47 protein-coding genes (2 of these 47 running past the window's edge) are annotated in these 57,671 nt (G+C 44.9%); 21 read left to right on the top strand and 26 right to left on the bottom strand.

The genetic code is table 11. The features are described from left to right. Both H8K33_RS16065 and H8K33_RS16060 read right to left on the bottom strand, forming a co-directional pair. A protein-coding gene (locus H8K33_RS16065; protein WP_186892062.1) for a coiled-coil domain-containing protein crosses the window boundary here: on the bottom strand, positions 1–1,766 show its 5' portion. Its footprint begins 976 nt before the window's first position; only the first 1,766 of its 2,742 coding nucleotides appear in the window; the start codon lies at positions 1,764–1,766; the stop codon falls past the left edge of the window. Positions 1,767–1,851: 85 nt separating this feature from the next. Next, entirely contained in the window at positions 1,852–2,112 is a 261-nt protein-coding gene (locus H8K33_RS16060) for a hypothetical protein (protein ID WP_186892061.1), read from the bottom strand. Here H8K33_RS16060 and H8K33_RS16055 point away from each other — a divergent pair. The 3 genes from H8K33_RS16055 (at position 2,094) to H8K33_RS16045 (ending at position 7,184) form a co-directional block, all read left to right on the top strand. Next, entirely contained in the window at positions 2,094–4,466 is a 2,373-nt protein-coding gene (locus H8K33_RS16055) for a M1 family metallopeptidase (protein ID WP_186892060.1), read from the top strand. The genes H8K33_RS16060 and H8K33_RS16055 overlap by 19 nt on opposite strands. A gap of 68 nt (positions 4,467–4,534) precedes the next feature. Further along, entirely contained in the window at positions 4,535–5,056 is a 522-nt protein-coding gene (locus H8K33_RS16050) for a DUF6702 family protein (RefSeq protein ID WP_246443674.1), read from the top strand. Between the two features lie 91 nt (positions 5,057–5,147). Beyond that, entirely contained in the window at positions 5,148–7,184 is a 2,037-nt protein-coding gene (locus H8K33_RS16045) for a TonB-dependent receptor (protein ID WP_186892059.1), read from the top strand. Between the two features lie 80 nt (positions 7,185–7,264). Here the strand turns inward: H8K33_RS16045 and H8K33_RS16040 are convergent, their stop codons facing one another. Continuing rightward, on the bottom strand, positions 7,265–9,175 hold the full coding sequence (locus tag H8K33_RS16040) for a M20/M25/M40 family metallo-hydrolase (protein ID WP_186892058.1): 1,911 nt from the start codon (positions 9,173–9,175) through the stop codon (positions 7,265–7,267). A 570-nt stretch (positions 9,176–9,745) separates the two neighbouring features. Here H8K33_RS16040 and H8K33_RS16035 point away from each other — a divergent pair. After that, the gene (locus H8K33_RS16035) at positions 9,746–10,669 is read left to right on the top strand and encodes an ATP-grasp domain-containing protein (RefSeq protein ID WP_186892057.1); all 924 of its coding nucleotides are present in this window, start codon (positions 9,746–9,748) and stop codon (positions 10,667–10,669) included. 12 nt (positions 10,670–10,681) lie between these two features. On the opposite strand, the gene H8K33_RS16030 is transcribed toward H8K33_RS16035, so the two are convergent. From H8K33_RS16030 to H8K33_RS16005, 6 genes are all read right to left on the bottom strand, one after another. Then, positions 10,682–11,194: a DUF1697 domain-containing protein gene (locus tag H8K33_RS16030; RefSeq protein ID WP_186892056.1), complete on the bottom strand. Its 513-nt coding sequence runs from the start codon at positions 11,192–11,194 to the stop codon at positions 10,682–10,684. Between the two features lie 24 nt (positions 11,195–11,218). Beyond that, complete coding sequence (locus H8K33_RS16025; RefSeq protein ID WP_186892055.1) at positions 11,219–12,712, bottom strand: DUF3667 domain-containing protein; 1,494 nt, start codon at positions 12,710–12,712, stop codon at positions 11,219–11,221. A gap of 188 nt (positions 12,713–12,900) precedes the next feature. After that, a complete protein-coding gene (locus tag H8K33_RS16020) occupies positions 12,901–15,729 on the bottom strand; it encodes an ATP-binding protein (protein WP_186892054.1) in 2,829 nt (942 codons plus the stop codon). 6 nt (positions 15,730–15,735) lie between these two features. Continuing rightward, positions 15,736–16,518: a hypothetical protein gene (locus tag H8K33_RS16015; RefSeq protein ID WP_246443672.1), complete on the bottom strand. Its 783-nt coding sequence runs from the start codon at positions 16,516–16,518 to the stop codon at positions 15,736–15,738. Between the two features lie 93 nt (positions 16,519–16,611). After that, positions 16,612–18,015 (bottom strand): hypothetical protein, encoded by a 1,404-nt coding sequence (locus tag H8K33_RS16010; RefSeq protein ID WP_246443671.1) that lies wholly within the window; start codon positions 18,013–18,015, stop codon positions 16,612–16,614. Positions 18,016–18,106: 91 nt separating this feature from the next. Continuing rightward, positions 18,107–18,373: a hypothetical protein gene (locus tag H8K33_RS16005; RefSeq protein ID WP_186892053.1), complete on the bottom strand. Its 267-nt coding sequence runs from the start codon at positions 18,371–18,373 to the stop codon at positions 18,107–18,109. Positions 18,374–18,555: 182 nt separating this feature from the next. Here H8K33_RS16005 and msrA point away from each other — a divergent pair, with 182 nt between their 5' ends. The 3 genes from msrA (at position 18,556) to H8K33_RS20115 (ending at position 21,780) form a co-directional block, all read left to right on the top strand. Beyond that, positions 18,556–19,092, top strand: a complete 537-nt coding sequence (gene msrA / locus H8K33_RS16000) for a peptide-methionine (S)-S-oxide reductase MsrA (protein ID WP_186892052.1) — start codon at positions 18,556–18,558, stop codon at positions 19,090–19,092. A 106-nt stretch (positions 19,093–19,198) separates the two neighbouring features. Next, on the top strand, positions 19,199–19,672 hold the full coding sequence (locus H8K33_RS15995) for an FKBP-type peptidyl-prolyl cis-trans isomerase (protein ID WP_186892051.1): 474 nt from the start codon (positions 19,199–19,201) through the stop codon (positions 19,670–19,672). A gap of 437 nt (positions 19,673–20,109) precedes the next feature. Further along, the gene (locus H8K33_RS20115) at positions 20,110–21,780 is read left to right on the top strand and encodes a methyl-accepting chemotaxis protein (RefSeq protein WP_186892050.1); all 1,671 of its coding nucleotides are present in this window, start codon (positions 20,110–20,112) and stop codon (positions 21,778–21,780) included. A 118-nt stretch (positions 21,781–21,898) separates the two neighbouring features. Here the strand turns inward: H8K33_RS20115 and H8K33_RS15985 are convergent, their stop codons facing one another. The 3 genes from H8K33_RS15985 to H8K33_RS15975 form a co-directional block, all read right to left on the bottom strand. Next, complete coding sequence (locus H8K33_RS15985) at positions 21,899–23,008, bottom strand: acyltransferase family protein (protein ID WP_186892049.1); 1,110 nt, start codon at positions 23,006–23,008, stop codon at positions 21,899–21,901. A 696-nt stretch (positions 23,009–23,704) separates the two neighbouring features. Beyond that, positions 23,705–24,673, bottom strand: a complete 969-nt coding sequence (locus H8K33_RS15980; RefSeq protein WP_186892048.1) for an alpha/beta fold hydrolase — start codon at positions 24,671–24,673, stop codon at positions 23,705–23,707. A gap of 233 nt (positions 24,674–24,906) precedes the next feature. Next, positions 24,907–27,060 carry an AAA family ATPase gene (locus H8K33_RS15975; RefSeq protein WP_186892047.1) on the bottom strand — a complete coding sequence of 718 codons (2,154 nt, stop codon included), beginning with the start codon at positions 27,058–27,060 and terminating at the stop codon, positions 24,907–24,909. Between the two features lie 242 nt (positions 27,061–27,302). Here H8K33_RS15975 and H8K33_RS15970 point away from each other — a divergent pair, with 242 nt between their 5' ends. Beyond that, positions 27,303–27,896 (top strand): GNAT family N-acetyltransferase, encoded by a 594-nt coding sequence (locus H8K33_RS15970; protein WP_186892046.1) that lies wholly within the window; start codon positions 27,303–27,305, stop codon positions 27,894–27,896. Positions 27,897–28,012: 116 nt separating this feature from the next. On the opposite strand, the gene H8K33_RS15965 is transcribed toward H8K33_RS15970, so the two are convergent. The 3 genes from H8K33_RS15965 to H8K33_RS15955 form a co-directional block, all read right to left on the bottom strand. Continuing rightward, positions 28,013–28,555, bottom strand: a complete 543-nt coding sequence (locus H8K33_RS15965) for a hypothetical protein (RefSeq protein WP_222613453.1) — start codon at positions 28,553–28,555, stop codon at positions 28,013–28,015. Between the two features lie 85 nt (positions 28,556–28,640). Continuing rightward, positions 28,641–29,708, bottom strand: a complete 1,068-nt coding sequence (locus H8K33_RS15960) for a hypothetical protein (RefSeq protein ID WP_186892044.1) — start codon at positions 29,706–29,708, stop codon at positions 28,641–28,643. A gap of 83 nt (positions 29,709–29,791) precedes the next feature. Beyond that, positions 29,792–31,201 (bottom strand): alkaline phosphatase D family protein, encoded by a 1,410-nt coding sequence (locus H8K33_RS15955; protein WP_186892043.1) that lies wholly within the window; start codon positions 31,199–31,201, stop codon positions 29,792–29,794. A gap of 342 nt (positions 31,202–31,543) precedes the next feature. Here H8K33_RS15955 and H8K33_RS15950 point away from each other — a divergent pair, with 342 nt between their 5' ends. After that, a complete protein-coding gene (locus H8K33_RS15950; RefSeq protein WP_186892042.1) occupies positions 31,544–31,987 on the top strand; it encodes a hypothetical protein in 444 nt (147 codons plus the stop codon). 419 nt (positions 31,988–32,406) lie between these two features. Here the strand turns inward: H8K33_RS15950 and H8K33_RS15945 are convergent, their stop codons facing one another. The 4 genes from H8K33_RS15945 to H8K33_RS15930 form a co-directional block, all read right to left on the bottom strand. After that, entirely contained in the window at positions 32,407–32,706 is a 300-nt protein-coding gene (locus H8K33_RS15945) for an addiction module antidote protein (RefSeq protein ID WP_186892041.1), read from the bottom strand. Position 32,707: 1 nt separating this feature from the next. After that, a complete protein-coding gene (locus H8K33_RS15940) occupies positions 32,708–33,004 on the bottom strand; it encodes a type II toxin-antitoxin system RelE/ParE family toxin (protein ID WP_186892040.1) in 297 nt (98 codons plus the stop codon). A 116-nt stretch (positions 33,005–33,120) separates the two neighbouring features. Next, entirely contained in the window at positions 33,121–34,458 is a 1,338-nt protein-coding gene (locus tag H8K33_RS15935; protein WP_186892039.1) for an MFS transporter, read from the bottom strand. A gap of 75 nt (positions 34,459–34,533) precedes the next feature. Further along, on the bottom strand, positions 34,534–35,640 hold the full coding sequence (locus H8K33_RS15930) for a MerR family transcriptional regulator (RefSeq protein ID WP_186892038.1): 1,107 nt from the start codon (positions 35,638–35,640) through the stop codon (positions 34,534–34,536). A gap of 580 nt (positions 35,641–36,220) precedes the next feature. Between H8K33_RS15930 and H8K33_RS15925 the strand changes: the two genes are divergently transcribed. The 3 genes from H8K33_RS15925 (at position 36,221) to H8K33_RS15915 (ending at position 39,717) form a co-directional block, all read left to right on the top strand. Then, complete coding sequence (locus H8K33_RS15925; protein WP_186892037.1) at positions 36,221–37,438, top strand: Fic family protein; 1,218 nt, start codon at positions 36,221–36,223, stop codon at positions 37,436–37,438. A 232-nt stretch (positions 37,439–37,670) separates the two neighbouring features. Continuing rightward, positions 37,671–38,516 (top strand): helix-turn-helix domain-containing protein, encoded by an 846-nt coding sequence (locus tag H8K33_RS15920; protein ID WP_186892036.1) that lies wholly within the window; start codon positions 37,671–37,673, stop codon positions 38,514–38,516. Between the two features lie 94 nt (positions 38,517–38,610). After that, positions 38,611–39,717, top strand: coding sequence for a serine hydrolase domain-containing protein (locus H8K33_RS15915; protein WP_246443669.1), 1,107 nt, complete (start codon positions 38,611–38,613; stop codon positions 39,715–39,717). Between the two features lie 164 nt (positions 39,718–39,881). On the opposite strand, the gene H8K33_RS15910 is transcribed toward H8K33_RS15915, so the two are convergent. Both H8K33_RS15910 and H8K33_RS15905 read right to left on the bottom strand, forming a co-directional pair. Next, complete coding sequence (locus H8K33_RS15910; RefSeq protein ID WP_186892035.1) at positions 39,882–41,150, bottom strand: RNA polymerase sigma factor; 1,269 nt, start codon at positions 41,148–41,150, stop codon at positions 39,882–39,884. Positions 41,151–41,172: 22 nt separating this feature from the next. After that, entirely contained in the window at positions 41,173–41,520 is a 348-nt protein-coding gene (locus H8K33_RS15905) for a YciI family protein (RefSeq protein WP_186892034.1), read from the bottom strand. 395 nt (positions 41,521–41,915) lie between these two features. Between H8K33_RS15905 and H8K33_RS15900 the strand changes: the two genes are divergently transcribed. Continuing rightward, positions 41,916–42,332: a BLUF domain-containing protein gene (locus H8K33_RS15900; RefSeq protein ID WP_186892033.1), complete on the top strand. Its 417-nt coding sequence runs from the start codon at positions 41,916–41,918 to the stop codon at positions 42,330–42,332. Between the two features lie 148 nt (positions 42,333–42,480). Continuing rightward, entirely contained in the window at positions 42,481–42,864 is a 384-nt protein-coding gene (locus tag H8K33_RS15895) for a VOC family protein (RefSeq protein WP_186892032.1), read from the top strand. On the opposite strand, the gene H8K33_RS15890 is transcribed toward H8K33_RS15895, so the two are convergent. Next, positions 42,861–43,583, bottom strand: a complete 723-nt coding sequence (locus tag H8K33_RS15890) for a helix-turn-helix domain-containing protein (protein ID WP_186892031.1) — start codon at positions 43,581–43,583, stop codon at positions 42,861–42,863. The two genes, H8K33_RS15895 and H8K33_RS15890, sit on opposite strands and share 4 nt — an antisense overlap. A 133-nt stretch (positions 43,584–43,716) precedes the next feature. On the opposite strand from H8K33_RS15890, the gene H8K33_RS15885 reads away from it, so the two are divergent. Further along, positions 43,717–45,123 carry a hypothetical protein gene (locus H8K33_RS15885; protein ID WP_186892030.1) on the top strand — a complete coding sequence of 469 codons (1,407 nt, stop codon included), beginning with the start codon at positions 43,717–43,719 and terminating at the stop codon, positions 45,121–45,123. Positions 45,124–45,273: 150 nt separating this feature from the next. On the opposite strand, the gene H8K33_RS15880 is transcribed toward H8K33_RS15885, so the two are convergent. Next, complete coding sequence (locus tag H8K33_RS15880; protein ID WP_186892029.1) at positions 45,274–47,652, bottom strand: M1 family metallopeptidase; 2,379 nt, start codon at positions 47,650–47,652, stop codon at positions 45,274–45,276. A gap of 278 nt (positions 47,653–47,930) precedes the next feature. On the opposite strand from H8K33_RS15880, the gene H8K33_RS15875 reads away from it, so the two are divergent. Next, a complete protein-coding gene (locus H8K33_RS15875) occupies positions 47,931–48,869 on the top strand; it encodes a hypothetical protein (protein ID WP_186892028.1) in 939 nt (312 codons plus the stop codon). Between the two features lie 10 nt (positions 48,870–48,879). On the opposite strand, the gene H8K33_RS15870 is transcribed toward H8K33_RS15875, so the two are convergent. Both H8K33_RS15870 and H8K33_RS15865 read right to left on the bottom strand, forming a co-directional pair. Next, entirely contained in the window at positions 48,880–49,416 is a 537-nt protein-coding gene (locus H8K33_RS15870) for a DNA-deoxyinosine glycosylase (protein WP_186892027.1), read from the bottom strand. 84 nt (positions 49,417–49,500) lie between these two features. After that, the gene (locus H8K33_RS15865) at positions 49,501–50,931 is read right to left on the bottom strand and encodes an MFS transporter (RefSeq protein ID WP_186892128.1); all 1,431 of its coding nucleotides are present in this window, start codon (positions 50,929–50,931) and stop codon (positions 49,501–49,503) included. 699 nt (positions 50,932–51,630) lie between these two features. On the opposite strand from H8K33_RS15865, the gene H8K33_RS15860 reads away from it, so the two are divergent. Further along, entirely contained in the window at positions 51,631–52,902 is a 1,272-nt protein-coding gene (locus tag H8K33_RS15860; protein ID WP_186892026.1) for a hypothetical protein, read from the top strand. 12 nt (positions 52,903–52,914) lie between these two features. Continuing rightward, positions 52,915–53,337 (top strand): type 2 periplasmic-binding domain-containing protein, encoded by a 423-nt coding sequence (locus H8K33_RS15855; protein ID WP_186892025.1) that lies wholly within the window; start codon positions 52,915–52,917, stop codon positions 53,335–53,337. A 136-nt stretch (positions 53,338–53,473) separates the two neighbouring features. Here the strand turns inward: H8K33_RS15855 and H8K33_RS15850 are convergent, their stop codons facing one another. Then, positions 53,474–54,505, bottom strand: a complete 1,032-nt coding sequence (locus tag H8K33_RS15850; protein ID WP_186892024.1) for a Glu/Leu/Phe/Val family dehydrogenase — start codon at positions 54,503–54,505, stop codon at positions 53,474–53,476. A gap of 543 nt (positions 54,506–55,048) precedes the next feature. Here H8K33_RS15850 and H8K33_RS15845 point away from each other — a divergent pair. The 3 genes from H8K33_RS15845 to H8K33_RS15835 all read left to right on the top strand — a co-directional run. Beyond that, complete coding sequence (locus tag H8K33_RS15845) at positions 55,049–55,504, top strand: fasciclin domain-containing protein (RefSeq protein WP_186892023.1); 456 nt, start codon at positions 55,049–55,051, stop codon at positions 55,502–55,504. Positions 55,505–55,770: 266 nt separating this feature from the next. Beyond that, a complete protein-coding gene (locus H8K33_RS15840) occupies positions 55,771–56,952 on the top strand; it encodes an efflux RND transporter periplasmic adaptor subunit (RefSeq protein WP_186892022.1) in 1,182 nt (393 codons plus the stop codon). Between the two features lies 1 nt (position 56,953). Then, positions 56,954–57,671, top strand: partial view of an efflux RND transporter permease subunit gene (locus tag H8K33_RS15835; protein WP_186892021.1) — the 5' portion only. It continues 2,474 nt past the right edge of the window; only the first 718 of its 3,192 coding nucleotides appear in the window; it begins with the start codon at positions 56,954–56,956; the stop codon falls past the right edge of the window.

The following is a 57,671-nucleotide window of genomic DNA, read 5'->3' as shown; positions in this document are numbered from 1 at the left end:
AGCTCTGCGAGGTGGTGTATTTCTTGTGTGTGCGCATGCAGTTTTTGCTCAGTCGCCAATCTATTCTGTGCTAGTTGCTCGGTCTCAGTCTCTAAAGCGACTTGTGATTTTTGCGCGCTTAGCAGCTCAGCCTCACTTAATATTCTTTGCTCTAGTAGACGGGTAGCATTGAGTTCGGCTTGCTGGCGTTCTAGAGCTTGTTGCTGTGTCCGAATCGAGGCAGCTACGCGTTCGCGCGCCACCGTTTCTGCTTCTAATTCCGCAGCCGCTAAGCGATGCGCCGCTTCGATTAAAGCAGTTTCATGGGCGAGTCTCTGTTGCTCTGCCTGAATCGCTAAATGGTCATTGTCTTGACGTTGTTTGACTGTCGCCGTCGCATCCAACTCTGCTTGCAGACGCCTTTGCAAGGTTTGCTCTGCTTCTTGTGCAGCAGCTAGCTGCGCAGCTGAAATTTGTTCAGCGTTTTGTTCCGCACGCATTCTGGCTTCGACTTGTGCCAGTAAATTCGCCTCAGCATTTTGACGACGTTGACTATGCGCCAAAGCATCTTTTTCGGCGATGATTTTTTCTTCGGCTTTCTGCGTAGCCAGTATTTCTAATGCGAGTTTTTCTTTAGCAACTTGTTCAGCGTTGTCTTCAGCTATCGATAGGGCGACTGCTGATTCCATCAATGCCGTTTCCGCCGCGATCTTCTCTTGAATTAATGCATTTAATTCGACTTCACTGGCAATCCGTTCTTGTAATTTTTGTTCTGCCAGTCGGTTGACAAAAAGACGTTCTGTGGTTTTTAGTTTTGCTTCGCGTTCTAGTGCGATTTTCAGTTTGTTCAATCGTGTAAGTTCATTTTCAGCCTCAATTTTTGTATTGTCGGCTTGAATTTTCTCATTTGCAGACGCCTCGTTTTGATGCAGGACGTTGATTGCGGTTTGTTCTTCAGTGATACGTTCGCGCGCCAATTTTTCGGCCGCAAGATTGGCTTCAATTCCCTGTTGAATTTTTTCCTGCCGTTCTTGCTCTGCTGTTTGTTTTTGCTCGGTGATTCGCTGTAATTCTTGTTCGGTCTTAAGTCGTTGTTGTGATTGCTCTAGTGCAGCTTGTTCCGTCTGGGCATTTGCTTCCAGCGCTTGCAATAAGGCGGCTTCGGCTTGCAATCGCTCTTGTGCAAGTTCTTGCGCTTGTTGCTCTGCAATCAGGCGTTCGGCGTTGATTTTATTAACATGCAGAGTTTCGTCTAGTTGGGTTTCTGCCGCTATTTTTGCGGCATTCTCTACTTCAATCCGTTTCTGTGCGGCTTGAAGCAATTCTTTCTCTATCGCCAGGCTAGATTGCGCGACTTTGTCGATGTTTTGTTCTGCGTTGATTCTTTGGTGATGAAGATCTAATGCTTGTTGTTCGCCCTCTAATCTTTGTTGGGCTAATTTTTCTGCCTGCTTTTCTGCCATCAGGCGCGTTCTGACTTTGACCAGTAATTCTTGTTCGAAATCGATGCGGCTATTCGCATCAATCAGCAAGTCACGTTCTACTTTGGCTCTGGCGTAGGCTGCTTGTTGCAAATTCCATTCTTTATCAATCTGATCGAGAATGCTTTGATCGGGTTTTTCCGCACCAGTATTTGCTCGCAATGCCAGATCGTCGTGTTGATCCTGCTCTACCCTTGGTAAATATCCTGTAGTCGTATTTTCAGTTGCGGCAGCGGCATCACTCGTGTCTTCACTGCTAAGGCTAAAAGAACGTTGGATGAGTGATTGCTTCAGTTGTTTAAACATGGAAAAGCCTAGTGATCAGGGATAGTCAGCGGAGAGCCGATGTAGAGGATAAAAACGCCTCATTTTACCGAACTTCACTGAGGCTTTATTGATCAAATCGCAATCTTGATTTGGTTTTTATACCTAGTAAGCGGATAAAACCACATATTCTCATTGAGAAAGGCGCCTTGACGGCGATCAATGCGTTTTTATCTGATTTTTTGCCTGATTGCTTTAAATTATTCATGTGTTTCTGGAACTTTTCTTTCATCGTACGCTCAAAAGCGTGGGGAATTTTATAAAATAATTCATACTTCCCACTTCCTTCCACATTTTGGAGTAAACATAATGCGTTTGCCAGTGTCATTAGGACTCTTATGTCTGAGCATGTCTGCCTTTGCTGGCGGTCAATCTGACGATAAGTTTCGTCAAATAGAAAATCTATTGCCAACCCCAACTTCGGTGCGTGCAGCTTCTGGTGCCCCTGGTCATGCGTATTGGCAGCAACGTGCCGATTATGTGATTCGCGCTACTTTGGATGAATCCAAACGCGCCATCACAGGTGCGGAAACCATCACTTATCACAATAATTCACCGGATACTTTGAATTATCTGTGGGTGCAATTGGATCAAAATATCTTCCGCGCAGATTCTGACGCGAATAAAACCCGTACTTTGCCATCACGCGATGCTTGGAAAAACCCGAATGCGGTGAGCTTCCAAGCAATGAGTGTGATGAATGAGCGCGACAATTTTGACGGCGGTTTCAAAATCACTTCCGTTAAGACTGGCGAAGGTCAGGCTTTAAAACACGTGATTAATCGCACGATGATGCGCATCGATTTGCCGCAGCCTTTAAAACCAGGTGCGAAGTATGTGTTCAGCATCGATTGGAATTACAACATCGGTAATGGCAAGTTGCTTGGTGGTCGCGATGGTTACGAGCACTTCAAAGAAGATAAGAACGATATCTTTGAAATTGCGCAATGGTTTCCACGTATGGCAGCGTATTACGATGTATATGGCTGGCAGCACAAACAGTTCTTAGGCTCGGGCGAATTTACGCTGGAGTTCGGTGATTACGACGTGCAATTGACTGTGCCTAGTGATCACGTGGTTGCTGCAACAGGTGAGTTGAGCAATGGCGACAAAATTTTGACTGCAACACAACGTGATCGCTTGAAGCAAGCGCGCACGGCAAAAACGCCAGTGGCGATTGTGACGCAGAAAGAAGCCGAAGAAGCAGAAAAGACACGTGCGACTTCAAGCAAAACTTGGCATTTCAAAGCCAAGAATGTGCGTGACTTTGCTTGGGCAACTTCACGTAAATACATCTGGGATGCACAGGGCTACAAGACTGGTTCCAGCACTGGTTTAGCGATGTCTTTCTATCCAAAAGAAGGTAATCCTTTGTGGGGACAATACTCCACGCAGGCGATTATTCACACGATAGAACAATATAATAAATTCTCTCTCGACTATCCATATCCGACTGCGCAATCAGTCAATGGCCCACAAGGCGGTATGGAATATCCTATGTTGTCCTTTAACGGCGGTCGCCCGACTAAGGATAAGAAAACTGGTGAGTTGACGTATTCCAAGCGTACTAAATATGGTTTGATCAGCGTGATCATTCATGAAGTTGGCCATAACTATTTCCCGATGATTGTTAATTCTGATGAGCGTCAATGGACATGGATGGACGAAGGCTTGAATTCCTTTGTACAAAGTTTGGCAGAGCAAGCTTGGGAAGAAAATTATCCAGGCACACGCGGTGAACCACGTGGCATCGTTGATTACATGAAGAGCCAAAACCAAGTGCCTATCATGACGAATTCAGAATCCATTCTGCAATTTGGTCCAAATGCGTATGCGAAACCAGCGGCTGGCTTGCACATCTTGCGTGAAACGATCTTGGGTCGTGAATTGTTTGATTTTGCATTCAAAGAGTATTCACAACGTTGGAAATTTAAACGCCCAACGCCAGCAGATTTCTTCCGCACGATGGAAGATGCTTCTGGTACTGACTTAGATTGGTTCTGGCATGGCTGGTTCTACACAACGGATCCAGTCGATATTAGTATTGACGGTATCGTTGAATACACGATGTCAACTAAAGATCCAGAAGTAGAAAAAGCATGGCGTCGTGCGCAGTTTGCGTCGCAACCAACTTCGACTGCAAATCAGGCCGATAAAGGAAAATTGGAACGCCGTTTAGATTCACATCCAGAACTGAAAGATTTCTACAATCAATATGATGACTTCACTGTCACCAACAAAGATCGTAATAACTACAGCGATTTGATGAAGAGCTTAGAAGACGATGAAAAAGCGATGCTGAAATCTGGCAAGTATTTTTATCTGGTCGACTTCTCCAATGTCGGTGGTTTAGTTATGCCTTTGATTTTAGAAGTCGAAATGAAGAGTGGTAAGAAATTGATTCAACGTATCCCAGCAGAAATCTGGCGTTATAACTCCAAAAAGTTCACTAAGTTGATCGTTACTGATGAACCGATGGTAGGTTTGACACAAGATCCTTATTTGGAAACTGCTGATATCGATACAAATAACAATTCTTGGCCACGTAAGATTACACAATCACGTTTGGAATTATTCAAAATGAATATGCCACCAAGCGACATGATGATGGATTTCAAAACACCTTTGAAGACAGATAAGCCTGAATCCAAAGATGCAGCGAAACCAGCTGAGAAAAAGTAAATTGATTGATCTGAGGCATGAATCTTATGCCTCAGTTCAATGGGTAACATAGATGAATTGAGATGAGCATGTTGCGTAGTTTTCAGGTTTTAAAATTGGCGTTGGTCACCTTACTGACTGGAATAATAGTCAGCACATCTTTAGGCTTGAGCCCACTCGCACATGCACATCGTTTTCATGCTGGTATCACAGATATCAGCATGAACCCCAACACAGGTAGTACCGAGATCGTACACACTTTCATGGCGCACGATGTTGAGGCTTTGCTAGAGAATCTATATCAGCGTCAGTTTGATTTGAGTGACCCCGAGGATATTTTGGTGTTCAGAAAATACTTCGAGAAGCAATTTTCCATGAATGATGCTGCCGGTGTTTTGCCTTTGAAATGGGTGGGTTTAAAAGTTGATCCCAATAGTGTGATTGTTTTTCAGGAATTAGAACAACGCGCTTTGCCTGAACAAGTCAGTATTCGTCAGGCGGTCTTGACTGATTTTTTGCTTGACCAAGTAAATACCTTAAACATCACCAAGAACGGAACAACGCAGACGCATACTTTTACCCGCAGCAAACGCGAGCAGCAATTGCCATAAGATCAGTTGCTGTCGCAGAGTAAGAAGTACTAGCGCCAGTCGGCGCTTTTTTTTCAGTTAGTGACTTAATTTTTAGAATTTTATTTTATATATGAAGCAAAGATTACTTGTGGGCTTGATCGCCACGATATTTCACCAAAGCGTGTTAGCCGATGATTCGGTTTTGCACCGTGTCGCCATTGATGGTTCTAAGATGAGTCAATTGGGCTTACTCGATGCAGCCAATGCGGGCGTGATTGGGAAAAAAGAGTTAGCGTCGATGACGACTTACCGTCCGGGTGAATTGCTTGAATCCATTCCTGGTTTAATCGTTAGTCAACACAGCGGTGAAGGCAAAGCGAATCAATTTTATTTGCGTGGCTTTAATCTTGATCACGGAACGGATCTGCGCACCACGCTCGATGAAATGCCGGTCAATCAACGCAGCCACGCTCATGGACAAGGTTGGACAGATTTGAACTTTTTGATTCCGGAATTAACTGCACGTATGGAATTTAAAAAAGGGCCTTATTCATCGACCACGGGTGACTTCTCGGCGGCTGGCAGTGCTGCGATGCTCTATGCCAATCGTTTAAGCCAAAGTATTGCGAGCGTCACGCTTGGACAAAATGCTTATCGTCGTGCATTACTCGCAGCCTCACCAGATTTTGCTGACGGTAGTTTGTTATACGCGCTTGAATTTACTGGTAATGATGGTCCGTTTGTGAATCCAGATAAATTTAAGAAAGTGAATGCGGTATTGCGTTATAGCGAAGGTTTTGCAAACAATGGTTTTAGCCTGAGCGCGATGCTGTATCGCGGCAAATGGAATGCGACCGATCAGATTCCTTTACGTGCAGTGGAGCAGGGTGATATTAGCCGTTTCGATACGATTGATAAGACTGATGGCGGTGAGGCGCACCGCTATAGTTTGTCTGGTAGTTGGCGCCGTACCGCGACTGATGACGCTTCAAAGATTAGTGCATATGTGATTAATACAGGTTTGGATTTGTATTCGAACTTTACTTACTTTATGGACGATCCAATTAATGGTGATCAGTTCAGTCAGCCAGATCGTCGGGTGACCAGTGGAATCAATGCAAGTCATACTTGGCATTCACATTTGAATGGAAAGAACACTGACTTCACGATTGGCACACAGCTACAAAACGATAATATTTTTAACGGTTTGCATAAGACTAAGGCACGTCAGCAATTATCCACTGTGCGTCAAGATCACATCGTCGAAAGCAGTTTGGGTTTGTATGTGGATGTGAGCACACGCTGGACGGAAAGCTTCCGCACAAACTTTGGTGTGCGCCATGACCAATATCGTTTTCAAGTGGATGGTGACCGACGTGAAAATTCTGGTAAAGCGAATGACCATATTACTAGCCCGAGCGCGAGTTTGATTTTTGGTCCATGGAGTAAGACGGAATTGTATGTGAATCTGGGCACAGGCTTTCATAGCAATGATGCGCGGGCGACTTTAACGACCATTGATCCACAAAGCTTAGAAGCCACTGGTAAATCACCAGGTCTGGTAAGGGCACGTGGTAGTGAACTAGGCATGCGTACCGAAATTTTGCCTGGCTTGCATAGCTCGGTATCTTTGTATCGTCTCGATTTCGACTCTGAATTAAGTTTCGTCGGCGATGCAGGTACGACCGAAGCAGGGCGTCCAAGCCGTCGTCATGGCATCGAAATTTCGAATTCTTATCAAGCTAATGATTGGTTGTCGATTGACTTTGACGCAGCGTACGCGAAGGCACGTTCTCGCGATTTTGATCCTGTTGGTAATCGTATCGTTGGTGCAGTTGAAGGTGTCGCACAGCTGTCAGCAACAGTTGATAAATTGGGCGCTTGGTCGGGGGCATTACGTTTGCGTTATTTCGGTCCACGTGCATTGCTTGAAGATAATTCTGTGCGCTCAAAAGCAAGTAGTACAGTGAATGGTCGCATAGGATATAAGTTTAGCCCTACGCTAAAGTTGGAATTGGAAGGATTTAATTTGACCAATCGCCGTGCGTCTGCAATTGACTATTACTATGAGTCGCAGCTTAAAGGTGAAGCAAGTCCGAAAGAAGATATTCATTTCCATCCACTGGAATCACGTTCGTTCCGTTTGATGTTGGTGAAGACTTTCTAAATCGACGATCCTATTCTTCTAAGAAAAAAGCCAGTGAGAATTGTAGTCTCACTGGCTTTTTTTATCACGACTGACGTGAATTATTGAACCGTCGCTAACACACTAGCACCGCTCATCGCCGCGTAGGCTTTGATGAGTAAATAGTAAGTTCCTGCTTGCGGTGCAGAGATCGTGATGGTTTCTGCGTTAGTCGAGCCGTCTGACTTTTTGTCGTACACCGTGGTGGTCGGTGCTGCGCCAAATTTGGCATAAATATCCCCATCACCCGTGCCGCCCGACAATTTGAATGTCAGTGAAGTTTTACCAGCGGGCACCGAGATCGTATAAGTCTTAGTGGCGTTCTTCGCCAGACTACCGACACTGACGCTTACGCCACTATTCAAAACGTTTCCTGGTGGTGTACTTGTTTGATAGCTGGCAACTAAAGACGCACCGCTGACTGCTGAGGCAGCATTCGTCAGTAAATAATAAGTGCCAGCAGTTGGTGCTGCGATCGTGATAGTTTCTGCGTTAGTGGCGCCATCTGATTTTTGCAGGTAAGAAGTTGTCGTCGGAGCGCTGCCAAGTTTGGTGTAAATATCTAAATCACCAGTGCCGCCAGTGGTTTTAAATGTCAAATTGCTGGCACCAGTTGGCACTACAAAAGTATAAGTGCCTTGTGCATTTGCCGCACCATTGACGGCGACTGTCACATCTTTCGTTAACACCGTGGTGGCTGGTGGCAAACCTGGACCATCGCTGCCAAGTTCTACCGCAAATGACGCCGCCAAACGGCCAAATTTCAAGGCATGATTGGCTTGACTACCCATGTTCGCGTAAGTATCACCCGTGCCGTGGATGCGTGGATTACTTTCACTCATTGCCGTTTCAAATGGCATCGAAGTCGCATAGCCTTGTGCATGCCAAGATGCATGATCCGAGCAGCCATAGCCACAGCTGTCGTAGCCTATCGTCAGACTAGGTTGATAAGTGGTAATCAGGTTGGCGACGAAAGTATTTTGTCCAGCATTGGTGTAATCGGTGTAAAGATAAATATCTTTTGCCGAACCTTTATAGTTGGTCATGTCAAGCTGCATGACACCCACCACATTGACACCATCTGTCTTGAATTTTCTGGCGATTTCACCTGAACCTTTTAAACCGACTTCTTCGGCGGCATAGGCCATGAATTTGATGGTACGACGTGGCTGGTAATTACTAGCCATCATCACGCGTATTGCCTCTGTCAAACTGGCGATGCCCGATGCATCGTCATCTGCTCCCGGTGCTTTGGTTGTTTCTGTCGTGCCAGCTGTGTTGATGGAATCTTGATGTCCACCGAGCACCACAACTTCAGATGCGTTATCAGAACCTTGTATCGTCAAGATGACAGATTTTTGTGGAAAACCAGCGTGCGTGAATTGTTCAACGGTGACATTGCTACGACCATTGGCGAGTTGTGTCCATTTATTCTTAATCCAGTTTGAACCACTAACACCGCCCGCTGTCGTGTAGTAGCGGTTCACAAATGCAGAGAGATCGACAATCGTCTGACCAATATTGGTCGCCTGCATTTGTGTCAATAAGGGATTCACGGTGGTTTGATTATCGATACTGTATGACGGTGCAATTGCCGCAATCGCTGGAGCAAAACCGTTTGCCGTGCTGCTGAGCGAATGAAGGCCAGTGGTTTCACTATCGTGGGCGATAAAGCCACCGCAGCGTTTGAGTTTGTTGTGGATCGCACCGGACAAAGCATGCATCATTGATTCATTAATTTGCACCAGATGCACACCTTCACTTTTTGCAAAGCCTGCACTACCGGCACTCACCATGCGGCTCTCTTTAACGACGAGTTTTGGTGAAATTTGTTTGAGTTCATTAAAAGCAGCATCACCAATGGTGATCCATACTTTCTTTTCTGCGACAGCGTTGTTGACGCTACCGGTAACACTGCCTGAAGCACTTAAGATCAAGCCGAGCATGAGGCTCGATAAAATTTTCTTTTGCATCTGTCTCTCCCAGACTATCTATATAGATTGTGTATTTGGATTATTGTGATTGTGACGACATGATTGTTTCGACTTGGATGATTATTACTTCGATCGTTCGAAACGGATTTGTGAGCGATGAAGTGGTAATGCTGTATCGATTTATTGACAATCGACGCTGAGTAGAACAGAGAAAGAGGTTGACGGAAAGTTATCAGTTGTTTTTTAAGATAGCTAAAATTGCCGACTTGAGGCTTGAAACCAAAGAAAATTTTGTGAGCTGGGGTTCTGCCTATCAATTCAACACACATTATCGAAAAACCTCGATAAATACGAAATTAAGCTATTAAAAGTAAATGGTGTTGATATTTTTTATGATTTAATTCGTATGCCTCTGATGAATCTGGTATTCAACACTAAGTAGTCGTTCATTGCTCTAATGGTTTGTTTCATCGAGGTTTTAGCCAAGATTTTAAGAAAGTGGTATCTGATACGCCGACTAAGTTGCGTATAGAATCTCAAAGATTTTTCATGCGTGTCATTAAGCCGCTTTCGGTATGATGTCTGTGACATCGATAACAGGAAACTTTCATGCATCCTCATTTAACACCGCAAAGTCAGCCAGAAGATTTGCGAGCGCAAGCGCCAATTCGTTTGGCATTAGTCACCAGTGCCGAGCTACCCAACTTATTTGGTGGCGAACAATTATTGCCACCTGCTTTATCTGCTTTGGGAGCACAGGTATCGATTTGTATTTGGACTGATGTTACGGTGCAGTGGCAATCGTTTGATGCCGTGATTATTCGTTGTCCTTGGGATTACCATGAAAAATTATCCGATTTTTTGAACTGGTTAAATCGTTTGCGAGAACTTCAAGTCAAGGTGGTTAATGATTTGGATACATTGATGTGGAATTTGAATAAGAAATACCTATTCGAGCTCAGCCAAAAGCACCTGCCAGTCATTCCTAGCCTTTGTGTCACGCCAGATAACCAAAGAAGCCTAGCAGAACTGATGAAGCAACTCGATAGTAAGCAGATTGTGATCAAGCCAGTGCAATCTGCTGGGGCGTGGCGTACTTTGCGCGTGAATTTGGACAACATGCTGGAAGCTGATCGTGATTTTTCGGCGTGGCGGCGAGAGCAAGATTTTCTGGTGCAGCCCTTTATGCCGGAGATTATGTCGGAAGGCGAATGGTCTCTGATCTTCTTTGACGGCAAATTCAGTCATGCACTAATCAAGCGTGCAAAGGCAGGCGACTTCCGTGTGCAATCAGATCATGGTGGAACGGTGCATTCGGTCGAAGTCTCTGCAGACATGCAGACCCAAGCGCAAACTATTTTGAATGCTTTAGAACGTATGCCATGTTATGCACGCGTTGACGGGGTGCTGCGTGATGGGCAATTTATGTTGATGGAATTGGAATTGCTAGAACCAGAATTATTCTTGGAGCTTAATCCAGAAGCACCACAGCGATTTGCACAAGCGATTATGCACGCGCTGTCGGCAAGCTAAGTCACAGCTTAGCTATATGGCTGATGCCAACTGATGTAACTTCGTCACAGTGTTGATATTGCGCGCCGTGCCATTCTTTGCGGCTGGAATGACGAGTTTAGAATCCGCCATTCCTGCGCCGTAATAAACGTACAAAGCGCGTTCACCGCAGACAAGTTCTTCTTCATGGCGATTTTTTACGGCACTGATCATAGCGGGTGTTACTGGTTCGTCAAGGAATAGACAAACGCTACGATTGCCTTCTTTGTCGGCGAACGGGTTCTTCTCCAACAAAGCTTGTAATTCATCTGGGGTGCGTATGAATACCCCGACAGATTTTCCGGCATAATCGGCCAAGGATTTTTCCAGCAAATATTGACATTCTGTTGCACCAAGCTTGCTGCTGAAAACCACATTACCACTCGCAATATAGGTTTTCACTTGTTGGAATCCAATTGCTTCACACATCGTCACCAAATCTTTCATTGGTAGCTTGCCGGTGCCGCCGACATTCACGGCACGTAAAAGCGCGATATAGGCTGGCATGTTGGCAAGCTCCGTCGTAATTGATCAGGTACTTAAGACAGTAACGACAGCAGCGTAAATCGTTAAAGCGATTAAGGCGATGAAGAGTAGGGCAATGGTACGCCATAAGCTCGCCAGAACACCTAGGCTGTAGGCATGGCGTAACTGTGAAAACATATGTATCGGTGGAACGAATACGAATAGCATGCTAGCCGTTCCAGTAAACTCAAACTTCGATAGCGTTGCCACGGCGATCATCAGCAAACTCATAAATGACAGTGAGTAAAGTGCAAAGACCGTATGATCAAACATCACATACTTGCGCTTAAAAGCAAACAGCAGCCATAAGAACGGTAAGGAAATCGGGATCAATAAAAATGCAGCGCTTGACGCATTCTTCTTCATTTTGTAGAGCGTCAGTTCACGATTGCTATCGATGTGTGCCAGAGTTTTTCCGATATAAGGAATTTTGGACAAATCACTAAAATCCGATGCGGCGTCATCAGTGGATTCTTCAGTTTCATCTGTGGCAGACGATGCAGTTTTTTCGGCTGAGGCAAGCACTGCGCTCGCTGAGGTAGTGGAGGCAGCTTTCGTGGCCGAAGCGGCAGTGGTTTTAGATGTTTGATCCTTTTCCAACCGCTTATGCTGCTCGATCACACTTGCCACGCGTTTTTTATGGTACTTCACTTGTCTTTCCATAAAACGAATTTCTTGTGCGATTTCCCAAGGTTTAGTCTGCGCTACATCTGGATCAGCAACATGGCTTTTATCTTTGGCGCTAGCACTAGCATCGCTAGTCGCAGTCGTACTTGCCGGATCAGGCGTTTCTGCAGATTTTGCCGACTTTATCTCTGCTTGGCGGGTTCTCAACGCAGCCAGCGATTGTTCAGCATTCGCCAATTCCTGTTCGGCTTCTGCGACTGTAGGTATTTTTCCGTCGAGTTTGCCCAAGGTATCTTGTAACTTGCTAATGACTGCTTCGGCTTCACGAATCTCAATTTGCAAATCGAATTGATCTGCACTATGTTCTGCAAGCTGGCTTTTTTCTAGCCGCTTTTGTTGAAGCGTTTCTTTTGCTTTTGCTAGTTCTTCCGTAATGCTTTCTCGTGAATTGCTAGTTTTGAGAAGATCGTCACCCTTCCAAGAGGTTGTGTACGAGAATACAAAGAACATCAAAAAGATCAGGAATAGAAATAGCGCCAACGGTGAGACATAGGAAGTGCGTTTTCCTTCAATGTAGTCTTTGGTCAAATGACCTGGACGTAAAATCAAGGCCGGAATGGTGCGCCAGGCTTTGGTATCGAAGTGGAAAATGCCGTGCAAGACTTCTTCTAACATGTGCAGCAGCGAGCGATGAATATGCGATGATTGACCGCAAGCATGACAATACGCGCCACTTAAAGCTGTCCCGCAATTTGCGCAACTTGGACTTGTACTGCCATCTGGTGCAGACTTTGGTGATGGTGTTGAACCCAGCTCATTACTGATCACTACAGCGGCCAAAGTTTCGCCAGCGCTTCCAATCTCAATTCCCATTCGCCACCTCATTATTTTGAGCCTACGATTGTGCCTTAGTCAGGCGAGTCGCTCAAGTAAAAATGCACGCAAACCTTAATTTGCGTGCATTTGTGTAAGTTGTATTCAATTCAAATTCAACTTAGCGAGTTAATTTACTTCCGGGCTAAGCTTATTTCCAGCGCTAGCTCAAGTTCTCTTCAGCTAGTTTAGGCTCTCGCATCCTTAACTTTTTCCACCCGGCGTTGCAATACAAAAATCGGTTGTGCCCATTCCGTATCTTTTTTCTTCTTGCTGGTAATCAGCGTCAATTCTGAAGGATCGTAGACGTCAGTGTTATGTGTCAATGGGGTGGTCATCAGATATTGTGCATCGGTGTTTTTCAAGAACTCACCGACCAATTGAATATTCCGGATATCCAAATGCGCGAAGGGTTCATCGATAAACACAAAGCCGCCGGAGCCGTCTTCAGATTTCAATAAGCCGATTAACAGAATCAAAGATTTCATCACCTGCTGACCACCGGAAGCTTCACCGTCGTTCATGCCGATAGGGCCTTTGCCGTCGAATTTAAAGCGTACGTGCAAACCAGCTTGTGACAACATCACATCATCGTTTTCTAACTTTACCGGATCAGTGTGAACTTCAATGCCTGCGAGCTCACCCAGTTGTTTGATGTTCTTGCTATAGGTTTTGATGGTGTAGCGCAATCTATCCATGTAAGCGGCACGTGCATTCACGGTTGCTTCCATCGCACGATTATTTTGATAACGACGTTCGTCAGTTTCCGCCTGACGGTTTTGCAGCAAATTATTTAAACGCGTGTATTGATCTACGACCGTGGAATCAGTTTCCCAATCATCGCGCGCTAAGTTGTTGCCGAGGCTGCGCAATCGTAATTCGATTTGATGGACGTTCTCGTGTTCTGCCACCAGTTCTTTGCGATGTGAACTGCGTTTCCAATTGAGTGGAAGTGTGTGCCACGTTTCACGCATCGTCCGTAAAGTTTCGAATTGTGCTTTACGTTCTTCGGCGTGACGTTTTTCTGAAACACGTTGTTGGGATTCAGCATCGGCAATCGCGGCCTTGGCTTGTTCCCATTTCAGATGCGCGACCGTACGTTGTTCAGTCGCTGCTTTGAGTAAAGGTGCGATCTCGCCAAGGCGGGTACCGACCTCGATACGTTGTTGCTTTAATGGCTGCGTATTGCGCGATGCTTCTTCAAACTCTGCATGACGGGCACTTAATTCTTTGGCCGCATCAACACCGGCTAAACGCGCTTTGTAAGAAGAAATTTCGCCAGCTAGTTTGCTGATCTTGATCGTGAGCTGATCTTCTTGTGATTGCAAACGTGGCAGTGCTTTTTGTAACGCTTCTAAACGTTGGGTACGACCAGCATTACCAAAACGGTAGCGCGATACTTCAACAAATAAAGAACGACCACCGCGACGTTCGAAGTGATACGCGTCGGGCGTAATCCATTCTTGCGACTTGTGCAGCTTCATGCCGATATCAATGCTATCGACGGTTTCTATGCGTTCTAATTGTTCGATCAGCCAGGCCGGTGCTTTGGCATTAAAACTAACGACCGACAATAAACTATCGTCTTTCACCACGGGCGCATTGATACGATCTGGCACGATAAAATGACTGTAGCGTTGCTTTTCACCGATGCGATAGGCGGCACTCGCGTCGCTCGCATTATCAAGCAAGATAACTGATGTGTAGCCGCGCAACACACCTTCGACCGCACCTTGCCATTTAGCGTCGGTGACTTCGACGATCTCAGGCAGCATGCTGTGCGGAATATTTGCTTCATTCAAAGCGCGGCGCATTTGGCGCACGTTTTCTGGATCGGGCAAACTGGCTTTGCCTTGCAGCGCCGAGATGGTTTCCATGTCGGCGGCGATGCGCTGGTTCAAAGCATCGCGCTCTTGTTTTTGCTGCGCGAGTTCTTCTTCTTTTTTCTCTAATTCATCGGCGATATTTGCGATGTCGGCATCGGCTTCTGCAGCCAGTTTTTGCAAACGCGCTTTTTGTTCAAGCAAGCTTTCTTGCGGTTTGAGCTTGGCATTGACTTGCGCTAGTTTTTCACGCAAGTTGGATTCTTCGGCTTCCAATGCTGCCTCGGATTGCTGTGCTTCGCTGTGATTTTGTGCTTGCTGTGCGAGTGCTTGACGACGTTCGGATAGCGCTTCGTCCTGCGCTTTTAAATGGCGTTTGCTGGCGCGTAATGCCTGGCTGGTTGCCGATGCACGTTCTAGATCTTCGTGATATTGCAGAGTCGGTAAAATCTCTTCCTGCAAATCACGCTTTTCTTTATTCAGACTTTCCCACTGATGGAAATTGGCGACTTTTAAACGAAGGCCTTCCAGATTGGTCTTGGCACCTTCGAGTTCCGTTTCAAAGCGCTGCAATTCAGATTCTGTATCGCGTTGATGACGTTTGGCATCGTCGTAGGCATCCAGAACTTCTTTATCGCCGAATACTTGAAACACCAAATCCAGTAATTGGCGCGGCGCATATTCACACAGCTTATCGGTTTCACCTTGTTCCAGTGCCAGCACTTTGCCCATCGCTGACGACAAGCCCGCATGCGATAAACGTTTGCGATAAGTTTCTACGCCTAACCAATCGTTGGCTTCCTGGATTTCTTCAATCTCGATTTTGCCACTGCGCATCAAGTATTGACGTTTCCAGTCACCACCGTTTTTCTCGATTTTACAGAAAAGCGTGACTTCATCTTCGTACAAGCCCGACATGCGGAAAGGGCGATTTGAAATCTGCGGCCCGACTGCGCTGTTATCGACGACTGCACGTATCCACGCCGTCTGTTGACCGGAGTGGCGTGCATAGTGTTTGTAGGAACGTCCCATAGAACATTCCAGACCAAACAGAGTGCGCAAAGCATCGAGTAGTGTCGTCTTGCCAGAGCCATTTTGCCCGGCAATCGTAATAATCTTGGCATCCAGCGGGATGTTCTTAATGCGCTGCCAGTAATCCCAGTGAACCAGTTCTAGTGATTTGATGTGAAACATGATGGCTTATTCTTTTTCTGTGATGTTGTCAGCGATATTGGCATCGCTGGAATCGAATTCTGGTGTGACAACTTGATCACTCTCGTTGTCAGATGCGGCTTGTTTGTTTGCTGCGATTTCTTCAGCCGCAATCCGTTCCGCTTCTATCACCGCTGGTGTTCGTGGCATAGGAATATGGAAAATGTCAGACAGTGCGCCGTTGATGATGCGGTCTTTCAATGCATCGGTATCCATCAGCAAATCCAACAACGGGCCTTCCATGATCAAATCCATTTTGCGTTCGATAAAACCTAAACGCGAGAGTTGTCCGAGATTCATATCCATACGGGTTTTCTTACCCAGCTTTTCGCCGAAATCAGCGAGCAGAGTGCGATAGGAAATGCCGATTGACGTGTCTTCAGCGCGTGGTAAAGGTTTTTCTTTACCGAACATATCGTTCTGGTCTTCTTGCGCCATTTGATGTGCTTCTTGGCGTTCGCGTTTTGGCAGAATAATGAGCGACCACAACACGACTAACAAGGCGACGCCATCGCGTGCCAGACCAAAATTATTGTTCTGCCAGGTGTCTTTGGTGCCGAATACTTTGGATTCGCTATCGCGAGTTAAAGCCAGCGTCACGTGATCGGCATACACGTTATCAACAAATTTCATGCCGCAAGCTTTCAGGCGCGCGTCGACATCGCTACGGAAATTTTCATCCGATAACGCGCGTTTTACTAATTTGTCTTCACGACGTAAGGTCTGATGCGCCAACAAACGGGCGATAAGGATTTGTGCGTCTTCAGTCATATCACATTCCTGGTATTCGTAGGGTGCGCCATGCGCACCAGTTTTCTTATAGTGGTGAAAGTGTCGGTGCGCACGGCGCACCCTACGCTTGTTTTATTCATGTTTAGCTTCGTGCTGTGTTTCTCGCAGCGTTTCTTGCGGCGCTTCTTGGTGTGACTTCTGCTGCGACTCTAAAGGTATGAGGCTAGCCACAGAAATCGCTGCCACATGCGGATCAGAGACTTTTTGCATTTTGTCTTTGGAGCTGAATGTCAAAGGCAAGCGTGCCAGAATAGCGGTCGCACCTTGCAATGAGGCTTCATTCGCGTCACCGATCAAAGGCAAGAGCGAAGCGCGGTAAGAAGCAATCGCGAAGCTGGCGGGTAATAAATAATCTTGTAACGGTTTATGTTTTTTGGTTTCTGGATCGTAAGAGTTGCCGTCAATGTTGCCGAGCAAATCCAACCAATGATCGAGTTCTAACAAAGCTTCGCTATTATCATTCGCAATCGACGGTGCATTTTCACCCGTTGGTAAAATACCCAAAACCGCGGAGTTACGATGGCTGAGCAATTCGCTTTCGGCCACATCAATCATTTCGGACGGCGTAATGAAATGCGGCGTCACCGGATGCGATAAAGCGCCATCGGCGAGCGAAGCTAAATCGTCACGTTGCAGCAACCACATCTTAATATCGGTGGTGGATAAACCAGATTGCCCCAGATGGACGCGTTGACGTTCAATTTGATTCAAAGCGCGTGAAAACATGCCTTGCATATTCAAGAGCGCACTCTGAGCGCGGCCAATCGCCTGTGCTGCGCGGTGCGTCGCCGAATCGGCGCGGCTATCATTCGTGATCGCATGAATAATCTGCGAACCTTTTTCTACCCAATCGCAAGCCGTGTGCCATTTTTGTTGTGCTGTGCGGAGTTGAAATTCTGAGCCAGAGGCAATCGCATCGGAAAATTCTTCAGTCAGTTCGATCAAGCGACCAAGCAAATGATGGAGCTGTTCAACCGAGACACCACCAACAGCCTGTGCGCCGGCAACTTGCGTCAGCATGTAACTGACTTCAGAAGGATCGTCTTGCTGCTCAACTTGAATCAGGGATTCAATCGCAGCTAAGACATTACGCGCCATCGGTGCTATGCGATAGACGGATTGGCTTGGATCCCATACTAAAAGCCCAGTACTGCGCAAACGTGTAAGTACTGTTTCTAGCGCTTCGGGCTCCAGATAACCGAGTTTGGCATTAATATCGGCCCGACTCAGCGATGGGGAATCAACATCCGCAGTCAATTCGCGCAAGACAAGCAGGCGCATCAATACGCTGTTGATGCCGCCATGGAATAATGCGGTAAACGCTTGCAGCATAGGCTGCGCGCGCCGCAAAGGGGCGAGGGCAACAACATCATCGGGAGTTAAACTGGATTTGAAGTAAGACTTGAGACTTAAATCGTTCTGATCGGATAAATCGTCTTCTATTCTTACTATGGATTCGTCGTCAAAATTTTGCATGACGCATTTTACCCGCTTGGAGGCGGCTTGAGTATTGGCAGAAAAGTACTAAAAAGTATTTGTTGTTTTGCGACTACTTGAGAAATTAGTGCTAATTTCGTGATTGTTTGAAAACTTCGGCAACAATTGCTTTGTTTTCCAGATCCTTAGGATCGGCTTGCTTCGCTTGCAATGGTGCAATTATGTTGAAAATGGCTGTGATAAATCTATGCATACCAAGTCCAACGAAAAAGAAGACTAGGAAATAAGTCCAATTTAATGAATTTTGGAAGAATCCAGCCAAGCCCAACAAGAAAGCGGATAAGAGGCCGGTTAATATGGATATGCTTGCTTGTCGAAAATCGAGTTGAGATTTCATAGAGAATGCTCGCAGTATGGTTAACAATAATTTATGTAATTTGCATGAATTTATCAGATTTTGCATAAAAGTAAAAATAAAAAAGACAATGTAGATGAATCAAAAAAGCTTTTCATTGCTTCATTGCCCAATCGATGCAATGAGTCGAACAGAAGTTAAATGTTACTAATAAAGGAATCGCCATGAACGAACAAACACAACAAACTGCGACTATCGGAGGCGGCTGCTTTTGGTGTACCGAAGCGGTGTTCCAACAGATTCGCGGCATTAGTACTGTCGAATCAGGCTATAGCGGTGGCCAAGTTCATAATCCGACCTATGAGCAAATTTGCACAGGCACGACTGGGCATGCCGAAGTCGTGCGTTTGCGTTTTGATCCTGAATTGATTACGTATGCAGAAATTCTCGAAATTTTCTTCACGATTCATGATCCGACCACGCTCAATCGTCAAGGTGCAGATCAAGGTACGCAATATCGCTCAGTGATCTACTATCATGATGAAAATCAACTGCACATCGCACAAGAAGTCATACAAAAAATGGCGACTATTTGGGATGATCCCATCGTCACAGAGTTAAGCATGGCACCGCAGTTTTATTTGGCTGAGGCTTATCATCAAAATTATTTCCGTCAACATCCTCAGCAAGGCTATTGCTCATTTGTGGTCGCACCTAAAGTGGCGAAAGCACGCAAGCTGTTTGCTGATAAATTAGTTTAGGTAATCAGTTATCTTTCAAGCAGCAAGGCAATTCACTTAATCACCCCGATAGGCTACCTTAGGTTAAGATACTGCCTTTTCCCATTATTAAACTGAGTCCAGCATCATGATCATAGAAAAAGACAGCGCAGTCACCATTCGCCTTTCCGTCGTTGACGGTAAAGGTAAAGTATTAGAAAGTGGCAAAACGCCAGTTGCTTACTTGCACGGTTACGACAATCTCTTACCGAAAATTGAAGAAGCTCTGCAAGGTCAGGAAATTGGTTTTAAATTGGCGATGAATTTGTCGCCTGAAGATGCTTTTGGTGTGCGCGATGAAAGCTTGCTCAGAACGATTTCTAAAAAAGATTTTCCGGCTGGTATCAAAGTTGGCGGCATGATGGAAGGTTACAGTGAGACAGGTGAGCAAATGGTGTACACCGTGCTCAAGATCAAAGGTGATCAAGTCATGTTAGATGGCAATCATCCATTGGCTGGCAGCTCTTTAAAAGTGAATGTGCAAGTCTTAGATATTCGTGCTGCAACGGCAGAAGAAGTCGCACATGGTCACGTGCATGGTGAGCACGGCCATCACCATTAATTTTGACTAAGCTGCCAAAAAATTGGCAGCATCGTTGTCATATGAAAACACCATGCGCTTATCGCATGGTGTTTTTTTTTCGCCAATTTACTCCAGCACGCATGAGATTGTTTGCACATGAATTCTGCAGTGAATTTTGTGCTGCAGATGACAACTGGTGCGCGACTACAATCAAACAATTGATCTGATCAAGAATCGCATGTCGCAGATACAACGCATGCATTTATTTTTTTGATCTAACGCAATCTTTACAGATGAAAACCGCTAAACCTCACATTTTTTAACAATTCAAACTAGCGATCTCAATATACTTCGCAACCAAGAAAACTAGTATTCCAGAAAAGCTTTTTAAGAAGAAAATCTTAATTTATGCGCGTTTTTCCGAAGCTAGTGATCTGTCAATTCCACAAGAATGATTACGAAGTAGAGAGCTTTGCATGCGTCAAAATTTACCGGTCACGCAAGTTGAGTACGTCTTGCACGACTCTGAAACCATCGTCTCAAAAACTGATTTACAAGGCAATATCACTTACGCGAATGACGCCTTTATTCGTATCAGCGGATATACCGAAACCGAATTAATCGGTGCGCCACAAAATATCCTGCGCCACCCAGATATGCCTGCTGAAGCCTTTGCTGATTTATGGCACACGATTAAAGCTGGAAAATCGTGGACAGGCTTAGTCAAAAATCGCTGTAAGAATGGCGATTTTTATTGGGTAGAAGCGATCGCCGCGCCACTGATCAAAGATGCGCAAGTGATCGGTTATACCTCGATCCGCGTCAAGCCATCACGACAGCAAATCAATGCAGCAGAAGCTGCCTATTGCGCTATCAATAATGGCGATCATCGCTTGCAAGTGCATGAAGGTGCAGCGATCCCGCGCCGTCGTTGGAATCCTTTACAGTGGCATGCCCGCTTATCGATATCCACGCGTCTGATGAGCTTTATCGTTGTGATGGCATTGCTCAACGCGGCGATTGCCTGGTCTAGTTATGAAGGCAAAGTGGGCGGTGGCAGTGATTTTTTCAACATGGGTTTGGCGCTGTGCGGCCTAGTCATGGCGATGAGTTTTGGACGCAATTGCTATCAATCGATTATCCCGCCATTACAACAAGCAGCGCGCGATATGGCGGTCATGAGCGCAGGTGATTTGTCGGGAAATATTGAATCACATGGCGACAATGAAATTGGCAAAATGACGCAATCTTTGCGCGTGTTACAAACCAATGTCAAATTATTGGTGGGTCAAATTAAGCAATCGACCGAGCATGTGCGTCAAGGGGCGAATGAAATTGCCATCGGCAATCATGATTTGTCATCGCGTACCGAAACCCAAGCCAGTTCGCTGGAGGAAACTGCTTCTTCTATTGAAGAACTCACCTCAACTGTTAAACAAAATGCCGATAATGCACACAAGGCAACCGACATCGTCATAGAAACGGCGGCCTTTGCTGATAAAGGTGGGCAGGTGGTTGCCAATGTGGTTAACACCATGGGATCGATCAAAGAGAGTTCAGCAAAAATCGCAGACATCATTGGGGTGATTGACGGTATCGCTTTTCAAACCAATATCCTCGCGCTGAATGCTGCCGTCGAAGCCGCCAGAGCAGGTGAGCAAGGCCGCGGCTTTGCGGTCGTTGCATCTGAAGTCCGTGCGCTCGCACAGCGAAGTGCTAATGCGGCTAAAGAAATCAAAATACTAATCAACGATTCGGTAGAAAAAGTGAGCATAGGCAGCCAGCAAGTTGATGAGGCAGGCAAGAACATGACCGAGATCGTCAATGATGTAAAACGCGCAGCCGAGGTCATGCGCGATATCACCATCGCTAGCCACGAACAAAGCGCAGGAATTGACCTGATCAATCAAGCGATGACGCAGATGGATGACATGACCCAACAAAATGCGGCATTGGTAGAACAAGCAGCCGCGGCGGCAGATAGTATGAAAACGCAGGCAATTGAATTGAGCGAATTGGTAAACACTTTTCAATTGGTGAAAGTAAATCATGACAAATCAGAGCGAAGAGTGAATGTGCAATTGCATAGCGTGCGCGCTGAAAAATCTCTGTCAGTCATGAGAGAAAATATCAGACGAATTGCTTAATGCTTGATTCTGTACTTATTGATCGTTTCTCCGCGATGCCCGCTGTGGTCAGAGTTCAAGCATCGCCAAAGAAATCGAATTAGCAATTGAGCTAAAAATAGGATCTACTGAAAACTCATCACAGGATCTTCTTTGCGCCCGGCAATTGAATCAGTAAAGCCGCTACACCAAAACTCATGATTAAACTGGCGCAACCAACTAGGATAAACATGGCGATTGAATAATCCTTCCACGCCTGCGACAGCACGCCTAATCCAACCACCACCGGCGCATGTACGATAAACGCGGCGTAACACAGTGGTGCCAGTTTTTTCCAAAATGCCCACGGCTGTGTTGATACACGAAAGCGCCACAACAACATCAACATAATCCCGCACGCCACAAACGGTTCCCACATCGCATAAGCAAACGCAGGCAGTGTCCAACCGCCATTGACATGAAACGGTACCCCCTTTAATGCTCCACTCAAAATGGCATACGCAAACAAACTAGGAATCGTCAATAAACTAATCCAGCCCCAAGGCAAGGCCAGTTTTTTATCAATGTTTTCCAGCAAACGTGCTTGTGCCGCCGCACATCCGAAAAAGAATAACAAGATGTAAGAAGCAAAAAAACCGATTTGCAATAAGCCGCGCTCTTGTCCGGTTGGCACCCACAAACGCAAAGCAAATGCAGCAATGCCCCACGTCACCAAAAAGAACACGACCCAAGCATGATTGAGCACCGCAGGCGATAAATTCCAAGACAATCTAGGCAAGAGCAAACGCAAAGCCATATACGCGACGGAAAAAATCAACAAGGCATAAGCAAACCACAAAGGGCCAATATTGAAATCAACGCGCGACATCAGATGCCACCAAAACGACCACACGGTTTCACCAGCGGGCGTCTCTGCTAGCGCATTCGTCAAAGGCCCAAGCACAAATCCAAACACAAGCACAGGCACACCCAAACGCAACAAGCGATCAGTCAAAAACTGCCGCGCACCCTTACTCTCAAAAGAGCGCGTACTGAAATAGCCTGCCAACAGAAAAAACATCCCCATAAAGAAGGCCTGATTGACCGAACAAAACAAAGTCAGCAACAAACTCGAAGCTATGCCGTCAGCTTTATACCGCAAATACCATCCACCATCCGCACCATACATAATCGCGGTATGGTGAAGAATCACCAAAGCAGTCAACAACACACGAATGCGATCCAAAAAATCTGTTCGTGAGGTTTGCATAATATTGCTCATCATTGTCCTTTGTTAGCACCGAAGCGAAGGTTGACAGGGAAAATCAAGTGAATGATTAATGCTGTGATGCTAAAGAGAATGCTGGAGTACAGACATCAAAATGTGGCGAAATGGGTGGATTTGGGGTGAAGTGGACGAGTGCCATCGCCTTTGGTGCAACGCTCTTAGCTCCTTCCCCTTCAAGGGGAAGGCAGGGATGGGGATGGGTTTTGCAGTGTGACAAAGCCACACAAACAACGAGCAAAAAAGTAGGGCGGGTAGAACCCGCGCCGCCAACACGTCGAGCAACCCAGCTCAAGCTAAGAACAGTGTTTAACTCCTTCCCCTTCAAGGGGAAGGCGGGGATGGGGATGGGTTTTGTAGTGTGACAAAGCCACACAAACAACGAGCAAAAAAGTAGGGCGGGTACAACCCGCGCCGCCAGTACGTCGAGCAATCCAGCTCAAGTTAAGAACAGTGTTTAACTCCTACCCCTTCAAGGGGAAGGCAGGGATGGGGATGGGTTTTGTAGTGTGATAAAGCCACACAAACAACGAGCAAAAAAGTAGGGCGGGTGCGACCCGCGCCGCCAACACGTCGAGCAACCCAGCTCAAGCTATGAACAGCGCGGCTTGCACCCGCCCTACAAATTGAGATACCTACACAATCAAGTATCGCCAGTAATCATTACTTCTCAGCGATCCCTTACAACACCCCAATAATCACATTTTGAAACTTCTCAGCCTCATCCTGATGAATCTGATGCCCAGAGTTTTCAAACATAAACAAGGCCTTCTTCGGTGCTTTCAATGCCTTGAAATAATCCACCGTAATCGCTGTCGAAGTTTGAATATCGTTCTTACCTACGAAAAAATAAATCGGGCAATCAACTGACTTCAAAGTTTTAGGCAAATCGATACGCGTTACTTCGTTCCAAACCGGCGACCAAGTTTTTGACCATTGCAGAAAACCCGTCTTAAAACCCTCACTAGTCGCAAACGCTTTACCCTCTTTAAAAAACAGCCACTTTCTCAAGTAAAACATATCCTCATCCACCTTAGAGGGCATACTCACCGTCGCCAATTCCTTAGTCGCGACCTCATTGCCTTTGAAGTGATTTTTCAAAATCACCAGCAATTCTTGTTCACTAGCGAGCTGACTCACCACCGGATTAGAAGCAAAGTAACCATGCAATAACTCAGGATGATTCTTTACAATATAAAAGCCTAAAACATTACCCCAAGAGCTACCCAACAAATAGATCTTTTCTTGCTTCAATTCTTTTCGAATAAATTGGATGACCTCCAACGTGTCCTTCTCCATCAACGCAACGGAAGGCTGAACAGGCGAAGGATTCAATTTCAAAGTCTTACCAGCATCACGCTGATCCCACTGCACGATGGTGAATCTGCTTTTCAAAAGAGAGGTAAAAGCAGGCGCACCATTGATCATAGAACTACCAGGTCCGCCAGACAGAAACAGCAAAACAGGCTTACTCGCATCATCCGTTTTGATCTCCACAACCTGCTTGATACCACCGATTTCTGGTGTCAGGGTTTTGTCGATTTTTACTGGAGTGTTTTGGGATGATTGAGCGTTTGAATCTTGGGCTTTGGATTCGCTGAATGGGATGGCGATCGTGAATAGAACGGCTAGAAGGATTTTATTGATCATGGGAGTGGAGTTTGGTTGATTACAAGGTTAGCCTGCCTTGGTGAGAGTTGGTATTTTTGTTTTAGTTCCTTTGGGTCGTTGGTTTTATTGTAGGTCTTCGCGGCCAATTTTAGGTTCTCATCATTTATCAAATATTTTTTTGTTGAACTCGGTGCTATGGAATTTCAGCTAATGTAATAATGTGGGGTAACGAGGTATCTTTTCAATAAATTGGGACAAACTCTGTTATTTCATTAAAGGGTTGCAAGAGTGGCTAAGATTTGATTCTTTTCATTGGTTAATGCTTGATTTGTTATATCAATGGCGGGTTGGAATATATTCATATCCATTTCGAAGTGATTAAACTCATTTAGTAATGTTTTCCTCGATAAAAAGAAAACTCGATTCTTTACCGAAGCCTCATCGCTACCAGGAAACGCCGCCGTAATTATGTTAGAAAGCATATCGAAATTTTTGGTATTCACATCAAATTTCGAGACCAAATTCTTTTCAGTATTTAGTCGTAAGAATAAATACGTAAAAGTGTGAATAAGTGTTTTGTGAAGTAACGGATAGTTTTCTTTCTTAATTGCGATTGGATTGTCGCAATTGAGTTTTGTAATATCATCCGCAGATACTTCATAACTACCTTCAATTACACCATCACCAATAATTTTTCTATAAATATCACTTAAATTTACTTTTTCAGTTTGGTAACCATGCATGACTTTTGTGAGACTGTTTTTTTCCTCAGGCATGTTGAAAACTTGTGCACATCCTCGAAGAAACGGAGTAATCGAAACTAAGAAAGCGAGTTCATCAACAATTTCTGCTTTTATCGGCCCACGTAACAGATCGAGAAACTTGGGTATATACAAAAGGATTTCTGTTTCTTTTTCGTTGACGAAAATAAAGCCATTTTCCTCACTTTGCGTATTGTTCAGATAATAAAGCTTGAAACATTTTTGCATCTGATGTTCTAGTAACTTTATTAGATCTGTATTGTGAGTCAAAATTATCGTTTTTTTTGCATTGAGAAGTTTTAAAATTGCATATGCGATTTTGTTTTTATATATCGAGTCAAAGCTAGAGATCGGGTCATCAAGTACGATAATTTCTTGCGGTACTTTTTGGGCTTTTAAGAGTTCGAATGCAAGAGATAGAAAATTCTGCTCTCCATTGCTTAGAGATAGGTTCTTTCTGTCGGCATTTAGAAATTCGTCAGTTCCAAGAAGTAATCGGAGGTTGTTATCTTGATCACGGATTAAGGTGATTTTTTTATCTAAACAATCATTAAGGAATTGTTCTATAAAAATAACGTCTTCGTTTTCAAATTTCGGTTTTTCTTTTGTCAAAGTCTGGTATTCGTCCCATAAAGCAATGACCCCTGATTCCAATACTGTTTCAATAAATCTATTTAGTATTAAAACTGGATACGCTTCAATACATTTTTCTATATTTTTTTTTGTTTCCGCAATTGGACCAGAATCACCGGAAAGAAGTGCGGATCGCAAGGTTGCTGTGATACCGAAAGGATCTGTTTGAGGTAACTTAGCGATGATGCCATTAATAACTTTGTTGGTTTTTTCACTCAATGAAGTAGCCAACATTTCTTGTTGACCCTTCTTTTTTTTCAATGTTGCATTAGAGTCAATTTCATGATCGCACACTACACATTCTTGAAGATAATGAAATTTATTGAGAATCTTGATGGCGTCTTCATTTTGTTCGATTTTTAGAATAGCTTTTTCATCGTCATCCAGGTTAAATATTTGGTCTAAAAAAACTCTGATAGCAGATTCTCTAAGTTTGTAATCCTCGATAAAGAATTTGAGTTTCTCAGTTTCGGGTGAAGTAATCTCCTCCAGAATCCTTCCTCTATAGAATTCTATGAATTTCTTGCGATCTATAGTTTTCCCTTTTGATTTGTTATTTGCGATATCTGAGATCTGTTGAAAAAAATCACTGTTTGTAAATAGTGAATCGAATAGAGAATTCTTAGTCGATATTCCAAATTCAGTTTTCAGCAATGTCGATAACTTTGAATCGAAAAGTAGTTGAAACGTTTGATTAATATTATTTTTTAATTCGTATTCACGACGTATATTGTCACCGAGTATAAAATCTTCGGTGCTGCCTTGAATTATGTTCCTATCGTTTTGATCTGAAATTACATGTGCAAAGGGTGCCTCACTTTGATCAATGGTATTAGCATCTATTTTTACGCTGTACTCTGTATCTGAGTCCCTTGCCAGTACTTTTGCTAAGCTGGTTTTCCCAGTTCCATTTGGACCGTAAATTACTACTACTTTATTTTTGTTAAATTCGATTTCATTATTTTGGGTTAAATTTTTGAACTCATCACAAAAAATGTTTTTCTTCATAAGCTTGTTGAATGTAATTTTCATTCGAGTCCTTTTGTATTTAAATCTTAGATTTAATTTCTTATTGGAAGTAAATTGGAAATCTTTTTCGATTTACTTTTCATTTCAGCTGTGAAATTTTAAGTCATGAAATACAAAGCAATTTGAGTGCCATATGGAAATTGTATGTGAGTCTACCAAATTCATCGTATCGTTACGAAATAAGTATGGTTTGGCATGTAAAGTTACACGTAAAATTTCGTCGCAATTTAATCCAAAGAAACAAAATGCCCCAAACCCGCCCAGCCAAACCAACAGACATCCCCGGCATCCTTGCTCTGCAAAACCGCAATCTATTAAGCAACCTAAGCGAAGCAGAACAAAAGAACGGCTTCGTCACCACCGCATTTACTGTCGCGCAGATTGAAGTATTAATGGCGGATGGCGGTGTGTTCGTCGCGGTTGAAGCTTCCGCAAATGATCAATCAGAAACTGTGATCGGCTATGCTTTGGCGGGGACTTGGGCTTTCTTTGCGCAGTGGCCGATTTTTCCGTTCATGTTGGCGCGTTTGCCTGCTTTACATTTTGAGGGGCAGGCGATTACGGAGGCGAATTCTTTTCAGTATGGCCCTGTGTGTATCGATGCGGCGTATCGCGGGCAGGGGGTGTTCCCGCGTTTGTTTGAGACTATGCGTTTGGGGATGTGTGAGCGTTATCCGATTGGCGTGACCTTCATTAATCGTCTCAATCCGCATTCCTATCACGCGCATACGAAGAAGCTGGGGATGACGGTGATTGATGAGTTTGAATTTAACGGGCGGCCTTATTATGGTTTGGCGTTTGATATGGCGCGCTCTGTGTTGGGTGGTGCGGTGCTTTAAGGATTTTGTCTGTGACATCTATCCTTCGCACCTGTCTGATATTTTATAGGCTTGTTGCTGCGATAGCGATTAGATTTCTGTTCATAGTAGATCACCATCGCAGCGTTAGCTGGCATTTAATCAGAAGTCTTTTGTCTGCTTGCTCGCCATGAAATAAGCCCCAGAATAAATAACGCGGAGCTAAACAGCATCACAATTGAGATGTAAAAAAATTGCAGTTCTTGTGCTACTGCTTTTTCAGATTCAACAGTCCAAAGTACTTCCTTTTTTTTGACTATTTCAATATTCGGCCATCCGTCTAAGAAATCTTCTAGCGTTCGCCGCGGGCACGCATCAAGCGGTTTAGCTTTTTCTAAAAGATCTTCGGCGCACGACTCAATTGATAAACGTTTGATACCTTCTTCATGGAAGCGACCACGAATTTGCCGTACGTCGTTAAACTCAAATTGGTAAGTATTAAGATGCGATTGATAGAATAAAAAATTTACCAACGCACTTATGGTTAGCAATAGCGCTAATACTGCGAGCTTTTTTTGCGTGGTAACGCGTAAATTTTTTCGGATAAAGACAGTTAAAAATAGAAACAAACAGATCATGACGAAAAACACGATCTTGACGGTGTGTACCGCGCTTTCAATCGGCGGCAAAATACTGAGCAAAAAATTGTCGGCCAATCCAAATGCCGTGCTAACAACGGCTGCAGCACCTACAAGAATGGCCGTTAAGCCTGCGAAGTGCGCGCTCTTACTCATGTTGAGTCACCACATTTACATCATCTGGCCAAATTAAATCTAATGCGGCAGAAGTGGAACTCATCGTGATTCTATTTGATGTGTAAGACTTGGCAATTTTCCGTTTCTGCACCAAATTGGCCATTTCTTCGTAGGCGTGTATTGGCCCTAACCATAAAGTCACTCCTTTTCTAGCGATTTCTCCAATCGCTGGCGAGGTTGCCTTTGAAAATGTAAAAGTGCGCAAGTAACTCTTAATTTCATCTAGCGTGTAAAAGGTCGGACTATCAAAAACTGCTGTAGGTAAAACATATACCCACATGGGTTCTGGAATCGCAGCAGCAGTTGATGCTCTAAGATTGACGGTTAGTGTGCGTATATCATGCGGCGATCTTCGTGCACGTATATTGGCATTTATTTCGTTTAAATTTTGAGCCGTTTCGTTGGCTCGCATGAATGCAGTTGGATCAGGATGTGAAGAATTGCTGATATTTTGGGTTTCTCGTAAAGCATCGTCTATATAGAATTTTGACAGCGCTATTTCAATACCGGAGAGGTTTGAATCGTTGTCTCTTAATAGTTCAGCTGCTTCTACTATTGTTTGGGTTTGCTTTAGTTGCGTTTGCAAATTTGATTGATTGGGCAGGTTCAATTTCAGATTTTTTTGTATATTGTCTACCTCGGTTTTCGCACGTATCACATCATTTTCAAAAATTGCACCAGGCTTGATTTCCCCTAGGTTGGTCTTGTTTGCCAGATTGTTCGTGCTTTGATTTTGCAGCAGTAAGTGAACGCGCTCATCGACTTTTAAGGTTTTTGATGCAGTTAATTCAGGGTTTAGCTTGTAAAAGGCGTCAAGACTATCTTGATCGTCTTTGTAGCCTTGCGTTTTCAAAAATTCATTCGTTGATTGAGACTTATTTATTCGAAAGGATTTTAACGCCAAATTTTTTTCATTTTTAGTTAGAGCAGAAACTTGGTCATCTGTCATTTGAATCTTTGATTTTGATGTAGGCATAGATTGCCCGTGCGTTAATCCGCATAAGAAAAACATCCCGATAAAAATTGAAATCTGTAACATATATTCCTCACTAAATTCGTTGGAATTCCAATGTGAAAAAAATGAACTCTTGTAACACTGAGAGATATGCTTACCTTACTCGATTAGAAAGCTAGTCTCACCGCTCTACCTAATTTTTCGCCTTTTCGCTCAAAGTAAGTCACGGTAATGCCATCTTTATCAATATCTAATCTTGCAAAGTTGTCGTCCGAATAGAGTTTCGACGCACTGCCGACGACATAATTGCGGTTTTCGTTACTGGCTAGCTTACCTTTTAAAACAAAGTCGCCTTCTTCCATGTGTGGATATGGCCAAAAGAACGATGAGGAAATGATCGTAAACACTTTAAACTCTGGGTCATCAGGGCAAGTTAGTTGCGCTGTGAATGAGCAATGTACGTCGCCTGAAACGAAACTGACTTTGCGGATTTTTTGTTCAAAAATGTAATTCAGTATTTTTGTACGTTCAGGTAAGAAAGCGCCCCATTTGTCATCAGAGTCACTTTCTAAGTCGGGAATAAAAGGTACGGAAGTGACGATCATTTTTGCGCGGCCAGAACCATCAGATAGCCATTTCAAGAGGGCGTCCATTTGATGTTTTTTGATCATTTGGCGTTTGCTGGCATCCTCGCTCCATATGCGTTCGGTACGAACATCCATCACAAACCAATCAGCACATCCATCAGAGAAGTTATACCAAAGGTGTTTCGGTGTACCTGAAATCCAACCATCACTGTCGAGTGAAAATACGGGGCTATGGCTGCATTGATACACTTGATACGCATGAATCGCACTTGGGTAGAGTGTGGTCATGTCTTTGGAGTCTGCCTTTGCTGGCCAATTGTCTTCGATTTCATGATCGTCCAAAATCATGTAGGTCGGAATTTGCGCCATCAATTTTTGTATGTGTTCTTGTGTAAAGGCAACACGATAGCGCTTGAAAAAATTCTCTAAGGATTTGTCTGGCGCTAGGAAATTCAAATCATCCGCATAAATTTGATCACCGACCATTAATATTCCGTGAACAGGGTTTGTTTGATGCTGTGCCAAAATAGATCGAAATGCTTTGTCACCGCGATCATCAAAGATGGAAAGTCCAAAGACTCTTAGTAAATATCGACACGAGCCGACGATGTATGAACGTGCCGAGGTTTTTTGCGCAGTGGAGGTCTTTAAAGTCCAAGTATCAACTTTATCCCAGTCAAATTGAGAAATCGATTCAGCGGCTTCTAATTCCATATCGCCAGAGAACCAAGCAGCTTTGTATTCATACTCGGTGTTTGCTTTTAGTTCTGTCAGGGGGAAAACACCAGTCATGTCAAAGTTTGGCGAAAGCTTGGTGAGCTTTATTTTCTTTTCAGAACCAGGTTTACCTTTTTGGTTCCATTGCACGACACCAAAGCAACGTCGATAAGTGTCACCATCTGATTCGAGATCGCCGCGAAACCAGATTCTTGCTTCGTTCTCGGTGGTATAGCCAACGATGGGGCCAACTGTTGGTTTGAATAATTTCATTTCTTCTCCTTAGCTAGGATACTTATTTTGAAATAGTGGACGAGGAAAATTTTGTTACGGACGTGACAGGTGTTGCTGGTTACCCCAAGAGAAAAGCATGGGCGTAGTGCGATCCATGCAATTCGATTTGGATAGTCAATCTATGCATAATTCATGCCACGCGAGAACATGGAATTTGGGGTTAAATCGCTACGTTTCTTTGCGTGTTTGCACCGCCCTTGCGTGTTTTTTCATGTAAATTTACACGGCAAGCTGAGAAGGGGGACTTTGAGTACATGCAATGTGGCAATATTTTTCACGTGAAGTGATGCATAAATTTTGATCTTACTTAGATAATTTGAAATGCAAAAAAGCCGTACAGCCAAATCCTCTGACGTTACCGGCATCCTTGCTCTGCAAAGCCGCAATCTATTAATCAACCTCAGCGAAGCAGAACAAAAGAAAGGATTTGTCACCACTGCATTTACTGTCGCGCAGATTGAAGAGTTATTGCTCTTTGGCGAGGTGTTTGTTGCGGTTGAAACTTCCGCAGTTGATCAATTAGAAACCGTGATCGGCTATGCCTTGGCGGGGAGTTGGGCTTACTTTTCGCAGCGGCCGATTTTTCTGTTTATGTTGGCGCGTTTGCCTGCTTTATATTTTGAAGGGCAGGTGATTACGGAAGCGAATTCTTTTCAGTACGGTGCTGTGTGTGTGTCGATGCGGCGTATCGCGGGCTGGGGGTGTTTCCGCCTTTGTTTGAGACTATGCGTTTGGGAATGTGTTAGCGCTATCCGATTGGCGTGATTTTTATTAATCGTCTCAATCCGCATTCCGCATTGTCGTCACTTCGATGCGCATACAAAGAAGCTGGGGATGACGGTGATTGGTGAGTTTGAATTTAATGGGCGGCCTTATTATGGTTTAGCGTTTGATATGACGCGGTCTGTGTTGGGTGGTGCGGTGGGGTGTTAGTTCCCTCTCCCGCAAGCGGGAGAGGGCTAGGGTGAGGGTGGTTCAGTATGTACAAAGTATTTGAAAGGCATAAATCTATAATCAATTAGGTTTCAATGACTTTATTTAAATCTGAGCCTCCCTCATCCCCGACCCTTCTCCCGCTTGCGGGAGAAGGGAGTTAAGAAATTTACTCCTTACAGCAGTGTGCTATTCGCGTCAACTAATGACGCTGAAAGGGTTTGCTTGCATTTGATCTAAACTCTGATTTCTCAAGCATCTGCTAATTCAGGATGTAATTTGTAGCCGAGTGCGTGCATAACTTTGAGCACAGTTGCGAAGCTGGGGTTGCCTTCTCCTGATAGGGCTTTGTAGAGGCTTTCTCTTCCTAGTCCTGTGTCGCGCGCTAGGTCTGTCATGCCGCGTGCCTTTGCGATGTTGCCTAAGGCTTTGGCGATGAAGGCTGCGTCGTCACCTGCTTCATCGAAGCATGCATCCAGATACAGCAACATATCTTCTTCAGTTTTGAGATGTTCAGCGGAATCCCAATTGCGTAGTGCGGACGTGCTCATTTTAGATCCTTAGTTCTTGCGCTAGATTCAACGCAGTTTTGATATCGTTTGCTTGTGTACTCTTATCGCCACCGACTAATAAAATAATAATCTCCGCACCAGATCGTTTGAAATAAACACGATAGCCAGCGCCCGTGTGAATACGCATTTCTGAGATACCATTGCCGACTGGCTCGCAATCGCCAAAGTGACCTGACTCGGCGCGGTCAATTCGCATTTGTATACGTGCTTTGGCACTGCGATCTTTTAATGCCTCAAACCATAAATCAAAGCGATGCGTTGTTTTGATCTGATACATTTTAAGTGTATCCCATTTTATACACAATAAACATTCGTAGTTTTCCTTTATCTTGCAAGGGATGAACCATCATTTTAAATTATTTAAGTATATAAAAAGACACTTTTATTTGAAATTTAAATCACCTTACCAGCATCACGCATCTGTCGTATCGGCGACATCAGCAACGCGATAACCACAATCACGATCAGCAATGCGCCGCTACCTGCGAATAATTGGGTGAGGCTGATGCTGTGCATTAGCCAGCCTGTCAGTGCCGCCGAGACGGGGCTGATGCCCATAAAAATGAACATGAAAATACTCATCGCACGTCCCAGCATGGCGGGTGGTACTTGGCGTTGTATCCAGGTGAAGACTGCCACGTGTAGGTAGCCGCCGAGTGCGCCTATGGCTAATAAAATTGCAGCGCCTTGCCATGGGACGTGGATCAATCCCATAGGCATAAATAGCAGCGCGACTAAAGTATCTATGAGTAAGATCGTGCTGCCCAAACTGCCTAGTCTTAGCTTGGGAAAGACAGACGACATCGCCATACCTAGCAGCGTTCCTGCTCCATGTGCCCCGGCTAATAGGCCCAGTACACCAGCGTTATTCCCTAGTTGTTGTGCCAATAAAGGCATGGCGATTTGCATAGGCCCCATGATGAGAAATGCGATGGCGGACCAATACAAAAAGCAGGTGCGCATCATGGTGTCGTTCCAGCAATGACGCAGTCCGCTCATGGTCGCGCTGATTAAGGATTGCTTGGATGCTTGTTGATCGGTCTTGATGGCGAGCATGTTCACATGCGATAAAGTCCATGCAGAAAATCCATAGCTAAAACAATCGACAAAAAATGCCATCGCCAAACCTTTTTTGTCGGCGATATCCATCATGTTCGCAGCATTTAAATTCGTCGCTAACCCAGCCTGACCTGCTTGAGATGCCGTCGCATGATCGCCTAATAGCGCGATTAAACCACCTGCCATCAAAGGTCCTAAAAAGAAAGTGATCTGGCGTAAGCCCAGCATCATGCCATTGGCCGCCTGCAAGTGTTCCGCGGTGACTACGCGCGGTAACATCGAGGTTCCCGCAGGAATACTAAACGCGGTTGATAATCCCAAGAGCAAGGCGATTAGGTAGATCATCCACAAGCTCAGGCTGGAAGTCATTAATAGCACAACCAGAATCGCCAGTAACGCGGTATTGATGTACTTGGTCACCATCATCACCGATTTGGGATCGTAGCGATCCACGACCGCACCACCAATCAACATAAAGAGTGCGCGCGGGATGCCGAGTAATGCCAGTACGATGCCCAAGGTGAATGTATCTTGACTCATTTGCAGCACCAGCCAGGGCAGGGCAATCAGCGTGAATTGATCGCCTAGCATAGAGGTGATACCGCCCGTCAGCATCCATAGAAAATTGCGGTCACGCATAAAGCCGCGTGCTGGCTTTGAGTTGTTGTTCATAAAAACTCCAGATAAAGGAATAGCCTTGTCCGCCGGACTTGGCTGGAAAATGTGTTGTGGTATTTGCTTAGATGCTTATTGCGGTAGTGTTTTTTTCTTCAGCGATTTTTTTGGAATCGTTTCAGCCGTTTTGGGTGAAGTTGATGCTGTCGAACTCTGCGATTCGATATAACGTATGCCTTTGCCTGCGTAGTCGAGCACTTCTTGCGATAAGCCACCGCCTATAGTTAATCGCGGTTCTTTTTCATGGATTTGCCGGATCTTTTGTACCGTTTCAACACGGTTACCCCATGCATCTAGAAACATAGCGCGCCAATCTTGAATGCGCTTTAAGGCAATTGGATCGGTGACTTCAACTCCGGCATCAATGAATTTTTTGAGGTCGATAAATAGCTCCGTCCAGTTGTCCATATTGCGCATAAATGAGGGACGAAAATATTGGCATTCCTCTTCACTCAAATAGCGTCGATAGATTTGGTAACGGATCTCTATCGCTGCCACATTGATGTAATCCATCATGGCGTTATCGACGCCGCTCATCGCCTGTATGGACGGCTCGTCTCTATGCATGTCTGCGAATTTTTTTAAGAGGCGCGGATTGGGCACCGATTGATGCACGGTCTCTAACCATTTTTGTACTTGCACTAAAACTTGCGGTGCGCTTGGCGGGATTTTTGCGTCCATGAATTCGCGGATTTGCGCCACGATGGGTTGCATTGCCATGTCCATTTTTCCGCTACTGACATCCTTATGCTGACGCCACAGGGCGATGTCTTCGGGGCTGAAATATTTAGACCGCAGGCTCATCATTTCTAAGGTGGATAACCAGTAATCCATATTCGGCTGGTCATGTTGTTGTAGTTGCTCGTCTAATTCCAGCAAGCGTTCGCGCAGCTCTTGGCTTTGTTTGATCTGCTCTTCCAGACTAAGAATTTGTTGGCTAATAACACCACGCAGATCCGCAGTATCACCTTGGATTAATTCAGCAATTTCTTGCAAGGATAAATCCAAACGGCGCAGCGCTTGAACCCTATGTAAGCGGGCGATGTCATGGCGGTTGTATAAGCGATAACCGGCCTCAGATCGCACCGAGGGAGTAAGCAATCCCAGCTTGTCATAGTGATGCAAGGTGCGTACGGTAATGCCAGTGCGTTGGGCTAATTCGCCAATTTTTAACAACATAGGGCGCCTCTTTGACTGCTTCAGGTCGAACATGAATAGGATATGCAGCACACTATAAAGCCTGACGTAGTGTCAGGGTCAAGGGGGAGTTGAAGTTTTTATTGTTTTTTCGATTGAGGATGAATTTGCCGTTTCGCATGACTAACGGCGCTAACTTAAAATGAAAATTGTGCAAGCATTAAATTCCCTCCCCCTTCAAGGGGAGGGCTAGGGTGGGAATGAGTCTCATTTTTTACGTCGAAATTTCTAAGGTTTCGACCATAATCCATCCTTGTCCACATCCCAATCTTCCCCTTGAAGAGAAAGGAGCTAAAAGTACAAATTCCAAGCAATAAAAATTGAGTTAATGCTTAATCCGGTATAACGATTAACGTGGTCTTGATGACTCAATATCTCTATTTGTTTTCTCTTTATTTTTATTATGAATAATATTCGCCAATAGATTCGACTACGATTTTGTAAGTCATTGGTTTTAAAAGAATTTCATTAATTTTCAATTTGTATTAATATTCGCCAACGTAGTCGCCAAATTAGTCGTCAAATTAGTCGTCAATGTATTCACCATTTGCATGGGAAGTATATGTCTAAATATCACTATCACAGTCCGCATCAAATGCATCCTTTGTTGCCCAGTGGCGCGAAGGTAGATGCCTTGCGTCCATTAGCGGCACAATTAATTAGCCGTGCTAAAGATTTGCCAGCGCAAGGGCTGCCGCAGTTGCGCAGCTTATTGCGAGAGACTTTGCGACCGATGAATTCGTTTTATACGAATAAGATAGAAAGTCAGCATACGACGCCCTTATTGATTGCGCAGGCGATGAACCGGGATTTTTCTATGCAGCCAGATGAGGCGCGTAAGCAGCGGGTGGCGATTGCCCATATTGAGACTGAGCGCTCAGGTGAATTGCATTATCCTATTTTTGATGCAGCTACTTTTTTTAAGCCTGAGATCGTGCAAGCGATTCATGCACATTTGCATGCGCAATTGACATTGGATGATTTGACGCAAATAAGCGATGAGGGTATCCAACAGATAGTTCATCCTGGCGAATGGCGTGAGGCGGGTGTCAAAGTTGGGCAGCATATCCCGCCAGATCCCGCGACTGTTCCATTGTTTATGGAGGCGTGGTGTCAGGCGTATGAGCGATCTGCCGCGGGAGAAAATGCTTTGATTGCGCTGATAGCGGCACATCATCGCTTGACCTGGATACATCCATTTTTAGACGGCAACGGGCGCACAGCGCGTTTGCATACACATATGGGCTTGCATGCTTTGGGATTGACGCAAGGCTTGTGGTCGCCTATGCGCGGATTGGCGCGGGCACAAGATAAATATTATGAGCACTTGATTAAGGCAGATCGTGATCGGCAAGGGGATTATGACGGTCGTGGGGTGTTGACTGAAAAAGGTTTGATCGCGTTTATCGAATTTTTTATGACGGTGTGTCTTGATCAGATTGCGTTTATGAGTGACATGCTTGAAATCGGCAATTTTGAAGCCCGATTAGCGCAGATGTTGGCGGCGGAATCAACCAGAGACGCAACCAAAGCTTTGAAGGTAGAAGCTGCTGCACCATTGGCTTACTTAGCTATGATCCCATCATTGGAGCGCACCAAATTTAAGGGCATGATGGGTTTATCTAGTCGCACAGCGGATCGTGTTTTGGTCGACCTGTTTAAATTGGGAATTGTGATGTCAAAGTCACCTAAAGGGCCAGTTGAGCTTGCTCTGCCGATGGCGCAATTTAAGTACTTGTTTCCTCGTTTGTGGCCAGAGGCAGAGGTGAGCCTTGATTAGACGCAAACCGTACCGTCAAAACGCACTGTATTTATGACCGCTAGGTGTGCGGCGCGGGTTGCACTCGCCCTACAAATGCTACATATTCTCCAAACTCTGTTTCACTCCCCCAATTACGCAACCTAAGCTTCTGATTTGCCGTTTGATCTGATGCCGATGGAAAGCGTACTCGCTTGTCTTTACTATCGTGTTTTGGAATGGATGTATTTCCAAGATCATTGAGGCATTGCGCATGAAAGATAAAGTAGAGAAATTCCCTTCTGGGCAGTATTACGGCACGAATGCATTTGACCGACGTTTTCCGCGTATCGGTTTGAGTCATTTGCGTGCCACGGTGCCTGAGCATGAGGTGAAAGAGCACAGCCATGCTGGCGCGCATATGGTGTTGGCGACGCGTGGTCGTTATGTGACTTCGGCGGCGGGAGCGCAGCGTGAAGGACCTGTGCTGGTGTATAACCCGCCGGATGTGGTGCATCGCGATCGTTTCGCGGGCGAGGGTGGTTGGTTCTTTGCGATTAGTTTTGATGCAGAAGATTCGCGTGATCTGTACGAGCAAATCAAGCTGCCTGATTTTGCCCTCCGCAATCACGATCCGTTGGTGATTCAACAGGCGTTTGGATTGCTAAAAGCGGCAGCTACGCGTGATGCAGTTAAGCTCGATTTGGAGGTGTTAACGTTGAACATCTTAAGCAGTTTGAATCTGCAAGTTCCTTTGTCACCAAATCCTCCGCCATGGTTGCAACGCGCGCAGGAAATGATTGCGGATTTGTCGGATGAAGATTTGGGTATTGCCGATATCGCGGATGCGATCGGCGTACACCGCGTTTATCTGGCACGCCAATATCTTCGTCATTTGGGTTGCACTCCTGGTGATGATTTGCGGCGGCGTCGTGTTGAGCGTGCCACGCAATTGATGATGACGAGTGATCAAACATTGACGGACATCGCGCTGAGTTGTGGGTTCTGTGATCAAAGTCATTTGAATCGGGCGTTCTTACAGCAGTGGGGTTTAACGCCGACTGGTTTTACGAAACTGAGTGGTTTGAAAGCAGGTTTCAAATATCCAAGACTCAATTGAAATCATCGTTCAAGATTTGGCTCACGTAATTGAACGACTGAATGACTTAATGTTTGACTTAATGATTTAATGACTTAGCGAATGGAGTTTTGATATGAATCGTAAATATGCCCTAGGATTTCTTTTAAGTGCAGCCCTGCTTGAAAACCATGCAATCGCCCATCCCCAAAATGATAAAAACGATTGGGTAAAAGAATCACCCGCTTCGCAAAAATTAGATGCGGCAAAATTGGCTGCGATGGATGAAGCGATCAAAAAGGGAACGTTCCAGCAGGTCACCAGCGTATTGATCGCCCGACGTGGCCAGCTTGTTTTTGAATCTTATTATGATGCTGATGGGGTAGAGGGATTGCGTAATACCCGATCTGCGACGAAGACGGTCACCGGCATGTTAGCGGGCGCGGCGATTGATCGTGGTCATATGGCACTCACGACGCCTATCTTGAGTCATGTTAAACGGAAGACTGCAATAGAAAATCCTGATCCACGCAAGGCCAAAATCACCGTTGAAGATTTATTGACGATGAGCTCGATGCTGGAGTGCGATGATCAAAACCAGTTCTCTCGCGGCAATGAAGAGCGCATGTATCTGATTGAAGATTGGGTGAAGTTTTATCTTGATCTGCCGATTAAAGGTTTTCCAGCATGGATTCCCAAACCATCTGCATCGCCTTATGGACGCTCGTTTAGTTATTGCACGGCTGGCTCCACGACTTTAGGTGCTGTGGTGCAAAGTGCGAGCAAAATGCCGTTGCAGGATTTTGCACAAAAAGCTCTGTTTGCGCCTTTGGGTATCACCAAGACGGAATGGCAATTTTCCCCTTTGGGTTTGGCGCAAGGTGGTGGCGGTTTAGGCTTGCGTAGTCGTGATCTTTTGAAACTTGGACAGCTACTTGCCAATGGTGGCACATGGCATGGAAAGCAGATATTGCCAGCCGCATGGGTAAAGGCATCCGTCTCTCCACAGGCGGAGGTTGATGAACAACGCAAGTATGGCTATCTGCTGTGGTTGTATCCATATAGTGCAAAAGGTGTGACACATCAATCCTATCAAATGGCGGGAACGGGTGGTAACAAGGTGGTGGTTTTTCCTGGTCTAGATATCGTGGCGTTGGTGACGACGACCAATTATGGCGTGCGTAGTCCGCATCAGATTACGGATAAGTTAATTGCTGAGCATATTCTTGGTGCGCTTGAATAATGTGCTAATTTCTTTTGATGATGTTAAATCTAGCAAAGGATGCTTGAATATCTGATTGAAATCTATCCCAGCCTTCCCCTTTGTAGGCATTGACGTCTACACAAGTTGAGATAGGGATAAAACTCCCTCTCCCGCAAGCGGGAGAGGGCTGGGGTTAGGGTGGTTCAGGACAGTGAAATATCCACGCTCTTCAAACGCATCTGCAAAAATCCACGCGCTGCCTGATCTGTACATAAGCCGATGGCTAGTTGGTAAGCATGTTTTGCCGCATCACTATTGCCACATCGTTGATGCAAATGCGCGCTGGCTGCCCAATAGGGTTGGTAGTTTTGGAGACGCTCTTTTAAATCCATGTTGTCGCATAGCTGCGCTAGTTGGGCTAGGGCGATTTGCGGTTCTATGATTTCTGCCAGTGCCACGGCATGATTGATCGCCACTACCGGTGAGTCGGTCAGTTGATAGAGCTGCATGTAAAGTTTGTTGATGGCGTGCCAGTCGGCTTTGCCTTGGTGTCGTCGTACAGTGTGCGCTGATTGGATCGCCGCTTCAATTTGAAAACGTCCGCGCCTTTGCATGCTGCTGGCATGGCGTAAGTATTGTTCTGCTTGATCGATTTTGTCGTGATCCCAGTGTTGGCAATCTTGTTCTTGCAGCGGCACGTAATTGCCTTGCGCATCATGGCGTGCGGCGCGGCGTGATTCGGCATACAGCATTAATGCGAGCAAGCCAAACACTTCGGGTTCTTGCGGTGCTAGTTCACTTAAGAGTTGCACTAGCCACAGTGCTTCTTCGGCCAGATTGCCTTGCTGAATGTCGCCATCGCTGGTCTGTGACCAGGCGGCGGTGTAGACGCTGTAGATCGCATCGAGCACAGAATCTAAACCATCGGCGATTGCGCTTTGATCGGGGATGATTAAACGTATACCTGCGACGCGAATTTTGTGCTTGGCTCGGACCAAGCGTTGCGCCATATTGCTAGGTGCAACTAAAAATGCCGAGGCAATGCTGGCGGCATCAAATCCCAACAAGGTTTGTAGCATGAGTGGTGCGCGTATGCTGCTATCAATCGCGGGATGCGTGCAAGCAAACATCAGTGCTAGCCTTTGATCAGGTATTGCTAGCGGATCACATTCGGCGGCAGCTTCATCGAGCAGATAACTGAACTCTTCTTGATGACGTTGTTGCGTTTGTGCGCTGCGTGCCTGATCGATCAATTGGCGACGTGCGACGGTGAATAGCCAACCTTCTGGATTGTTCGGTACGCCTTGCGCTGGCCAGTTGTTTAAGGCAATTTCAAACGCATTGGCAAGCGCGTCTTCTGCACTTGCCAGATCGCCAGAGCGTACTGATAACATCGCTAACAAACGACCATAGCTGCGCCGCACCAGTGCAGCTATCAGCTGCGGGTTGCTGTGATCGACTTTCGTTAGCATTTATTCTGTTTTACATTTTTTCTTACATCGGCCAAATCGGGCGTACTTCTATCGAACCGATATGCGCACTAGGGCAACGTGCCGCCCAACTAATTGCCGTATCGAGATCGGGAACTTCAATAATATAAAAGCCACCCAGTTGCTCCTTGGTGTCGGCGTACGGACCATCGAGTAAGTGGGTTTTGCCATCGCGGATACTGACGGTGGTGGCGGTAGTCGATTCACGCAGACGTTCTCCCGACACTAAAATACCAGCCTCCATCATGGCATCGGTATAAGAACCATAAGCGGCAATAATTTCGCCTAATGCGTTTTGATCCATTGCCGCTTCAACGGCTTCGCTGGTGGCGATGAGTAATATGTATTGCATGGTGTTCTCCTGGAAATAATAAAAAGCTCATACTAAGTAAGAAGCTGGCTCGCGCTGGGATAGCGTTCAGGATGGGAATGAAGCACCCTTCAGTACCCTCAAGAGCCCTTAAGTGCTATGAAGGCGCCATCACATTCCATCCATCTTTGCCAGTTTCAAGACAATGACGTTTGAACTCTGTGTAAATCGACATGCGTTTGCATTTTATGTCGAAAATGCTTGCGAAAATCGATAGTTTCTTGGTTTGAAAGATCTTTTGTCGCTGATTTTGTCACGAAAATAGGCTTGTATCTGCGCGGTATGCGTGCTCATAAATCTCTATAATCTGCAACGCTGCGTAGTGTCTCAGCGCCTTTTTGATTTCTTACCTTGATCTTTGAAAGTATTGAACAATTATGATGATCCGTTTAATTTATGCCAGCCGTGCGGTGAATTTGGGGCCAGCTGACGTCAAAGATATTTTGGCGAGTTCGCGAAAAAATAATCAACAACTAGCCGTCACTGGCGCGCTTAGTTTGTCGAACGGCATTTTTCTGCAATGTTTAGAGGGCGAACGTTCCGCTGTGAATGCGCTTTATCATCACATTTTGAAGGATAAGCGACATAACAAACCTGAGGTGCTGGTATTGGAAGAAATCACCCAGCGCCAATTCACTGGTTGGAACATGGGCTTGATCGCCGCGACGAATGAAAACACAGCACTGTTTCTCAAATATTCTTCAACAGCCGAATTTGACCCGTTTCGCATGTCAGCCCCCGCATTGAAGGAATTTTTTGCAGAGGTGATGAGCAGTGCGCGTTGGTTGAGTTAAGTTTGCCGATAGTACTAACCTGAAAAACTAGCGCGTGTCGCTAGTTTTTTGACTTTTGGCGGTTTTATTCAAGACAGTTATCGCAATCGATCTTATGATGAAGGTAATAGCAACCTAAGCTAGCTTTTAACTTGTGAACGGAGCCACCATGCAATTTGCCTACACGATTCTTTATGTGAATGATGTCAAACAAAGTTTGGCGTTTTATGAAAAAGCCTTTGGTATGCAAACCAGGTTTTTGCATGAGAGTGGTGATTATGGTGAATTGGAAACGGGCACCACTGCACTCGCATTTTCTTCACGCGCTTTGATGCGGCAATTAGGAAAAGAAGTCCGTGCATCGGATCCGCATCACCCGTGTTTTGAAATTGCGCTGGTTAGTAATGATGTACCAGCAGCCGTAAACAAAGCCCTTGCTGCTGGCGCAAAGCTAATGCAAGAGCCTCAAGAGATGCCTTGGGGACAAACGATTGCGTATGTCGCCGATCTTGATGGTGTCTTGGTTGAGATTTGCACGTCGATGCAAGCTTAGGCATACCCATCCGCCAAGATTAATTCTTGGTAAGTCGCTGAGCGCAGCATTGCGCTTGGACTACAGCCAAACCAGCGTTGGAACTCGCGACATAAATGCGCTTGATCTGCATAAGAGAAATCCGCAGCGAGTTCCGCAAAGCTAATTCGATTATCTGTATTTTTGCGAGCCAGTAAGGCTTGTGCTGATTGCCTTGCTCGTGCCAGGCTGCGCCAATAGATGGGTGAGCGTCCGGTTTTTTCTGTCAGCCATCTTTGTAGACTGCGCTCGGATACCCCCAAATCGCGCGCTGCGTGAAGTACGCTTTGCTGGTTTTTTAAACTGTTCAAGGCATCGACGATCTCGGTATCAATACAGAATAGTTCATCCAACACATTCAATACTTGAGTTGTGCCGTGCACTGGATCTGCTTGAAATCGTGTCACCAGATCTTTTAAAAAATCCTCCGCTACTGGCGATTTTCCTTGAGCTGTTTTGAAGCATGTTCCGGGATGTAAGCGCCAACCATAGTAGGTATTACCGCCATCACTTTCAACATAACGCGCGGTGTCATCCAACGGACTCACCATGTGCAGTGACTTTCCACTAGGATTTGATCGAATAATGAAATCCCGACAGCCATCCGGCAATACCAGCATACGTGTTGGGGCATCGGTGCTGTGACGCCACGCACTTAAGACGGAGGAGGGAAGTTGAGACTTCACATCAGGATGGAGCATGGTTTCGGATCACTAAGAACATCTTACAAATGTCTCAATTGTATCGGTCTGGGTTGTGTAATGCGAGCACTTACGATATTGTCTTGCAACATAGATTAATTTACATTTTTATCAGAACTACTTTGAGAATACCATGCTAAAAAAAATCCTATTACGAAGTTTGTTGGGCATCGTGTTGATCGTATTGAGTATCGTACTTTTGTTTGTTGTCGCGAATTGGCAGGATCAATCTCTGCGACCAGAAGTGCAAGCGAGCCTGAACTGGCAGCCGCCTAAAAACATCGACGATGATAATGGCTATTTGATTTTGCTTGGCATGAATGCGAGGGATGGCGTTGATCCCTTGGATTTGGGCAAGCGTAAATTAGAACTGGAATTGCGGCGTTATGAAAATCAACCTAATTCGACCGATTACGATTCTGACAGTACTGCAAAACATCCAGACGAACAGTCATTTAAGAAGCAAGAGGATGAAGTATGTGCATATGCGACTACGATAAACTGTGTTGAGTTTTATGTCTCGCGAACGCTGAAACACGAGCAGGAAATCATTCAAGCCCGCCGAGTATTGAGCCAGCATTTGAACGCGATCTTGGAAAGCAAAGATTTCATTGAAATAGCACCACCATTTATTGCTGCAAGTATTCCACCGTATTCATCGTTGGTTCACGCAATGGAGATTGAACGCATGCGCGCGATACGTTTCATTTCAGATGGTCAGGTCGAGCAAGGCTTTGCTGTGTTGATGAAGGTCGCTAAATTTTCCCAGAGATGGTTAGAAAATTCAACGTTTTTGATCTCACACATGCTCGCTACCGCAATGGTACAGCGTGATCTCCGTATCGCTGACGAGTTGTTACAGCGTTTTCCTGAATTTGCTAGCCATCGTGGGCAAATTCAAGCTTGGTTAGGAGGGTTTTCTGAAAAGAAAATGAATATGAGTCGCGCCTTAAATTTTGAAGGCAGAATTAGTCTTCGAATTATGCATGACTTGCGTCTCGAATCAGCGGGTGAAAATAAATCTTGGTGGGAAGGTTTCTTATTCAATCTGTTTAATAGGCCAAATGCGAGTTCAAATTTGGCTTACGATTGGCAGCAAATCTGGAGCACTTTGGCGGATCAAACTGGTCGAGATTACCTCGCACAGAAGCAAGAAATTCAGAAGAAGCAAGACGCCTTGTTGGGTGTAGGAATAGCGAACTTGTATCTGCACGATCCGATCACCAAAATTTTGCTCAGCGTTAGTACGCCTGGGTATGATAATTACATAGAAAGGCACTTCGACACCTTCGCACAGATCAATTTGTTAGCGATGAAAATGGCATTAATTGAGAAGAAAGTTGCGTCTTCAGCGATCCCTCAATTTGTACAGGATCATACCAAGCAGTATGCGAATCCGTATGATGGTAAGGCGATTGGTTGGGATGCAGAAAAGCATCAACTGTTTATTGAGATACGTCAGGAATCGAATCAGCTTTACCAAAAGGCGAAAATTCTGCGGCTTGATGTGCCACGTTTTGCGCTTGCTGTGGAGACTTAGCTAGGTATCATCACAAGATCAATTGGAGCGATAGACTGATGAATGGATGGTGGTAGTACGAATTTGTCGACAAATTAAAAAAGCGAGCTAGGGATAAATTCCTAGCTCGCTTTTTATTTTCTATTTTTGAAGCAGTTTTTACTTACCTACTTATTTCTCGACTGACTTTTCTTTCTTTTCATCTTTCGTATCCTTCTCATCTTTTTTCAAAGGTGTATTAAAGTCGATCATCATATTGCCAGTGGGTTGATTCATCTTGAATAATTCTAAACGAGATTTGGTCATCTTACGTGGCCAAGAATTATTGTTCAGATCGATATCTGCGGTTTCTAAATATGGATCTTGTGTTAGACCAACCATCGGTTCATCAGTCACAACCAGCTTAGTCAACTTTTTAGAATTGTAGCGCCACACCTCAGCAGGAATGCGCTCGATCACTTTCTTGCCGCTCTTTAATTCGATTTCCAAAATCAAGGGCATGACCAAACCACCGACGTTAGAAAAATCAACTAAGTAGAAATATTTGCCGGATTTGAGCATGGCCTTTTCTTCTTCATCCAAGCTCTTCATCAAATCGTTATAGCTATTACGATCTTTATTCGTGACAGTGAAATCATCATATTCGTTATAAAAATCTTTTAAACCGGGTTGCGTATCAATACGACGCGCTGGTAGAGATTTATTTCTTTGTGCTGCTAAAGAAACTGGTTCTTCATTCTTTTGCGCGCGACGCCACGCCTTTTCAATTTCAGGATCTTTGCTGGATACTTGATATTGAACGATGCCATCGACGCTAATATCGACTGGATCGGTGGTGTAGAACCAGCCGCGCCAGAACCAATCTAAATCAGTACCAGAAGCATCTTCCATGGTACGGAAAAAATCTGCTGGGGTTGGACGTTTAAATTTCCAACGTCGCGCATATTCTTTGAAGGCAAAATCAAATAATTCACGACCCAAAATGGTCTCGCGCAAGATGTGTAAACCGGCAGTTGGTTTGGCATAAGCATTATTACCAAACTGCAGAACGGATTCAGAATTCGTCATGATCGGCGTTTGATTTTTACTGCGCATGTAATCAACAATGCCGCGCGGTTCGCTAGGAAACAGATCTTGATAATTTTCTTCCCAAGCGCGTTCTGCCAGCGTTTGTAAGAAAGAATTCAAACCTTCATCCATCCATGTCCATTGACGTTCGTCTGAGTTGACGATCATTGGAAAATAGTTGTGACCAACTTCGTGAATGATCACGCTGATCATCGAATATTTAGTTTGCTTGGAATAGGTCAGTTCACCGGTTTTCTTATCTTTGGTAGGACGGCCGCCGTTAAAGGCTATCATCGGATATTCCATGCCGCCTTGTGGACCATTGACCGATTGTGCCACTGGGTAAGGATATTCGAGGCTGTATTTATTGTATTGCTCTATCGTGTGGACTACGGCTTGGGTAGAATATTGACCCCATAAAGGATTCGCTTCTTTCGGGTAGAAGGACATCGCTAAACCATTGCTGTTGCCGGTTTTGTAGCCTTGTGCATCCCAGATAAATTTGCGAGATGATGCCCATGCAAAATCACGTACATTTTTCGCTTTGAAATGCCAAGTCTTTTGGCTAGTTGCACGTGATTTTTCCGCTTTCTCGGCTTCTGCTTGTGTCACGATGAGCACAGGTTTAGAAGCATTACGTGCTTGCGCTAAACGTTCGCGCTGAATTGCGCTTAATACGGCATCAGGATTATTTAATTCTCCCGTAGCGGAAACCACGTGATCACCAGGTAAAGTGATTTGTACATCAAAGTCACCGAACTCTAAGGTGAATTCGCCAGAGCCTAAAAATTGTTTGTGCTGCCAACCGTAGACATCATAATAAGCCGCCATGCGTGGATACCAGTGAGCAATTTCAAAGATGTCGTTTTTATCTTCTTTGAAATGTTCGTAGCCTGTGCGCGCCCACAACACCATGCCATCATTGATATTGTGTTTCCAATCCAAACTAAAGCTAAATTTCTCGCCTGGTTTTAAGCTCTGCGGTAAATCGATACGCATCATGGTTCGATTGATGACGTATTTTAATGCTTGGCCGTTCGCCGCCTTCACCGTGCCGATCTTAAAGCCACCGTCAAACTTTTCTTTCTCGTTTAAGGTGTGCATCGCGGTAAAGCTCATTGCATTTGGATTTTTCCAAGCGTCGCGTGATGGATAGGTCACCGTTGTATTGGCATCGGAATCTGGTTTGAAGATATTTTGATCTAGCTGCAACCACAAATAATTCAAGGTGTCTGGTGAATTATTGTGATAAGTGATGGTTTCGGAACCGGTGATGCTGCGTTTGTCTTCATCCAAGCTAGCGCGGATCACGTAATCAGCACGTTGCTGCCAATACGCATGACCGGGTGCACCGGAAGCCGCACGGATCGAGGTCGGAGTTGGTAACAGATCTTCTAACTGTTTGAATTTATCTTCAGACTGCGCAATTGCAAATGTCGGAAGTACGACAAATGCTAACGTGAACAAAGTGGAGAGACGCATTTTTGTTGATTCCTTGAGTTAATTAAACATGGAAAAGTAATTTTGTTTGTACCCCTTGAGATTCTTGTTCTTTAGAGGTGGTTTCGATTGTTTAGTTCTCGGTTTCCTAAATATGATTCGGTTTTAACTTACTTTTTGCAAAATAGTGTTCGTAAATTTGATATTTCTATTACGTCGTTTGATGCTCAGAATTTAATGAAATGCCAAATGGAAGAATTAACGCAGATGAGTTATTTGGACCTCGGTATACTAGAGCCCTTTTTGTTTCTTAGCTATTTATGAAAAATGCCGAAGTGAAACCCCTATTGCCTAATGAACCGCGTCAACTTGATTGGGAAAAGCAGAGTCATCTTACGAGTCAGTTCTTGCGTCCGGTGCTGGGAGAGTTGGAGAGATTTTTGCTAGCTTTGCGTGCTACATTAGATCCGCAATTATCTGCCGAATTTCCGACTAAAGCTAGCAAGCCATATCCTTTAGGCCAGTGCTTAGAAATTAGTTTGGCAGTTAAGAAGCGCCTTGAGGAAATATCTCCTGGTGAGTTGCAAGGAGATGGCGCAGTCGCTTTTAATGCCATTCAACAGTTTTCTTTGAATGGCGGGGTAATTCGACAGATTTGGGGAGACTTAAGAGGACAGTACTTTCAAAATGCTTTTTTGTTCGGCGATTTGTACGTCGATGTTTCAAATGATACTGTCGTTGCTACTAAGCCTAAGGTTGAAATTTTGCCTTTCGCGCAATCTAATTTATCTGCAATTAAAGATTTTTATCATTTTGCGCAGTTAGCCCAACTTTATTGGAAAGCTGAGGTATTCCCGAACCATCTAATGCCAGAACTGGCTCCTTACGTGCCGCTCTTGGTTCGATATGCAGATGGTGAAATCCAAATGCTTGATTTGTCGAAATACATGATCATGTTGACCACTTCTGCGGAGTTTCAACCAAGTTATGATTTTTTATCGCAAGCGGCTATGCCTAAAGATGTTTTTGATAGAGTTAGAAACAGTTTGCTTGATTCTGGTTTGCTTCTTCCCAAATGTCCTGAAGATGGGCGAAAGATAGCGCTAACAAACTGCCAGCGTTGTTCAGAAGATGATACTTATGGATCTTATGATCAAATCGCTTTAGTGATAGAACGCGTTCTTCAAGTGAATGCTTATTTGAGACTGATAGATAGGGCTCCATCAATTTCTCATCAAGAGACAGCAGAAATGCATTGATTGCATATGCTCAATCAACGATTGAACGCCAAGCTCGCAGTTTTACCTCGTACTTTAAAGTATAGGCGGGACTGCTCGATGGCAAATGCAGAATACGGTATCGCGTGTGCTTGTCCTGCAATATTTTCAAGCCTATCTTAGCAGCAGTAGTACCGTTGAATGCGATGGTGTGTAATTGTGGAAGTGTGCTGACTAAGGCAAGCAAATCATTATCATTACGCTCTTTAATCTGGCTGTCGAGACTGCCACGGCGCTGTGCTTGAGCGATGACATCCCACAGCCCAATATGATTTTGCAAAAGAGTTTGTAGGCGTGATGGATAATCTTGAACGATTAAGTTAACTGTGACCAGTTCAGATAACAGATGCCAGAAACGATTTTGCGGATGCGCATAGTATTGTTGTTGTGCTAGTGAAGCATCACCCGGTAAGCTACCTAGAATTAAGATGCGCGTATTTTGATCCACCACGGGAGCGAAACTACTTTTTATCGTTGCCGATTTAGGTGTGGCTAAATTAGGTGCTGCCAAATTGGATTTCGCTGACATAAGAGGCAATAAAAATGCGCGTCGATGAGGAATAGTTTGATCAATTCTTTACGCGCATTTTAACTGGCTTTGTGGTGAGGAAGTTTAGTGCGTTGATGATGCCTTTTTATCCAAACTGATTCCTTGTTTTGCCAAGATGCCTGGAACCATCAAGGCATAAATCGCCATGTAAGCGAAACAGGCCACGCCAACAAGATAGCTCATTTGTATGCCAATTTTTTCCGAGACCATCCCCTGTATCCAACTCACGATACCACCACCCATAATCATCATGATCAGGTAATTACTACCTTGCCCTGTGTGTTTGCCAAGTCCGCTGATGGCCAAAGTGAATATGCATGGCCACAAAGTACTACAGAATAATCCTATGCTGGTAAACGCGTAAATGCTCAGCATGCCGCTGGTACTCATGCCTAAAATTAAGCCGCCGATTCCCAGCAGAGAAAAAATCAATAGCATTCTGGCTGGATTGCCTTTGCTGGCGATATCTGCAGCAATCAAAACCAGCACCACGGCACCATATACATAGAAGTGACTCAGATCATGTTGCGCAATGGCGTTGACTAACAAAAACACGCTGAAGGCGGCATAGGGCACTAAGAATTTAGCGATCTTTGCTGCACCGGCTTGCAAATTAAATGCTTCGACGCCGCCAGTCCAGCGTCCTATCATCAAGCTCGCCCAGTACAAAGAGATGAAGGGCGCAATGTCTTTGGTTTGGTAGCCTTGCGTGGTTTCCATGTATCCGGGCAAGTTGCTTGCGGTAGAAACTTCGACACCAACATAGACAAAAATCGCTGCCATACCCATCAGCAATTGTGGAAACTGTAGCGCCGAAGTTTGTGTGCTTTCTTGTTCCAGATTGATGACGGTGGGATTCGGATGATTGGGTATTGAAGAAAACTTGAGGAAAACAGCAACAATTAAAAATGCCGCACCCAGTACCAGATAAGGAATTTTGACGCTTTCTATACTCATCTCATTGTTGCCAGAAGGCGTGCCGAAAATCGCGAATGCAACGATCAAGGGACCGATCGTTGTACCAAAATTATTCACCCCGCCCGCCAAGGTTAAACGTTGTGATGCCGTATTGGCGGTACCGAGCGAAATCGCCAAAGGATTCGCAGTCGTTTGTAGCAGGGAAAATCCCAAACCCACAATAAATAATCCGGACAACATTAAATTAAATGACGCCATGTTTGCGGCGGGATAAAACAGCAAGGTGCCGAATGCAGAAATACATAAGCCAGTGACCAAACTATTTTTATAACCGATGCGTTTGGTCACATCTTCTTTAATCAGTTTTGAAATCAGCAAATAGAGCACGGATCCAACTGTGTATGCCACATAAAACGATAGCGAGACAAATTGACTTTGGGTTTGCGTCAACTGAAAGGCGTGTTTAAAAACCGGGATCAAAATGTCATTGCCTGCGGCGACAAAGCCCCAGAAAAAGAATACTGATACCAAAGGAATAAATTGTCCCCAGTGGGTGTGCGCTTGTTGATTGTTCATTTGTTTCATTCTTATCTTTGTGAATGGCTGTCTCATTTATCGAACTGTGTTCTTTTCATCCAATTCGTTGCAATCAATCGCAATCGATTGCATTCGTTTGATGAATAGAGTCGTGATGGTAGCGCTTTGTGCTTAGATATGCATCTGCAATTCATTGATTTTTATAGATATTTTTCATTTTTAATTGCTTTTATTGCGATGGTTTTAGTGTGTTTTTCGTCAAATTCAATGTCAAAAATAGTATGGATTTGTTGGTGTAATTGTGGTCGACAATTGTGAAACATCGTTAAACCGGATGAGATGACGTGCGGCAACATTTTTCCCTGTTAGCATGATCGCTAATCTCAAAAATCAATGAAATCAATACAGGATGAGAGATTTGCGCGAGCGTTGCTCAGTCAATGTAATCGCGTAAGAGAAATGGGCACCTATATGGCTACTTATTGGATTTGCTTGACCTAAGATCAAGGAAACGTTGTAAAAAATTGCCAAGATAGTTTTTATCTGGAAATAACTTTGACGAATTTCTGAATGTTGCTAGTATGAATTGAACACCGTTGCAAAGATGTGATTTTGGTGTGCGAATCTGCTGATGCTTCTGATTTTCTGCTGTTTATTTCTGCGCTGTTTTTGTCTCTGTCCCAACTAAGTACGATCCAAGACTTATTCCATTTGGTTACAAAAATAAAGGAAAGCAATATGAAATCGCAATACATCTATCCTCTGGTTTTAGCAAGTATCGCCAGTTTTGCTGCTGTGCCTGTGGCACAGGCTGATGAATTCAGTGATTGGTTAAAAATTGATGGCTTCGGTACGATAGGCGCTTATCGTGGAACTAGTAATGTTGCTGGTGTCCGCACAGAGCAACGTCAACGCGTGTTGTCGTACAAAGACTGGCGCTTCGATGGCGATAGTCAGGCATCAATTCAAGCCACTTTGAATCCACATGGAAAACTCAAAGCAGTTGTTCAACTAATTTCGAAAAAAGATGTCGATGGTAGTAATAAGCCGACCGTTGAATGGGCTTATGTTGCCTATCCTTTGACTTCTGAAATTGATTTCAAAGTGGGACGTACGGTTGCGCCTATTTTCGTACTGTCGGACTATCGTAATTTAAATTACGCGCAAACAACAGCGCGTCCACAATCTGAAATGTATCAAGTTAATCCAATCACTTTCCAAGATGGCGTAACCGCACGTTGGGATAAAAAAATTGGTTCTGGCAATTTACAACTCGAAGGCTTCTTCGGTAAGACCAAGGTTAGTGTCGCCGGTGGTGATGTTGATCTGAATCGGGTGAAAGGCCTCTCTTTAAAATGGGGACAAGACTCTTGGAGCGTACGAGGCGGATACTCTTGGTATAACGCTTCGATTCAGGCGCCTACTGTTGAAGCAAATTTAAAGTCACTGATGTCTTTGCCTGCAGTTGTTTGTTCTAACTGTAGTTCGGTGATTGCCGCAGTTGCACCGACCACAGGGATCACTGCAACCATCGGTACCTTGGGTGCAACTTATGATGATGGGGAATGGATCGCGCAAGCTGAATGGGCGAAACGTGACACCAACTCCGTTGTGATTGCGAGTGTCTCCGGATGGAATGCATTGTTAGCAAAACGTATCGGTGATTTCACACCATTTGCGGGTATTGGCAGTTTCTCCACTGATGCGGCCAAGCCAAGCTTAGCAGCCGGCCCATTTGCACCTGCATCGGTTAAGGCGCAATTGAATTATTTGAATGCTTCCTATGTTGGTACTGGCGATTCTTCACGGGATGTGATGTCAGTTGGTGTGCGTTGGGATTTCGCGAAAAATCTTGCTTTGAAGGCGCAATTAGAACGCGCGAAAATGAAGTACCCAGCGGTGGGTGCATCAAACGGCTTCTATAGCTATGAAACATCGATGCTCGGCAAACCAAGTGGTTTTGACGGCAAAGTATCGATGTTTACCGTTAATCTTGATTTCGTATTTTAAGCGAGGCCCAACATGAAACTACTCTCCAAGACATTAGTTGGTCTGGCGATTTTAGCCGGTACACAGATAGCCTACGCTGAACACGTCATCGTTGTCTCTTCGAAAAGTGCTGTCGCAAGTTTAAGTAAAGATCAAATCGCCGATCTTTATTTAGGCAACAGCAAAGAATTTCCAGGCGGCGGACAAGCATTGCCTTTGTTGATCTCCTCCGGTGCAGTGCGTACCGAATTCTTTGAAAAAGTATTAGGGAAAAACGAAGCCCAGGCGAAAGCAATTTGGTCGCGCTTGGTCTTTAGCGGTAAGGGAAGTGCACCACGAGAAGTCGGTGATTCTGCTGAAATATTAAAACTGATCGCTGCAAATCCTAATTGCATCGGCATTATGGAAAAGAGTGCTGTGAATGCTAGTGTGAAAGTGGTGTACACCGCGCATTAAGTTGCTCTCATGTGTTAAGAATTTGGTTGCACATAAAAAAATCCCGCAAAATTTTTGCGGGATTTTTTGTTGATGTTGGTTCAGATGCGTTTATACGGAGTATCTGATTGGCCAACAATAAACTGAGCGCTGCGAATTATTTTTTGAAACGTTCTTCCGCCAAACGATCAGCAATCACACTAGTCGGTACGCCTTCTGCATCAGCACGCGCAAACACTTCAGATAAAGTCTCACCGATGCGACGTACGTGCGCATCCATGCCATCTTCTGGTGTGTTCATGTATTCGTAGCAAACCTTGATGATGCCGCCAGCATTGATGACGAAATCTGGTGCGTACAAGATACCTTTTTGGCGGCAAACTTCACCGATTTCTGGTGTGGCTAATTGGTTGTTGGCACCACCAGCAACGATTTTTACTTTTAAACGACTCATCGTGTCTGGGTTCAAAGTTGCGCCGAGAGCGCATGGTGCATAGATGTCGGCTTCAACATCGTAGATCGCATTGACATCAACTACGGTTGCGCCGAATTCCTCTTGCGCACGCTTTAAGGAATTTTGATCGATATCAGCAACGACTAATTTCGCGCCAGCTTCGTGCAGGCGGCGAGCGTAGTCATAACCAACGTGACCTAAACCTTGCAATGCTACTGTTAAACCATCAAAGCTATCGCGTTTGAAATGATGTTTTACCGCAGCTTGTGCACCAACGAAGCAGCCTAATGCGGTAAATGGAGATGGATCACCACGATCACCTAAGCCTGCAACATATTTAGTTTTGCTGGCGACATTCGCCATATCTGCAGGGCTAGTGCCAACGTCTTCTGCGGTGACATAACGGCCACCGAGGCGCTCTAAAGCTTCACCTAGGGCTTCGAACAATGCGGGTGTTTTGTCTGTTTTTGGATTGCCAATGATCACGCTTTTACCGCCGCCGATAGGCAGGCCAGCAACTGCGTTTTTGTAGGTCATGCCGCGTGACAGGCGCAATACGTCGCGCACTGCTTCTGCTTCTGTGGCGTAATTCCACATACGGCAACCGCCCATGGCAGGGCCTAAATTAGTGTTGTGAACCGCGATGATGGCGCGCAAGCCAGATTTAGGTTCAGAGGCGAAAACTACTTGTTCGTGATTGTCGAAATTGACTTCGTTGAATACAAAGGCGGTCATGCTTATGGCTCCGCGCGGATATGGTGCAGTCTGGCAGATGCGCCAGCTTGATCCAGTACCGCAAAAAAAATTGGTGGATGAAAAAGGACTATGAGTTGGTAAATCAGGTTTTTACCAAGCGGGTAGCAGGTAAAAAATCGGTGATTGTGTCACGCGCGCAGAAGTATACGGCTAAGCCCCTATAAACTCAAGGTGGAATAACGCCTAGATCAACTCTTGAATCAACCGTCGAATGAACACTTGATTTAGCACTTAGCTCAGCACTTAGTTCAGCACATAAGCAGATCCGTCGGCAGCGATCTATGTGTCAAATTGAGGATGTGGAAACCGGGACAAAATGAATCGATACCAATTGGTATTAAATGATACTGATCAGTATATATTTATACTGATTGGTATATCATTCGCCTGCGTCTTCAATTAAGTAACGCAATTAGCGGTGAAATAGTGCAGATTCACATATCGTCCGCTAATGAGATTCAGCTTGATGATCAACTTTTATTTTGTAAATTTAAATTCTATTCATCTACTAAGGAGTATTTCATGAAACGTATTATTCTTGCTTCCATTTTAAGTATTGCAGCAACTTTCTCGGCTCAGGCAAAAGACATCGTTGACACCGCAGTTGGTGCAGGTAACTTCACTACGCTGGCAACTGCTTTGAAAGCAGCAGGTTTGGTGGATACTTTAAAGGGTAAAGGCCCATTTACTGTGTTTGCACCGACCGATGCAGCATTCGCAAAAATTCCAAAAGCAGACCTGGAGGCTTTGTTAAAAGATAAGGCAAAACTGACTGCTGTATTAACGTATCACGTGGTATCAGGGAAGGTGATGGCAGCTGATGTCAAAGCTGGCAAAGTAAAAACAGTACAAGGTGCATCCTTAACGGTGTCCACTGCTGGTGGTGTCAAGGTAGATAATGCGAATGTTACGGCGACAGATATTGTTGCTGATAACGGCGTTATTCATGTAATCGATACAGTCATTATTCCAAAATAATGCCTTCTATCGAAGGTGATTTCTTCTGTTCTATGCAGATGAAAAGATAAGTCAGTAAAAAACGACCATGAAAAATCCATGGTCGTTTTTTTTATTGTATTCAGTATCAATGAAACATGTTTTCTACAGAATATTCTGTAGCATTTTGTTTTTATTCTTGTTTTGTCTCACTTGTGGCAATACAAAGTAAGGTTCTAGTGACAAAGTATTGAACTTTACGTATGGTAGCGGGTTCAAAGATTGATTCTATTTTCGGAGGTTTTTATATGTCGCGACCAAGTTTACTTATCCTTACTTTATGCCTTGTTTTAGCGGCATGTGGACAAGGAGGGAAGGATAGTAAAGTATCCGATAAGAATGCCAGTGCTAGTGCTGAAAGACCACTACAAGTGACTGCAGAAGATTATGTCACGATTCAAAATAATTCCTTGGCTTCTGGGCCGGTTATTACCGGGTCAATTCAGCCTGAACGGAAAGCGGATTTGCGCGCCGAAGTATCCGCTATCGTGCTGCAAGTGTTTAAAGAAAACGGCGAAGTAGTGCGTCGTGGCGATTTGTTGGTACGCTTGGATGACACGGCTTTTCGTGATCAGTTAGCTTCAGCAGAACAAGGCGCACGTGCCGCTCAGCAAACATTGGATCAGGCCGAGCGTCAGTTAGAACGTTTGAAAACTTTGCGCGCATCGGGCATGACTTCTATGCAAGCGCTGGAAGACGCCGAAATCCGTCGTAACAATGCGCAGAGCGAGTTGGTCGCGGCGAAAGCACGTAGCGTCGCGGCGCGTCAGCAAATGCAACGTACCGAAATTCGCGCGCCGTTTGATGGCATTGTGAGCGAGCGTAAAGTGTCGAATGGTGATACGGCGCAAATCGGCAAAGAAATCATGAAGGTGATTGATCCGAATAGTTTGCGTTTTCAAGGCTTGATTTCAGCCGAATCTGTGAATGTCGTCAAAGCGGGGCAATCAGTGAGTTTCCGCATCAATGGCTATGATCAGCAGTTCATCGGTAAAGTACGTCGAGTTGATCCTGCTGCAAACGCGACGACGCGTCAGGTTGAGGTACTAGTTGATTTCGTTGGTAAAGATCAGCCCCATGTTTCTGGTCTATATGCGGAAGGCCGAGTCGAGGCGGGAAGTACCGAGGCGCTGATGATTATCGGTTCTGCGCTGATCCGTGATGGCGACAAAACTTATGTGTGGGCAGTTCAGGATGGTTTGCTAAAACGACTTGCGGTGGTGCTTGGTGAGCGTGACGTACGTCGCGGTGATTATTCCATTACCTCAGGTTTAAAGAGTGGCGATAAGGTTTTACGCCAGCCTTTGTCGACGTTTAAAGATGGCACTAAAGTGAATTTGGTGGCGTCAGCTGGTTCAGCTCCTGCGAATGCTTCTGCCAGCGCAAGTGCAAGCCAAGCTGCTTCTGCCGCTTCCGTGACAGGAAAATAATATGTTTTTATCCGATTTTAGTATTAAGCGACCTGTCGCAACCATCGTCATCATTATTGCATTGATGTGCGTGGGCTTGCTGGCACTGTCGAAATTACGTGTGAACGAAATTCCCAATGTACAAGAGCCTGTGCTTGGGGTTTCTGTTCCTTATCCGGGCGCTTCGCCCGAAACGGTTGAGCGCGAGATTGTCAATCGTATTGAGAAATCCTTACAAAGCATTTCAGGTGTTCGTCAATTGAATGCATCTGCAAATGAAGGTAGCGCGTATTTCACGTTAATCTTTAACTTTGATCGCAATATGATCGAAGCATCAGACGACGTCAGAAATGCGATAGCTTCGGTACGTTACAAGCTACCAACGGAAATGCGTGAGCCGATTATCGAGCGACGTGATCCGAACGATCAGCCAATTATGCAATTGGCCTTGTCGTCCAAAACCAAATCGCATGCAGAGATTTCGCGTTTTGCGGAAGATGATTTATCAGATCGTTTCCGTGCCGTTGATGGCGTTGCCGTGGTGACTGTTAATGGTGCATTGAAACGGGAATTGAGTGTTTTATTGCGTGCACAAAAACTGCGTGAATTTAATGTCTCTGTATCCGAAGTCGTCAACGCATTGCGTACACAAAATTCTACTGCGCCAGTTGGTAAAGTGCGCGGTACCATGGATGAGAAAAGCATACGTCTGGTCGGTCGTTTAGAGTCTCCAGCCGAGT

Origin of the sequence: Affinundibacterium amnicola (genome assembly GCF_014284275.1) — a bacterium.
Classification (GTDB): Bacteria; Pseudomonadota; Gammaproteobacteria; order Burkholderiales; family Burkholderiaceae_D; genus Undibacterium; species Undibacterium amnicola.
Note: the sequence above shows the minus strand (reverse complement) of the source record. Positions and strands in the feature narration are given on the sequence as shown.

Bases quoted from the DNA above. Each gene is read 5' to 3' on its own strand.
- H8K33_RS15910 (WP_186892035.1), bottom strand. From the start codon at position 41,150: ATGCTAACGAAAGTCGATCACAGCAACCCGCAGCTGATAGCTGCACTG.
- H8K33_RS15890 (WP_186892031.1), bottom strand. From the start codon at position 43,583: ATGCTCCATCCTGATGTGAAGTCTCAACTTCCCTCCTCCGTCTTAAGT.
- H8K33_RS15905 (WP_186892034.1), bottom strand. From the start codon at position 41,520: ATGCAATACATATTACTCATCGCCACCAGCGAAGCCGTTGAAGCGGCA.
- H8K33_RS15980 (WP_186892048.1), bottom strand. From the start codon at position 24,673: ATGATCAATAAAATCCTTCTAGCCGTTCTATTCACGATCGCCATCCCA.
- H8K33_RS15920 (WP_186892036.1), top strand. From the start codon at position 37,671: ATGAAAGATAAAGTAGAGAAATTCCCTTCTGGGCAGTATTACGGCACG.
- H8K33_RS15935 (WP_186892039.1), bottom strand. From the start codon at position 34,458: ATGAACAACAACTCAAAGCCAGCACGCGGCTTTATGCGTGACCGCAAT.
- H8K33_RS16015 (WP_246443672.1), bottom strand. From the start codon at position 16,518: ATGACTGAAGACGCACAAATCCTTATCGCCCGTTTGTTGGCGCATCAG.
- H8K33_RS15870 (WP_186892027.1), bottom strand. From the start codon at position 49,416: ATGTCAGCGAAATCCAATTTGGCAGCACCTAATTTAGCCACACCTAAA.
- H8K33_RS15975 (WP_186892047.1), bottom strand. From the start codon at position 27,060: ATGAAAATTACATTCAACAAGCTTATGAAGAAAAACATTTTTTGTGAT.
- H8K33_RS16040 (WP_186892058.1), bottom strand. From the start codon at position 9,175: ATGCAAAAGAAAATTTTATCGAGCCTCATGCTCGGCTTGATCTTAAGT.
- H8K33_RS15915 (WP_246443669.1), top strand. From the start codon at position 38,611: ATGAATCGTAAATATGCCCTAGGATTTCTTTTAAGTGCAGCCCTGCTT.
- H8K33_RS16005 (WP_186892053.1), bottom strand. From the start codon at position 18,373: ATGAAATCTCAACTCGATTTTCGACAAGCAAGCATATCCATATTAACC.
- H8K33_RS15875 (WP_186892028.1), top strand. From the start codon at position 47,931: ATGAAAAATGCCGAAGTGAAACCCCTATTGCCTAATGAACCGCGTCAA.
- H8K33_RS15885 (WP_186892030.1), top strand. From the start codon at position 43,717: ATGCTAAAAAAAATCCTATTACGAAGTTTGTTGGGCATCGTGTTGATC.
- H8K33_RS15945 (WP_186892041.1), bottom strand. From the start codon at position 32,706: ATGAGCACGTCCGCACTACGCAATTGGGATTCCGCTGAACATCTCAAA.
- H8K33_RS15900 (WP_186892033.1), top strand. From the start codon at position 41,916: ATGATGATCCGTTTAATTTATGCCAGCCGTGCGGTGAATTTGGGGCCA.
- H8K33_RS16060 (WP_186892061.1), bottom strand. From the start codon at position 2,112: ATGACACTGGCAAACGCATTATGTTTACTCCAAAATGTGGAAGGAAGT.
- H8K33_RS15850 (WP_186892024.1), bottom strand. From the start codon at position 54,505: ATGACCGCCTTTGTATTCAACGAAGTCAATTTCGACAATCACGAACAA.
- H8K33_RS15865 (WP_186892128.1), bottom strand. From the start codon at position 50,931: ATGAACAATCAACAAGCGCACACCCACTGGGGACAATTTATTCCTTTG.
- H8K33_RS15925 (WP_186892037.1), top strand. From the start codon at position 36,221: ATGTCTAAATATCACTATCACAGTCCGCATCAAATGCATCCTTTGTTG.
- H8K33_RS16055 (WP_186892060.1), top strand. From the start codon at position 2,094: ATGCGTTTGCCAGTGTCATTAGGACTCTTATGTCTGAGCATGTCTGCC.
- H8K33_RS15855 (WP_186892025.1), top strand. From the start codon at position 52,915: ATGAAACTACTCTCCAAGACATTAGTTGGTCTGGCGATTTTAGCCGGT.
- H8K33_RS16045 (WP_186892059.1), top strand. From the start codon at position 5,148: ATGAAGCAAAGATTACTTGTGGGCTTGATCGCCACGATATTTCACCAA.
- H8K33_RS16010 (WP_246443671.1), bottom strand. From the start codon at position 18,015: ATGCAAAATTTTGACGACGAATCCATAGTAAGAATAGAAGACGATTTA.
- H8K33_RS16050 (WP_246443674.1), top strand. From the start codon at position 4,535: ATGTTGCGTAGTTTTCAGGTTTTAAAATTGGCGTTGGTCACCTTACTG.
- H8K33_RS16030 (WP_186892056.1), bottom strand. From the start codon at position 11,194: ATGCCAGCCTATATCGCGCTTTTACGTGCCGTGAATGTCGGCGGCACC.
- H8K33_RS15930 (WP_186892038.1), bottom strand. From the start codon at position 35,640: ATGTTGTTAAAAATTGGCGAATTAGCCCAACGCACTGGCATTACCGTA.
- H8K33_RS16025 (WP_186892055.1), bottom strand. From the start codon at position 12,712: ATGGGAATTGAGATTGGAAGCGCTGGCGAAACTTTGGCCGCTGTAGTG.
- H8K33_RS15970 (WP_186892046.1), top strand. From the start codon at position 27,303: ATGCCCCAAACCCGCCCAGCCAAACCAACAGACATCCCCGGCATCCTT.
- H8K33_RS15860 (WP_186892026.1), top strand. From the start codon at position 51,631: ATGAAATCGCAATACATCTATCCTCTGGTTTTAGCAAGTATCGCCAGT.
- msrA (WP_186892052.1), top strand. From the start codon at position 18,556: ATGAACGAACAAACACAACAAACTGCGACTATCGGAGGCGGCTGCTTT.
- H8K33_RS15840 (WP_186892022.1), top strand. From the start codon at position 55,771: ATGTCGCGACCAAGTTTACTTATCCTTACTTTATGCCTTGTTTTAGCG.
- H8K33_RS15880 (WP_186892029.1), bottom strand. From the start codon at position 47,652: ATGCGTCTCTCCACTTTGTTCACGTTAGCATTTGTCGTACTTCCGACA.
- H8K33_RS15960 (WP_186892044.1), bottom strand. From the start codon at position 29,708: ATGTTACAGATTTCAATTTTTATCGGGATGTTTTTCTTATGCGGATTA.
- H8K33_RS16020 (WP_186892054.1), bottom strand. From the start codon at position 15,729: ATGTTTCACATCAAATCACTAGAACTGGTTCACTGGGATTACTGGCAG.
- H8K33_RS15955 (WP_186892043.1), bottom strand. From the start codon at position 31,201: ATGAAATTATTCAAACCAACAGTTGGCCCCATCGTTGGCTATACCACC.
- H8K33_RS15940 (WP_186892040.1), bottom strand. From the start codon at position 33,004: ATGTATCAGATCAAAACAACGCATCGCTTTGATTTATGGTTTGAGGCA.
- H8K33_RS15985 (WP_186892049.1), bottom strand. From the start codon at position 23,008: ATGCAAACCTCACGAACAGATTTTTTGGATCGCATTCGTGTGTTGTTG.
- H8K33_RS15950 (WP_186892042.1), top strand. From the start codon at position 31,544: ATGCAAAAAAGCCGTACAGCCAAATCCTCTGACGTTACCGGCATCCTT.
- H8K33_RS15995 (WP_186892051.1), top strand. From the start codon at position 19,199: ATGATCATAGAAAAAGACAGCGCAGTCACCATTCGCCTTTCCGTCGTT.
- H8K33_RS15845 (WP_186892023.1), top strand. From the start codon at position 55,049: ATGAAACGTATTATTCTTGCTTCCATTTTAAGTATTGCAGCAACTTTC.
- H8K33_RS16035 (WP_186892057.1), top strand. From the start codon at position 9,746: ATGCATCCTCATTTAACACCGCAAAGTCAGCCAGAAGATTTGCGAGCG.
- H8K33_RS15895 (WP_186892032.1), top strand. From the start codon at position 42,481: ATGCAATTTGCCTACACGATTCTTTATGTGAATGATGTCAAACAAAGT.
- H8K33_RS20115 (WP_186892050.1), top strand. From the start codon at position 20,110: ATGCGTCAAAATTTACCGGTCACGCAAGTTGAGTACGTCTTGCACGAC.